This is a genomic window from Pseudomonas sp. VE 267-6A, from assembly GCF_024126555.1.
Lineage (GTDB): Bacteria > Pseudomonadota > Gammaproteobacteria > Pseudomonadales > Pseudomonadaceae > Aquipseudomonas > Aquipseudomonas palmensis.
This window is the reverse complement of sequence record NZ_JAMYBY010000021.1, coordinates 1-57,671: the sequence shown is the minus strand read 5'-3', so window position 1 is coordinate 57,671 and position 57,671 is coordinate 1. Positions and strand designations below refer to the sequence as shown.

44 protein-coding genes and 1 other RNA gene are annotated in these 57,671 nt (G+C 64.6%); 30 read left to right on the top strand and 15 right to left on the bottom strand.

Annotation, left to right across the window (positions count from 1 at the left end):
* Positions 1-62 precede the first annotated feature (62 nt).
* From NJH59_RS21860 to hemN, 4 genes are all read left to right on the top strand, one after another.
* Entirely contained in the window at positions 63-2,516 is a 2,454-nt protein-coding gene (locus tag NJH59_RS21860) for a heavy metal translocating P-type ATPase (RefSeq protein ID WP_253087303.1), read from the top strand.
* A gap of 12 nt (positions 2,517-2,528) precedes the next feature.
* The gene (ccoS, locus tag NJH59_RS21855; RefSeq protein ID WP_054915579.1) at positions 2,529-2,744 is read left to right on the top strand and encodes a cbb3-type cytochrome oxidase assembly protein CcoS; all 216 of its coding nucleotides are present in this window, start codon (positions 2,529-2,531) and stop codon (positions 2,742-2,744) included.
* Positions 2,737-3,420, top strand: a complete 684-nt coding sequence (locus NJH59_RS21850) for a sulfite exporter TauE/SafE family protein (protein WP_043862379.1) — start codon at positions 2,737-2,739, stop codon at positions 3,418-3,420. The genes ccoS and NJH59_RS21850 overlap by 8 nt, the downstream gene beginning before the upstream one ends.
* Positions 3,421-3,502: 82 nt before the next feature.
* On the top strand, positions 3,503-4,885 hold the full coding sequence (gene hemN / locus NJH59_RS21845; protein ID WP_058542025.1) for an oxygen-independent coproporphyrinogen III oxidase: 1,383 nt from the start codon (positions 3,503-3,505) through the stop codon (positions 4,883-4,885).
* Position 4,886: 1 nt separating this feature from the next.
* Here the strand turns inward: hemN and NJH59_RS21840 are convergent, their stop codons facing one another.
* Complete coding sequence (locus tag NJH59_RS21840; protein ID WP_043862377.1) at positions 4,887-5,351, bottom strand: hypothetical protein; 465 nt, start codon at positions 5,349-5,351, stop codon at positions 4,887-4,889.
* Between the two features lie 159 nt (positions 5,352-5,510).
* Here NJH59_RS21840 and fnrA point away from each other — a divergent pair, with 159 nt between their 5' ends.
* Positions 5,511-6,245 (top strand): Crp/Fnr family transcriptional regulator FnrA, encoded by a 735-nt coding sequence (fnrA, locus tag NJH59_RS21835; RefSeq protein WP_043862376.1) that lies wholly within the window; start codon positions 5,511-5,513, stop codon positions 6,243-6,245.
* Between the two features lie 54 nt (positions 6,246-6,299).
* Positions 6,300-6,848, top strand: coding sequence for an adenine phosphoribosyltransferase (locus tag NJH59_RS21830; protein WP_253087302.1), 549 nt, complete (start codon positions 6,300-6,302; stop codon positions 6,846-6,848).
* A 94-nt stretch (positions 6,849-6,942) separates the two neighbouring features.
* Here NJH59_RS21830 and recR read toward each other — a convergent pair whose 3' ends face one another.
* The 3 genes from recR to dnaX form a co-directional block, all read right to left on the bottom strand.
* Positions 6,943-7,545, bottom strand: coding sequence for a recombination mediator RecR (recR, locus tag NJH59_RS21825; RefSeq protein ID WP_078480240.1), 603 nt, complete (start codon positions 7,543-7,545; stop codon positions 6,943-6,945).
* Positions 7,546-7,643: 98 nt separating this feature from the next.
* Positions 7,644-7,970, bottom strand: a complete 327-nt coding sequence (locus tag NJH59_RS21820; RefSeq protein ID WP_010226011.1) for a YbaB/EbfC family nucleoid-associated protein — start codon at positions 7,968-7,970, stop codon at positions 7,644-7,646.
* 65 nt (positions 7,971-8,035) lie between these two features.
* Positions 8,036-10,099, bottom strand: coding sequence for a DNA polymerase III subunit gamma/tau (gene dnaX, locus NJH59_RS21815; RefSeq protein WP_229590417.1), 2,064 nt, complete (start codon positions 10,097-10,099; stop codon positions 8,036-8,038).
* A 493-nt stretch (positions 10,100-10,592) separates the two neighbouring features.
* Here dnaX and bcsQ point away from each other — a divergent pair, with 493 nt between their 5' ends.
* Genes bcsQ through NJH59_RS21770 form a run of 9 tightly spaced genes read left to right on the top strand, consistent with a single transcriptional unit; the run spans position 10,593 to position 25,501 of the window.
* Entirely contained in the window at positions 10,593-11,807 is a 1,215-nt protein-coding gene (gene bcsQ / locus NJH59_RS21810; RefSeq protein WP_100634386.1) for a cellulose biosynthesis protein BcsQ, read from the top strand.
* Entirely contained in the window at positions 11,804-14,032 is a 2,229-nt protein-coding gene (gene bcsA, locus NJH59_RS21805; protein WP_058542029.1) for a UDP-forming cellulose synthase catalytic subunit, read from the top strand. The genes bcsQ and bcsA overlap by 4 nt, the downstream gene beginning before the upstream one ends.
* Positions 14,029-16,362 carry a cellulose biosynthesis cyclic di-GMP-binding regulatory protein BcsB gene (gene bcsB, locus NJH59_RS21800; protein ID WP_043862370.1) on the top strand — a complete coding sequence of 778 codons (2,334 nt, stop codon included), beginning with the start codon at positions 14,029-14,031 and terminating at the stop codon, positions 16,360-16,362. The genes bcsA and bcsB overlap by 4 nt, the downstream gene beginning before the upstream one ends.
* A 4-nt stretch (positions 16,363-16,366) precedes the next feature.
* Positions 16,367-17,605: a cellulose synthase complex periplasmic endoglucanase BcsZ gene (bcsZ, locus tag NJH59_RS21795; RefSeq protein ID WP_078480243.1), complete on the top strand. Its 1,239-nt coding sequence runs from the start codon at positions 16,367-16,369 to the stop codon at positions 17,603-17,605.
* Positions 17,581-21,558, top strand: a complete 3,978-nt coding sequence (locus NJH59_RS21790; RefSeq protein ID WP_253087301.1) for a cellulose biosynthesis protein BcsC — start codon at positions 17,581-17,583, stop codon at positions 21,556-21,558. The genes bcsZ and NJH59_RS21790 overlap by 25 nt, the downstream gene beginning before the upstream one ends.
* A gap of 18 nt (positions 21,559-21,576) precedes the next feature.
* Positions 21,577-22,236 carry an SGNH/GDSL hydrolase family protein gene (locus NJH59_RS21785; RefSeq protein WP_043862368.1) on the top strand — a complete coding sequence of 220 codons (660 nt, stop codon included), beginning with the start codon at positions 21,577-21,579 and terminating at the stop codon, positions 22,234-22,236.
* Positions 22,233-22,904, top strand: coding sequence for an alginate O-acetyltransferase AlgF (locus tag NJH59_RS21780; protein ID WP_229590419.1), 672 nt, complete (start codon positions 22,233-22,235; stop codon positions 22,902-22,904). The genes NJH59_RS21785 and NJH59_RS21780 overlap by 4 nt, the downstream gene beginning before the upstream one ends.
* 18 nt (positions 22,905-22,922) lie before the next feature.
* Positions 22,923-24,338, top strand: a complete 1,416-nt coding sequence (locus tag NJH59_RS21775; protein ID WP_253087300.1) for an MBOAT family protein — start codon at positions 22,923-22,925, stop codon at positions 24,336-24,338.
* The gene (locus NJH59_RS21770) at positions 24,338-25,501 is read left to right on the top strand and encodes a cell division protein FtsQ (protein WP_229590420.1); all 1,164 of its coding nucleotides are present in this window, start codon (positions 24,338-24,340) and stop codon (positions 25,499-25,501) included. The genes NJH59_RS21775 and NJH59_RS21770 overlap by 1 nt, the downstream gene beginning before the upstream one ends.
* Before the next feature lie 53 nt (positions 25,502-25,554).
* Here the strand turns inward: NJH59_RS21770 and NJH59_RS21765 are convergent, their stop codons facing one another.
* Positions 25,555-25,887 carry a hypothetical protein gene (locus tag NJH59_RS21765; RefSeq protein WP_043862365.1) on the bottom strand — a complete coding sequence of 111 codons (333 nt, stop codon included), beginning with the start codon at positions 25,885-25,887 and terminating at the stop codon, positions 25,555-25,557.
* A gap of 362 nt (positions 25,888-26,249) precedes the next feature.
* Between NJH59_RS21765 and NJH59_RS21760 the strand changes: the two genes are divergently transcribed.
* Entirely contained in the window at positions 26,250-26,576 is a 327-nt protein-coding gene (locus NJH59_RS21760; RefSeq protein WP_043862364.1) for a hypothetical protein, read from the top strand.
* 156 nt (positions 26,577-26,732) lie between these two features.
* Here NJH59_RS21760 and ffs read toward each other — a convergent pair.
* The 6 genes from ffs to NJH59_RS21730 form a co-directional block, all read right to left on the bottom strand.
* Positions 26,733-26,829: signal recognition particle sRNA small type (gene ffs, locus NJH59_RS21755), an RNA gene on the bottom strand.
* Positions 26,830-26,926: 97 nt separating this feature from the next.
* The gene (locus NJH59_RS21750) at positions 26,927-28,084 is read right to left on the bottom strand and encodes a putative zinc-binding metallopeptidase (protein WP_229590428.1); all 1,158 of its coding nucleotides are present in this window, start codon (positions 28,082-28,084) and stop codon (positions 26,927-26,929) included.
* A 159-nt stretch (positions 28,085-28,243) separates the two neighbouring features.
* On the bottom strand, positions 28,244-30,598 hold the full coding sequence (ligA, locus tag NJH59_RS21745) for an NAD-dependent DNA ligase LigA (RefSeq protein ID WP_229590429.1): 2,355 nt from the start codon (positions 30,596-30,598) through the stop codon (positions 28,244-28,246).
* 120 nt (positions 30,599-30,718) lie between these two features.
* Positions 30,719-31,588 carry a cell division protein ZipA gene (gene zipA / locus NJH59_RS21740; protein WP_043862361.1) on the bottom strand — a complete coding sequence of 290 codons (870 nt, stop codon included), beginning with the start codon at positions 31,586-31,588 and terminating at the stop codon, positions 30,719-30,721.
* A gap of 203 nt (positions 31,589-31,791) precedes the next feature.
* Positions 31,792-35,280, bottom strand: a complete 3,489-nt coding sequence (gene smc, locus NJH59_RS21735; protein WP_058542036.1) for a chromosome segregation protein SMC — start codon at positions 35,278-35,280, stop codon at positions 31,792-31,794.
* 2 nt (positions 35,281-35,282) lie between these two features.
* Complete coding sequence (locus NJH59_RS21730; RefSeq protein WP_043862359.1) at positions 35,283-35,942, bottom strand: GntR family transcriptional regulator; 660 nt, start codon at positions 35,940-35,942, stop codon at positions 35,283-35,285.
* Between the two features lie 279 nt (positions 35,943-36,221).
* On the opposite strand from NJH59_RS21730, the gene xdhA reads away from it, so the two are divergent.
* The 4 genes from xdhA (at position 36,222) to guaD (ending at position 42,332) form a co-directional block, all read left to right on the top strand.
* Positions 36,222-37,676 carry a xanthine dehydrogenase small subunit gene (gene xdhA / locus NJH59_RS21725; RefSeq protein ID WP_253087299.1) on the top strand — a complete coding sequence of 485 codons (1,455 nt, stop codon included), beginning with the start codon at positions 36,222-36,224 and terminating at the stop codon, positions 37,674-37,676.
* Complete coding sequence (gene xdhB, locus NJH59_RS21720) at positions 37,669-40,068, top strand: xanthine dehydrogenase molybdopterin binding subunit (protein ID WP_043862357.1); 2,400 nt, start codon at positions 37,669-37,671, stop codon at positions 40,066-40,068. Before xdhA ends, xdhB begins: the two co-directional genes overlap by 8 nt.
* Before the next feature lie 103 nt (positions 40,069-40,171).
* Positions 40,172-41,017 carry a xanthine dehydrogenase accessory protein XdhC gene (xdhC, locus tag NJH59_RS21715; RefSeq protein ID WP_043862356.1) on the top strand — a complete coding sequence of 282 codons (846 nt, stop codon included), beginning with the start codon at positions 40,172-40,174 and terminating at the stop codon, positions 41,015-41,017.
* A 10-nt stretch (positions 41,018-41,027) separates the two neighbouring features.
* Positions 41,028-42,332: a guanine deaminase gene (guaD, locus tag NJH59_RS21710; RefSeq protein ID WP_058542039.1), complete on the top strand. Its 1,305-nt coding sequence runs from the start codon at positions 41,028-41,030 to the stop codon at positions 42,330-42,332.
* Here the strand turns inward: guaD and aqpZ are convergent.
* Entirely contained in the window at positions 42,329-43,027 is a 699-nt protein-coding gene (gene aqpZ / locus NJH59_RS21705) for an aquaporin Z (RefSeq protein WP_043862354.1), read from the bottom strand. The genes guaD and aqpZ overlap by 4 nt on opposite strands.
* A 204-nt stretch (positions 43,028-43,231) precedes the next feature.
* A complete protein-coding gene (locus NJH59_RS21700) occupies positions 43,232-43,999 on the bottom strand; it encodes a GntR family transcriptional regulator (RefSeq protein WP_054915597.1) in 768 nt (255 codons plus the stop codon).
* Between the two features lie 383 nt (positions 44,000-44,382).
* Here NJH59_RS21700 and NJH59_RS21695 point away from each other — a divergent pair, with 383 nt between their 5' ends.
* On the top strand, positions 44,383-45,702 hold the full coding sequence (locus NJH59_RS21695; protein WP_213085891.1) for an NCS2 family permease: 1,320 nt from the start codon (positions 44,383-44,385) through the stop codon (positions 45,700-45,702).
* Between the two features lie 162 nt (positions 45,703-45,864).
* Here NJH59_RS21695 and uraH read toward each other — a convergent pair whose 3' ends face one another.
* The gene (gene uraH, locus NJH59_RS21690) at positions 45,865-46,218 is read right to left on the bottom strand and encodes a hydroxyisourate hydrolase (RefSeq protein WP_043862351.1); all 354 of its coding nucleotides are present in this window, start codon (positions 46,216-46,218) and stop codon (positions 45,865-45,867) included.
* A 383-nt stretch (positions 46,219-46,601) separates the two neighbouring features.
* Between uraH and puuE the strand changes: the two genes are divergently transcribed.
* The 8 genes from puuE to NJH59_RS21650 all read left to right on the top strand — a co-directional run bounded on the left by puuE (position 46,602) and on the right by NJH59_RS21650 (position 55,893).
* Positions 46,602-47,531, top strand: coding sequence for an allantoinase PuuE (puuE, locus tag NJH59_RS21685; RefSeq protein WP_043862350.1), 930 nt, complete (start codon positions 46,602-46,604; stop codon positions 47,529-47,531).
* On the top strand, positions 47,528-48,043 hold the full coding sequence (gene uraD / locus NJH59_RS21680; protein ID WP_043862349.1) for a 2-oxo-4-hydroxy-4-carboxy-5-ureidoimidazoline decarboxylase: 516 nt from the start codon (positions 47,528-47,530) through the stop codon (positions 48,041-48,043). The genes puuE and uraD overlap by 4 nt, the downstream gene beginning before the upstream one ends.
* 75 nt (positions 48,044-48,118) lie before the next feature.
* On the top strand, positions 48,119-48,622 hold the full coding sequence (locus NJH59_RS21675) for an ureidoglycolate lyase (RefSeq protein ID WP_043862348.1): 504 nt from the start codon (positions 48,119-48,121) through the stop codon (positions 48,620-48,622).
* A gap of 47 nt (positions 48,623-48,669) precedes the next feature.
* Complete coding sequence (locus tag NJH59_RS21670) at positions 48,670-49,995, top strand: urate hydroxylase PuuD (protein ID WP_043862347.1); 1,326 nt, start codon at positions 48,670-48,672, stop codon at positions 49,993-49,995.
* Positions 49,996-50,112: 117 nt separating this feature from the next.
* Positions 50,113-51,468: a nucleobase:cation symporter-2 family protein gene (locus NJH59_RS21665; protein ID WP_043862346.1), complete on the top strand. Its 1,356-nt coding sequence runs from the start codon at positions 50,113-50,115 to the stop codon at positions 51,466-51,468.
* Positions 51,469-51,604: 136 nt separating this feature from the next.
* Positions 51,605-52,390 (top strand): outer membrane protein OmpK, encoded by a 786-nt coding sequence (locus tag NJH59_RS21660; RefSeq protein ID WP_054915599.1) that lies wholly within the window; start codon positions 51,605-51,607, stop codon positions 52,388-52,390.
* Between the two features lie 353 nt (positions 52,391-52,743).
* On the top strand, positions 52,744-53,529 hold the full coding sequence (locus tag NJH59_RS21655) for an outer membrane protein OmpK (RefSeq protein ID WP_088515618.1): 786 nt from the start codon (positions 52,744-52,746) through the stop codon (positions 53,527-53,529).
* Between the two features lie 420 nt (positions 53,530-53,949).
* A complete protein-coding gene (locus tag NJH59_RS21650) occupies positions 53,950-55,893 on the top strand; it encodes an LTA synthase family protein (protein WP_253087298.1) in 1,944 nt (647 codons plus the stop codon).
* A gap of 35 nt (positions 55,894-55,928) precedes the next feature.
* On the opposite strand, the gene NJH59_RS21645 is transcribed toward NJH59_RS21650, so the two are convergent.
* Positions 55,929-56,837, bottom strand: a complete 909-nt coding sequence (locus tag NJH59_RS21645) for a DUF808 domain-containing protein (RefSeq protein ID WP_088515616.1) — start codon at positions 56,835-56,837, stop codon at positions 55,929-55,931.
* A 155-nt stretch (positions 56,838-56,992) separates the two neighbouring features.
* Between NJH59_RS21645 and NJH59_RS21640 the strand changes: the two genes are divergently transcribed.
* Positions 56,993-57,601: a TetR/AcrR family transcriptional regulator gene (locus NJH59_RS21640; RefSeq protein WP_043862341.1), complete on the top strand. Its 609-nt coding sequence runs from the start codon at positions 56,993-56,995 to the stop codon at positions 57,599-57,601.
* Positions 57,602-57,671 lie beyond the last annotated feature (70 nt).

Here is a 57,671-nt window from a genome sequence, read left to right as displayed (position 1 = left end):
GACACCCTGTGGGAGCGGGCTTGACCCGCGACAAGGTCACCACCCATCTGCGATAGATAACAATGACCAGCCCCACGCCTTGCTACCACTGCGCCCTGCCCGTCCCGGCCGGCAGCCACTTCACCGCCGTGGTACTCGGCGAACCCCGTGCATTCTGCTGCCCCGGCTGCCAGGCCGTGGCCGAAGCCATCGTCGCCGGCAACCTGGAAAGCTACTACCAGCACCGCAGCGAAGCCAGCGCCAACCCCGACGCGCTGCCCGTGCAACTGGTCGACGAACTGGCCCTGTACGATCGCAGCGACGTGCAGAAGCCTTTTGTGCGCCACACCGGCGAACTCGCTGAAACCACCCTGATGATCGAAGGCATCAGTTGCGCCGCCTGCGGCTGGCTGATCGAAAAGCACCTGCGCAACCTGCCGGCGGTGGCCGAGGCGCGACTGAACCTGTCCAACCATCGCCTGCAGGTGCAATGGGCCGACAGCCAGCTGCCGCTCTCGCAACTGTTGGGTGAACTGCGCCATATCGGCTACGCCGCCCACCCCTACCAGGCCGACCGCGCCGCCGAGCAGTTGGCCAGCGAGAACCGCACCGCCCTGCGCCAGCTCGGCGTGGCCGGCCTGCTGTGGTTCCAGGCCATGATGGCAACCATGGCCACCTGGCCCGAGTTCAACATCGACCTGAGCCCGGAGCTGCACACCATCCTGCGCTGGGTGGCACTGTTTCTCACCACGCCCATCGTGTTCTACAGCTGCGCGCCGTTCTTCAAGGGCGCCGCCCGCGACCTGCGCACCCGCCACCTGACCATGGACGTCTCGGTGTCGCTGGCCATCGGCCTGGCCTACTTCGCCGGGATCTGGACCGCCATCACCGGCAGCGGCGAGCTGTATTTCGATGCAGTGGGCATGTTCGCGCTGTTCCTGCTGGCCGGGCGCTACCTGGAACGCCGTGCCCGCGAGCGCACCGCCGCAGCCACCGCGCAACTGGTCAACCTGCTGCCGGCCTCGTGCCTGCGCCTGGATGCCGACGGCAACAGCCAGCGCATCCTGCTGCGCGAGCTGCAGACCGGTGACCGGGTCCTGGTACACCCGGGCGCGGTGCTGCCCGCCGACGGGCGCATCATCGACGGCCAGTCGAGCGTCGACGAATCGCTGCTGACCGGCGAGTACCTGCCGCAACCGCGCCAGCGCGGCGATGCGGTGACGGCCGGCACGCTGAACATCGAGAGCGTACTGACCGTGCAGGTGCAGGCCCTGGGCCAGGACACCCGACTGTCGGCCATCGTGCGCCTGCTCGAACGCGCCCAGTCGGAAAAACCTCGCCTGGCCGAGATCGCCGACCGTGCCTCGCAGTGGTTCCTGCTGTTCTCGCTGGTGGCCGCCGCGGCCATCGGCCTGCTGTGGTGGGAACTGGACCCCTCGCGGGCGTTCTGGATCGTGCTGGCCATGCTGGTCGCCACCTGCCCCTGCGCACTCTCGCTGGCCACCCCCACCGCGCTCACCGCGGCCACCGGCACGCTGCACAAGCTCGGCCTGCTGCTCACCCGCGGCCATGTGCTGGAGGGCCTGAACCAGATCGACACGGTGATTTTCGACAAGACCGGCACCCTCACCGAGGGGCGCCTGACATTGCGCGCCATCCGCCCCCTGGGGACGCTGGACGCCGACCAGTGCCTGACCCTCGCCGCCGCCCTCGAAAGCCGCTCCGAGCACCCGATCGCCCGCGCCTTCGGGCGCACCATCACGGTCGCCGACGACGTGCAGAGCACGCCGGGGCTGGGTCTTGAGGGGCAGGTGGAGGACCGCCGCCTGCGCATCGGCCAGGCCGACTTCGTGTGCGCCCTGAGCCACAGCGCAGTGCCGGCGATGCCCGACGAACCCGGGCAGTGGCTGCTGCTGGGCGACAGCCACGGGCCGCTGGCCTGGTTCGTGCTCGACGACCGCCTGCGCCACGACGCCGCGGACCTGCTGGCAGCCTGCCGTGCCCGCGGCTGGCAGACCCTTCTGCTGTCGGGCGACAGCTCGCCGATGGTGGCCAGCGTCGCCGCCGAGCTGCGCATCGACCAGGCCGTCGGCGGCCTGCGCCCGGACGACAAGCTGCAACGGCTCAAGGCCCTGCAGGCCAAGGGACACAAGGTGCTGATGCTGGGTGACGGGGTCAACGACGTGCCGGTGCTGGCCGCGGCCGACATCAGCATTGCCATGGGCTCGGCCACCGACCTGGCCAAGACCAGCGCCGATGCGGTGCTGTTGTCCAACCGCCTGGAGGCGCTGGTGCAGGCTTTCGGCCTGGCGCGCCGCACGCGCCGGATAATCATCGAGAACCTGCTGTGGGCTGGCCTGTACAATGGCCTCATGCTGCCGTTCGCCGCACTGGGCTGGATCACTCCGATCTGGGCGGCGGTCGGCATGTCGATCAGTTCGCTGATCGTGGTGCTCAACGCCCTGCGCCTTACGCGCATCCGCGAGCTGCCTGCCACCGCCCCTATCGTCGACGCCGCACACCCCGCGACGGCCTGACCCGGAGACCCCATGCCCGCGCTCTACGTCATGATTCCCGCCGCGCTGCTGATCGTCGCGATCGCCGTGTACATCTTCTTCTGGGCCGTGGACAGCGGCCAGTATGACGACCTCGAAGGCCCGGCCCACAGTATCCTGTTCGACGACCAGGACCCCAAGCACCAGGCCGCCCTGGACCAGGCCGAGCCGCGCAAGCCCGACGACAGCGGCGCCCCGCCCCATGCTTGACCTGTTGCCGCTGCTGAGTTCGGCGCTGATCCTCGGCCTACTGGGGGGCGGCCACTGCCTGGGCATGTGCGGCGGCCTGATGGGCGCACTCACCCTGGCCATCCCCAAGGCGCAGCGCAGCCGGCGCTTTCAGCTGCTGCTGGCGTACAACCTGGGGCGCATCCTCAGCTATGCCGCTGCCGGCCTGCTGCTGGGCCTGGCCGGCTGGGCGGTGGCGGGCGGCCCGCTGGCCACCGGCATGCGCGTGCTCGCGGCGCTGCTGCTGATCAGCATGGGCCTGTACCTGGCCGGCTGGTGGAGCGGCCTGACCCGCATCGAAAGCCTGGGGCGCGGCCTGTGGCGGCACATACAGCCGGTGGCCAATCGCCTGCTGCCGGTGTCGAGCCTGCCGCGCGCGCTTCTGCTGGGCGCGCTGTGGGGCTGGTTGCCGTGCGGGCTGGTCTACAGCACCCTGCTGTGGGCCGCCAGCCAGGGCAACGCCACCCACAGCGCCCTGCTGATGCTGGCCTTCGGCCTGGGCACCTGGCCGGTGCTGTTGGCCACGGGGCTGGCTGCCGAGCGCACCAGCGCCCTGCTGCGCAAGCGCGGGGTACGCGTGACAGGGGGCCTGCTGGTGATCCTGTTCGGCCTGTGGACCCTGCCGGGGCCGCACCAGCACTGGCTCATGGGGCACTGAACACCCGTTGATACAAATCAACACGCCCTGACACAACGCTCCCTAGACTCCGGACACTGCCGCCATTCCAGGGACTGCCACCATGCTCGACGCCCTCCACTGGGACCCCGACCTTATTCGCCGTTACGATCTGGCGGGCCCGCGCTACACCTCCTACCCGACCGCCGTGCAACTGCACAGCCAGGTCGGCTCGTTCGACCTGTTGCACGCCCTGCGTGACAGCCGCCGCGCCGCGCGCCCGCTGTCGCTGTACGTGCACGTGCCGTTCTGCGCCAACATCTGCTACTACTGCGCCTGCAACAAGGTGATCACCAAGGACCGCGGTCGCGCCCAGCCCTACCTGCAGCGCCTGGAGCAGGAAATCCAGCTGATCGCCTGCCACCTGGACCCGCGCCAGACCGTGGAGCAACTGCACCTGGGCGGCGGTACACCGACTTTTCTCAGCCACGCCGAACTGCGCCAGCTGATGACGCACCTGCGTCAGCACTTCAACCTGCTGGATGATGATTCGGGCGACTACGGCATCGAGATCGACCCGCGCGAGGCCGACTGGTCGACCATGGGGCTGCTGCGCGAACTGGGCTTCAACCGTGTCAGCCTGGGCGTGCAAGACCTCGACCCCGTGGTGCAACGGGCCATCAACCGCCCGCAAAGCCTGGAGCAGACCCGCGCGATCATCGAGGCCGCGCGCACCCTGCAGTTTCGCTCGATCAACCTCGACCTGATCTACGGCCTGCCCAAGCAGAGTACCGAAGGCTTTGCACGCACCGTCGAGGAAGTGATCAAGCTGCAGCCCGACCGCCTCTCGGTGTTCAACTATGCGCACCTGCCCGAGCGTTTCATGCCCCAGCGGCGCATCGACAGCAGCGACCTGCCGGCGCCTGCGCTGAAACTGGAAATGCTGCACAACACCATCGAGCAACTGACCGAGGCAGGCTATCGCTACATCGGTATGGACCATTTCGCCCTGCCCGACGACGAACTGGCCATTGCCCAGGAAGAGTCGACCCTGCAGCGCAACTTCCAGGGCTACACCACCCACGGCCACTGCGACCTGATCGGCCTTGGCGTGTCGGCCATCAGCCAGATCGGCGACCTGTACTGCCAGAACAGCAGTGATCTGAACGAATACCAGAACACCCTCGGCGCCTCGCAGTTGCCCACCAGTCGCGGCCTGATCTGCAACGAGGACGACCGCATCCGCCGCGCGGTGATCCAGCAGCTGATCTGCCATTTCGAACTGGAGTTCGAGACCATCGAGCGCGCCTTCACCCTCGATTTTCGCGGTTACTTCAACGCGCAGTGGCCTGCCCTGCTGGGCATGGCCAAGGACGGCCTGATCAGCCTGGATGCCAACGGGATCAAGGTGTTGCCGGCGGGGCGCCTGCTGGTACGCTCGGTATGCATGGTGTTCGATGCCTACCTGGACCTGCACAACCGCCAGCGGTTTTCGCGGGTGATTTGAATCAGCCCATCAACTCGAACACCTTCGCGACCTGATCAAGGCTCAGGTTCTCCTGCTTCATGGCCTTGTTCAGGTTGGCGGTGGCGGTGGTGATTGCCCCCGTCAGCGTGGCGATCTCACCCTGCAGCGATGAGACCTTTTGCCGCATCTGCTCGGGGGTCAGGGAGTTGTCTCGCATGACGGCCTGCATCTGCTGCATCTTTTCAGCCAGTTGCTGCTGCAGCTTGCGGATGGTCTTGAGGGTCTGCTGGATGGTCTGGGGCAGACCGCTTTCCTCGATGTCCTTGTTGCCACCGCTGCTTTTGGACGCCTGCAGGCCCGCCAGGGACAGGTTGACCCTGACCCCCTCCTTGGCAGGAGCCTCGGCCGGTTGGGCGCTCTGGGCACCGTCGACATTGGTCTTGGCGACAGGGGGTTTGAGTTGGGTTGCAGCGCTATTCAGAGGATTTGAATCGATAGAGAGCATGGACAGTCTTTCCTGTTAAGGACACTATTCCAGGTCATCGGCCAAACATCGCCGATCTTGAGCCCAGCACGCACCAAAAGCGCGCACGCTGGCCTGAACCCGGCCGTCTGAGTTACCCTTACGGCTTATGTGTGCTTTCCCCAGAAGGATCGAATGAAAATGTCCGAGCCAGTTAAACTGCGCCCTCACAACCAGGCCCATTGCAAGGATTGCAGCCTGGCGCCCTTGTGCCTGCCTCTTTCGCTGAATCTGGAAGACATGGACGCACTGGACGAAATCGTCAAGCGCGGGCGTCCGTTGAAAAAAGGCGAGTTTCTGTTCCGCCAGGGCGACAACTTCGGCTCGGTTTACGCCGTGCGCTCCGGCGCCCTGAAGACCTTCAGCCTGAGCGACGCGGGCGAGGAGCAGATCACCGGCTTCCACCTGCCCAGCGAGCTGGTCGGGCTGTCGGGCATGGACACCGAGGCCTACCCGGTATCGGCGCAGGCCCAGGAAACCACTTCGGTGTGCGAGATCCCCTTCGAGCGCCTGGACGAGCTGTCGGTGCAACTGCCGCAGCTGCGTCGCCAACTGATGCGGGTGATGAGCCGCGAGATTCGCGACGACCAGCAGATGATGCTGCTGCTGTCCAAGAAGACTGCGGACGAGCGCATCGCCACCTTCCTGGTCAACCTGTCGGCGCGCTTTCGCGCACGCGGCTACTCGGCCAACCAGTTCCGCCTGAGCATGTCGCGCAACGAGATCGGCAACTACCTGGGCCTGGCGGTGGAAACCGTGTCACGGGTGTTCACGCGCTTCCAGCAGAACGGCCTGATCGAAGCCGAAGGCAAGGAAGTACGCATCATCGACCCGATTCAGCTGTGCGCCCTGGCCGGCGGCTCGCTGGACAGCTGACACCTGGCGCAGCAGGTATACTGGCTGGCGTTTGCCCTTCAGGATACCTGCCCCATGCCGACCGATGCGTTCGACCTCAAATCCCTGATCCGCCCGGTAACGGACTTTCCCAAGCCGGGGGTGATCTTTCGCGACATTACCCCGCTGTTCCAGTCCCCTCGGGGCCTGCGCCACGTTGCCGACCAATTCATCGAACGCTATGTCGAGGCTGACTTCAGCCATGTCGGGGCGCTGGATGCGCGCGGCTTCCTGATCGGCTCGATCATTGCCCACCAGCTCAACAAGCCGCTGATCCTGTTTCGCAAGCAGGGCAAGCTGCCGGCCGATGTGCTGGCCGAGGGTTACCAGACCGAATATGGCGAGGCGTTTCTGGAAGTGCATGCCGACAGCCTGTGCGAGAGCGATGCGGTGCTGATCATGGATGACCTGATCGCCACCGGCGGCACCCTGCTGGCAGCGGCCAGCCTGATACGGCGCATGGGGGCGGCCGTGTTCGAGGCGGCGGCGATCATCGACCTGCCGGAGCTGGGCGGCTCGCAGAAGCTGCAGGCGGCAGGGGTGCAGACGTTCTGCCTGACCGAGTTTTCGCTCAGCGAATATTGAGCGCGCACTGACCCCTTCGCCAGCAAGGCTGGCTCCTACAAAGGCCGCATGCTCTTGTAGGAGCCAGCCTTGCTGGCGAAGGGGCCCCGCACGCTCACAGCGCGATTGGTTTACGCCCCGCGAACGAATGCGCCAGCGTTCCGCCATCTACCAGTTCCAGCTCCCCGCCCAGCGGCACACCATGGGCGATGCGTGAAGCCACCAGCCCCTTGTCCGCCAGCAGCTGCGCGATGTAATGCGCCGTGGCCTCCCCTTCCACCGTGGGGTTGGTGGCCAGGATCACCTCGGTGAAGCTGCCCTGCTCGGCAATGCGCGCCAGCAACTGCGGAATCCCGATGGCCTCCGGCCCCAGGCCGTCCAGTGGCGACAGATGCCCCTTGAGCACGAAGTAGCGGCCGCGATAACCGGTCTGCTCCACCGCGTACACGTCCATCGGCCCCTCCACCACGCACAGCAGGGTGTCGTCACGCCGTGGGTCGGCGCACTGCGGGCACAGCTCCTGCTCGGTCAGGGTGCGGCACTGACGGCAATGCCCCACCCCCTCCATGGCCTGGCTCAACGCCTGGGCCAGGCGCACGCCGCCGCTGCGGTCACGCTCCAGCAGTTGCAGGGCCATGCGCTGGGCGGTTTTCTGACCCACACCCGGCAGCGTGCGCAAGGCGTCGATCAGTTGGCGAATCAAGGGGCTGAAGCTCATGGTAAAAGGCCTGGCAGATCATCGGTTGAACGGAAAAACGACGATGGGAGCGACAACCGACTGGCTGTGCTCCCACCGAGGGTCACGCAGGCAATGCCTCAGAACGGCATCTTGAAGCCCGGCGGCAGTTGCATGCCGGCGGTCATGCCACCCATCTTTTCCTGGCTGTTGGCTTCGACCTTGCGCACCGCATCGTTCACGGCCGCAGCGATCAGGTCTTCCAGCACTTCCTTGTCTTCCTGCATCAGGCTGTCGTCCAGGCTGATGCGCTTGACGTCATGGCGACCGGTCATCACCACGCTGACCAGGCCGGCGCCCGATTGGCCGGTCACTTCGGCGTTGGCCAGCTCTTCCTGCATCTTGGCCATTTTTTCCTGCATCTGCTGTGCCTGCTTCATCAGGCCGGCCATGCCACCTTTCATCATGGGAATCACCTCGGTATCAAGTTACTTGGCACACCGCGGCAGACCGCGGTGCTGGGGTAAACGGGTTATTCGCCCTGGGCCACCAGGGCGTCGACAGGTTCAATAGTATCGTGACGCACGGTGGCGCCGAACTGCTGGATCATCTGCTGGATGAACGGATCGTTCTCGATCGACGCCTCGGCCTCGCGCTGACGGTCGGCACGCTTGCGCGACGCGGCCTGGGCCGGGGTTTCCTGCTCGGGGCGGATCAGCTCGATGCTCAGGTTAAGAGTACGCCCAAGGTGCTGGTTGAGCGCATCGTTCAGGCGCCGCTGCTGGGTGGCGTTGAACAGGGCGCTGTGCGCCGGGTCCAGGTGCAGCAGCCAGTTGTCGCCGTCCATCGCGATCAGCGTGCAGTTGGCGGCGATGCTGCCGGTCATGCCCGAAATCGGCAGCAGCGGGAACATCTCCAGCCATTGCAACGCCAGACCGGTGGCCGGTTGCGCAGCAGGCTCTGGCTCGGGCTCCGGTGCAGGCTCCGGCGCGGTCTCGCTGGCCAGCTCGTCCAGGTAGCTGTAGCCCACCGGGTCGATCTCGGCGTCGTAGTAATCTTCGTCCAGCGGTGGCTCGTCGTCGCGCTCCATGCCCGCCGGGCTATAGCTGGCGTGGTCGGCGATCGGTGGCTCATCGTGATGCGCGATGGCCGGCGCGGGCGCGGCTGGCACGGGCGCAGCAATCGCCTCGGGTTCAGGTTCGGGCTGCGGCTCGGGTTCCGGTTCGGGTTCAGGCGCCGCAGCGAGCTCGGGCGCAGGCGCGGCCGGCTCGTTCCAGGGCAGGTCGACCTCGGGCACGGGCGGCTCGGCAACCTGCGCTTGCAGTACTGGCGCAGCCTGCACCGGCGGCTCGGGTTCGGGCTGCGGGCGGGCAACAGGTTCGGCAACGGGCGTGGGCACGACTGGTGCAGCCACCACCGGCGCGGCGACCGCTGCCACCGCGGGTGGGGAGTCAGCTGTGGCCTGGCTGATCCCCGTCGACTTTAGCGTCGGTGTCGGCGCATCGACGGTGTCGGCCGGGCGGAACGCCAACATGCGCAACAGCACCATCTCGAAGCCGCCACGCGGGTCGGGGGCCAGCGGCAGATCGCGCCGGCCGATCAGGCCCATCTGGTAATAGAACTGCACATCTTCGGCCGGCAGAGCGCCGGCCAGCGCCAGCACACGGTCACGATCACCCTGGCCGTTGTCCACCGCCTCGGGCAGCGCCTGGGCCACCGCCACGCGGTGCAGCACATTGAGCATTTCAGACAGCACGCCGTTCCAGTCCGGCCCCTGCTCGGCCAGGTGCCGCACGGCTTCGAGCAGGGCTCGTGCGTCCCCTTCGAGCAGGGCCTGGAGCACGCCATAGACCTGGCCGTGATCGAGGGTGCCGAGCATGGCGCGCACATCCGCCGCCAGCACCTTGCCTTCGCCAAAGGCGATGGCCTGGTCGGTGAGGCTCATGGCATCGCGCATCGAACCGTCGGCGGCGCGACCCAGCAACCACAGGGCGTCGTCTTCGAACGGCACGTTCTCGACCCCGAGCACATGGCTCAGGTGCTCGACCACCCGCTCGGGGGTCATGTTCTTGAGCGAGAACTGCAGGCAGCGCGACAGGATGGTGGCGGGCAGCTTCTGCGGGTCGGTGGTGGCAAGAATGAACTTGACGTAGGGCGGCGGCTCTTCAAGCGTCTTGAGCAAGGCGTTGAACGAGTGGCTGGAGAGCATGTGCACTTCGTCGATCAGGTAGACCTTGAAGCGCCCGCGGCTTGGCGCGTACTGCACGTTGTCGAGCAGCTCGCGGGTATCCTCGACCTTGGTGCGGCTGGCGGCGTCGATCTCGATCAGGTCGACGAAGCGCCCCTCGTCGATCTCGCGGCACACCGAACAGGTGCCGCACGGTGTCGAGGTAATGCCGGTTTCACAGTTGACGCATTTGGCGATGATGCGCGCGATGGTGGTCTTGCCCACCCCGCGGGTGCCGGTGAACAGGTAGGCGTGGTGCAGCCGCTGGTTGTCCAGCGCGTTGATCAGGGCCTTGAGCACATGGGTCTGGCCGACCATTTCGCGGAACGAGCGCGGACGCCATTTACGTGCAAGAACCTGATAACTCATCGAAAACCGTCGGATAGATAGACCAAAGACCGCTAATCCTAGCGGAGCAGGGGCAAAAATGCATCCGCCGTGCATGGGCACGCCGGCCAGTCACCGTTGATCGGACAACGGCCCGGGCTGGCCGGTTGCCTGTCCTCTGACTGAACACGCGCCAGGCAAAGCTTGGTAACCTATGTGCCAATCGTGAAACAAACTGATATATGTCAGCACGACTTATCAGTCATTTCCTACAAGCTAGGCTAAGCTTTATGCCGTTCGTGCCGACCTTGTTCAAGAACGGCATCCATCGTACAGATGCGCTGCACAGGCAGCGACAAAACAGTCAAACTTATGGCGGTATTTTTTTAACTCGGCGAAAATGCGAAAAACCAGCCCAGAAATAAACAAAATATTGACACTATCAGTTTGATATCACACATTAGCATCCTAGCAGTGTGACAGACCTTATCTGCCCCAGCAGTTGATCAGATAGCCGTAGGCCGGGATTACACATATGAGTCATGCAGACGACATTGGAAATCTGTTCACCAGGTTTGGGGCAAGTGCGGACAGCTATAAAGAAATCGACACCGAGTTCGAATACCTCGAACCCGCGCTGACGGTGGCTGAACCGATCACACCTGCTGCCGCGCCCGAGCCGGTTGCCCCGGTGGCAGCGACCCTGGCGGCCCTGAAGCTGCCGCCGACCCTGGCATCGGTGCCTGCGCCGGTACAGGCACCAGCTCCTGCGCCGGCAGTCGTTGCGGTGCCCGCGCCCGTGAAGCGTATACCGCCCGCTCCCGAACCGGCTGCACAGCCCGCCGGCGCCCCCCTGTCGCTGCGTGAACAACTCGAAGCGGCGGCTCGCCTGCGCCATGCCACGGCCCAGGGGCTGAATCAGGGTGCACTGGAGCATGCCATGCACAAACCGGCACCGACACGCCCCCAGGCCAGCATCATCGCTGTGGTTTCGGCCAAGGGTGGTGTGGGCAAGACCACCTTTGCCGCCGCGCTGGCCAAGCTGCTGGAGCGCCCGCACGGTCGCGTGGTGGCACTGGACCTGGACCCGCAGAACAGCCTCGCCAGCCAACTGATGCTGCCGCGTACCGCCCCCGGTCTGAGCCAGGCTACCGACAGCGACGAACCCTGGAGCATCCACTGCCACCCAGTGCCCGACTCGACCGCCGAATGCCTGCCATTCGGGCACGCCGACGCCACCCAGTTGCGCAGCCTGGAGCAGCGCCTGGCCAACCAGCCTGGCTGGCTGCTGCAGCAATTGGCAACGCTGGCACTGACACCCGCTGACGTACTGATCATCGACATGCCCACCGGCGCCACCCCATGGCTTGCGCCAGTGCTGGAGATGGCCGACCAGGTGGTGGCCCTGACCCTGCCGACTCCAGCCGCCTACCGCGTGCTGGATGAACTGCAGGCCTGGCTTGCGCCCCTGCACCAGCGCAGCCCCGCGCCGCGCTGCAGCTACCTGATCAACAAGGTCGACCCCACCCGCGCGCTGGACCTGGACATGTGCCAGGTACTGCGCCAGCGCATCGGTCGCGAGCTGCTGGGGATGGTCCGTCTCGACCACAGCCTGGACGAAGCCCAGGCCTTCGAATTCGATCCGTTCGTCAAGGTGCCCGACAGCCCTGCCTGCCAGGACCTGCGCGACGTGGCGCATACCCTTGGCGCCCACCTCGCCCATCACCACCAACAGTCCGGTACCCCATGACCGCCCCCTTAGACCAGGCGTCTGCAGTGCAGGCGCCCAACACGGTTGCGCGCTTGAATGTCTGGCTCGAACGCTTCGGGCAATGGCCCGCCCCGGTGCTGCGCGCGCTGAAGATCGGTGCCGGCCTGATCGGCGCCCTGCTGCTGGTGGCCGTGGTCACCGCACCCCTGGAGCTGGAGCGCCAGTTCGCCTTCGCCGCCCTGTGCTTCGCCTGCCTGCTGATACTGCGCAAGCTGCCCGGGCGCCTGCCAGTGCTGGCCATGGTGGTGTTGTCGCTGGTGGCCACCCTGCGTTATGTGTACTGGCGCGTCACCGACACGCTGGGCTTCGACAGCTGGCTGGATATCGTGTTCGGCTACGGCCTGGTGGCAGCAGAGTTCTATGCCCTGGTGGTGCTGGCGTTCGGCTACATGCAGACCGCCTGGCCCTTGCAGCGCAAGCCCAAGATTCTTACCCAGGACCCCAAGGACTGGCCCACGGTGGATGTGTTCATCCCCACCTACAACGAAGCGCTGAGCATCGTGAAGCTGACGATCTTCGCCGCCCAGGCCATCGACTGGCCGCGCGACAAGCTGCGCGTGCACGTGCTGGATGATGGCCGCCGCGACGATTTTCGCGAGTTCTGCCGGCAGATCGGGGTCAACTACATCGTGCGCGCCGACAACGTCCACGCCAAGGCCGGCAACCTCAACGAGGCCCTGAAGGTCACCGACGGCGAGTACATCGCCATTTTCGACGCCGACCACGTGCCCACGCGCTCCTTCCTGCAGGTGGCGATGGGCTGGTTCCTCAAGGACCCGAAACTGGCCCTGCTGCAGACCCCGCACTTCTTCTTTTCGCCCGACCCGTTCGAGAAGAACCTCGACACGTTCCGCTCGGTGCCCAACGAGGGCGAGCTGTTCTACGGCCTGGTGCAGGACGGCAACGACCTGTGGAACGCCACCTTTTTCTGCGGCTCGTGTGCAGTGATCCGCCGCAGCCACCTGCTGGAAGTGGGCGGCGTGGCCATCGAGACGGTGACCGAAGATGCGCACACCGCGCTCAAGCTCAACCGCAAGGGCTACAACACCGCGTACCTGGCGATCCCCCAGGCTGCGGGCCTGGCCACCGAGAGCCTGTCGCGGCACATCAGCCAGCGCATCCGCTGGGCACGCGGCATGGCGCAGATCTTCCGTACCGACAACCCGTTCATCGGCAAGGGCCTGAGCTTCGGCCAACGCGTGTGCTACGTGAACGCCATGCTGCACTTCTTCTACGGCCTGCCGCGCCTGGTCTTCCTGACCGCGCCGCTGGCGTACCTGATCTTCGGCGCGCAGATCTTCCACGCCTCGGCGCTGATGATCACCGCCTACGTACTGCCGCACATCTTCCACGCCAGCCTGACCAACTCGCGTATCCAGGGGCGCTTTCGCCATTCGTTCTGGAACGAGGTCTACGAGTCGGTGCTGGCCTGGTACATCATGCGCCCGGTACTGGTGGCGCTGATCAACCCCAAGCTTGGCGGCTTCAACGTGACCGACAAGGGCGGCATCATCGACAAGGAATACTTCGACTGGGAGCTGGCGCGCCCCTACATCATCCTGCTGACCCTGAACCTGATCGGCATGGTGTTCGGTGTGGTGCAACTGATCTGGGGCGACCCGGCCGCAGCCATCACCATCATCATCAACCTGGCCTGGACGATCTACAACGTGATCATCACCAGCGCTGCCGTTGCGGTTGCCAGTGAAACCCGCCAGGTGCGTTCCGAGCCGCGCGTGCGCGCCGAGCTGCCGATTCAGGTGCAGACCGCCGACGGCACCACCATCGACTGCACCACCGTGGACTTCTCGCAAAAGGGCGTGGGCTTCAAGCTTCCCGAGGGCCAGAGCCTGCACAAGGGCCAGGACATCCAGGTGATCCTGATGCGCAAGCAGCAGGCCTGCGTACTGCCGGCCACCGTGGTGTTCAGCCGTGGCGCCATGGTCGGGGTGCAGTTCAAGCCGCTGACCTTGCGCCAGCAAAGCGACTTCGTGCGCCTGACCTTCTCGCGGGCCGATACCTGGGCCGCAACCTGGGGTGGCAGCAAGCCCGACACCCCGTTGAGCGCCCTGCACGATGTGAGCCGCATCGGCGTGCGCGGCATCATGGACCTGGCCCAGGCGACCCTCAGCGCCCTGCGCCATCGTCGCTACAAGCGCAAGCAAGCCCCCACCCACCTCGAACCTTCGTTGGACTCGCAATGACCGTCATGCTTCATACCGACCAACAAGTGAACCTGTCGCGCCGTTCTCGCCGTCTGCTCGCCGGCTCGCTGCTGTGCCTGGGCAGCCTGCTGCAACCTGCCCAGGCCGATGAGGTCGCGGCCAGCGCAGCGGCGCCCGCCACGGAGCCCGCCGCCAGCGAAACGGCGCCGGCGGCACCGGATGCGGCCGGCGAAAAGTACCAGCTCAGCCTCAAGCAGCTGGGCAAGAACTACACCATGAGCCTGCGTGGCGTGGAGTCGACCGACACGGTCAACTTCGACGTGCGGGCCGACGAGGTGGTGACCGGCGCGCAACTGACCCTGCAATACACCTATTCGCCAGCGCTGCTCAGCGACCTCTCGCAGATCAACATCATGGTCAACGACGAAGTGGCCGCCAGCCTGCCGTTGCCCAAGGAAAACGCCGGCGTCCTGCAAAAGCAGGTGATCGACATTCCGCCGTACCTGATCACCGAGTTCAACCGGCTCGGCGTGCAGTTGATCGGCCACTACACCATGCAGTGCGAAGACCCGCTGCATTCGAGCCTGTGGGCCAAGATCAGCAACGAAAGCCAGTTGAGCCTGCAGGTCAAGCCGGTGGTGCTGCCCAACGACCTGGCCCTGCTGCCGCTGCCGCTGTTCGATCGTCGCGACCCACGCGCCCTGAGCCTGCCGTTCGTGTTTGCCGTGGCCCCCGACAACACCACCCTCGAAGCGGCGGGCGCGGTGTCGTCGTGGATCGGTGCACTGGCCAGCTACCGTGGCGCAAACTTCCCCACCAACCTGCACAGCCTGCCCGCCAGCGGCAACGCGGTGGTGCTGGTCAACACCGCCGAGGCCAACCAGGTCGAGGGCCTGACGCTGCCCGACCTCAAGGGCCCGACCCTGTCGCTGGTGAGCAACCCCAACGACCCGCACGGCAAGCTGCTGGTCATCGCCGGACGCGACAGCGCCGAACTCAAGCGCGCCGCCACCGCCCTGGTGATCGGCTACCGCAGCTTCTCCGGCCCCAGCGTGCAGATCGACACCGTCAATGCGCTGCAGCCACGCCAGCCGTATGACGCGCCCAACTGGCTGCCGACCGATCGCCCGGTGCGCCTTGGCGAGCTGATCGACCCGCGCCAGCTCAATGTGTCGGGCTACAACCCCGGCATGATCACCGTGCCGGTGCGCCTGCCACCCGACCTGTTCAACTGGCGCGAACAGGGCGCCCGGCTGGACCTCAAGTACCGCTACACCCCACAGCAGACCTCGTCCAACTCTTCGCTGCTGGTGAGCTTCAACGACACTTTCATCAAGTCGATGAACCTGCCCTCGATCGAGCGCCTGGGCGGCGGCGACAGCCTGCTGGCAGCCCTGAAGAAAGACGACAGCATCGCCCGCGAGGCGAGCATGCTGCTGCCGCTGGACTCGGTCGCCCTGCAGTCGCGCCTGCAGTTCCGCTTCATGTACGACTACATCAAGCAGGGTGAATGCCGCGACATCATCATCGACAACATGCGCGGCGCCATCGACCCGGACTCCACCCTGGACCTGAGCGGCTACGACCACTTCATCGCCATGCCCAACCTGGGCGTGTTCAAGGACAGCGGCTTCCCGTTCACGCGCCTGGCCGACCTGTCCGACTCGGCGGTGATCCTGCCGGACAACGCCGGCAGCGCCGACTGGAGCGCCTACCTCACCGTGCTTGGACGCTTTGGCGACTCCACCGGCTACCCGGCCACCGCCGTCACCGTGGCCCAGGCCGGCCAGGTCGATGCCCTGGCCGACAAGGACCTGCTGGTGCTGGCTTCCGGCGACAACCAGCCACTGCTCAAGACCTGGGCCGACTACCTGCCCAGCAGGACCCAGGACGCCAGGCATTACGTGGAGTTCTCCGACCTGCCGATGCGCCTGCGCGAATGGATCAGCCCCGATCCCAAGGCCAACCTGCGCGCCGCGCGCGGTGCGCTCACCTTCACCGGCGAGAACCGCAGCTCGTACGTCACCGGGTTCGAGTCGCCGCTCAAGAGCGGGCGCAGCGTGGTGGTGCTGTCCAGCCCGCAGCCGCAGAACCTGGTGGAGGTCACCGACGCCCTGATCGGCGGCGAACAGTACACCCAGGCACTGCAAGGCAGCCTTGTGGTGATCAACGGCAGGAATGTCGAATCGCTGGTGGCCGAGCAGGCCTACTACGTGGGGCACCTGGGGCCGTTCCGTTACATCCAGTGGCTGCTGTCCCAGCATGTACCGGCGCTGCTGCTGTTGACCCTGCTGGGGGTTGCCCTGGTCAGCCTGGTGGCGTTCTTCTCGCTGCGCGCCCAGGCCAAACGTCGCCTCAACATCGAGTAATCGCATGCCTCTGCCAACCGGACACACCGCACCGTTGCCCGCCAGGCGTTCGCGCTCGCTGCTGCGCCGCCTGCTGGGCGCCAGCGCCCTTACCCTGCTGCTGCCCGGCGTGAGCCAGGCCAACAGCTGCCAGGCCGACCCCTGGCCGTTGTGGCAGGTGTTTCGCCAGCACTTCGTGCAGCCCGACGGGCGCGTGCTCGATGCCAGCACGCCGCAGCAGCACAGCTCGTCCGAAGGCCAGTCCTACGCGATGTTCTTTGCCCTGGTGGCCAACGACCAGGCCAGCTTCGACAAGCTCTGGCTGTGGGCCAGCAACAACCTTGCCGGTGGCGACATCAAGCAGAACCTGCCGGGGTGGATCTGGGGCCTGGACGACAAGGGCCAGTGGCGCCTGCTGGACCACAACTCGGCCTCGGACGCCGACCTGTGGTTCGCCTACGCGCTGAGCGAGGCCGCGCGGCTGTGGAACACCCCGGCCTACAACGCCCAGGCTGCCCAGCTGCTGGCCAATATCAAGGCCCGCGAAGTGGCCGAGCTACCGGGCCTGGGCATGATGCTGCTGCCCGGCGTGGAGGGCTTTGCCAAGCCCGATCACTTCTGGCAGCTCAACCCCAGCTACCTGCCGGTGCCGGTGCTGCGACGCCTGGCGGTGGTCGACCCCAAGGGGCCGTGGAGCCAGATCGCCCGCAGCACCGCCAGCCTGATCAAGGGCGTGAGCCACAACGGCTATGTGGCCGACTGGGTGGGCTACCGTGGCACCGGCCCGGACAAGGGCCTGTTCGTGATCGACCCGGTCAAGGGCGAAACCGGCAGCTACGACGCCATCCGCACCTACCTGTGGGCCGGCATGACCCCGGCCAAGGACCCACTGGCCAAGCCGATCCTCGACAGCCTCGACGGCATGGCGCGCAGTGTCGCGACCCACGGCGTACCGCCAGAGAAAGTGCAGGTGCAGGCCAACACCAGCAGCGGCGATGGCCCGTTCGGCTTTTCTGCCGCCCTGCTGCCGTATTTCAAGGCGCGCCAGCAACCCTGGCTGCAGGAACAGCAGCGTGCCCGTGTCGACCAGCTGATGAGCAAAAGCCTGAGCCCCGAAGCGCTGCAGGCCAGACAACCCCCTTACTACGACTTCGTGCTGAGCCTGTTCGCCCTCGGCTTCATGGATGATCGTTACCACTTCCTCGACGACGGGAAGCTGCAACCACTCTGGGAGACTTCATGCCCTCGCGCCGCCAAACCCTAGCCATTGGGGTGCTTGCCGCCCTGATCCACAACAGCAGCTTTGCCGAGCTCAGCGAGAACGGCAAGGTCCTGCTGGAACAGGGTCAATACTGGCAGGCCCGCAAAGACACCACCCGCGCCACCGAGGCATGGCGCAAGCTGCTGCTGATCGATCCGCAGCAGGCCGACGCGTTGTACGGCCTTGGCCTGCTGGAGCTTGATGGCAATCGCCCGCAGGGCGCCAAGCGCTACCTCGACCAGCTCAGGCAGGCGCACCCCGGCGAGCGTCAGACCCTGTTGCTGCAACAGGAGATCGCCCTGCACAGCGCCGATAACACCGCGCAACTGGAGCAGGCCCGCCAACTCGCCGAATCGGGCGAGCTGGATCAGGCTGTGGCGGCATACCGCACGCTGTTCAGTGGCAGTGCACCCCAGGGCGAACTGGGCCTGGAGTTCTACAGCTACCTGGGCTACACCGCCACCGGCTGGCAGGAAGCGCGCCAGGGCCTGGAGCGCCTGCAGGGCCAGTCGCCGGACAACCCCAAGATCAAGCTCAACCTGGCCAAGCTGCTGCTGCGCAACGAAAGCACGCGGGTGGAGGGCATTCGCCGGCTGGCGTCCTATGCCAACGACCCGGTGATCGGCAGTGAATCGATCGAGGGCTGGCGCCAGGGCCTGTCCTGGCTGGGTGCGCCGCGCCCGGCCGAGGTGCCGTTGTTCGATGCCTACCTCAAGGCCTACCCGGACGACGAAGAGATCCGCAACCAGCTCAAGAGCGGTGCCCGTGCCAGCCAGGCCAGCGCCGTCCAACGCCAGAACAGCCACCTGGTGCGTGGCTTCAAGGCGCTGGACGCCAACGACCTGCCCCAGGCCGAGCAGTCGTTCCAGGCCCGTTTGCGCGAGCAGGCGCAGGATGCCGACGCCCTCGGCGGGCTGGGCATCGTGCGCCAGCGCCAGGGCCGCCTGGGCGACGCCGATGCACTGTTCAAGCAGGCCATCAGCCGTGGCAACAGCAGCCGCTGGCAGAGCGCCCTGCAAGGCAACCGCTACTGGGTGCTGCTGGACCAGGCCAATGCCGCCCGCGACGCCGGCAATCCGCAAGACGCCCGCGAGCTGCTGCAACGCGCCATCGCGATGAACCCGCGCCAGGTGCAGGGGCCTGTCAGCCTGGCCGACCTGCAGGCCGCCCAGGGTCAGTTCGACAGCGCCGAAACCACCTATCGCCAGGCCCTGAGCCTGGATGCCGGCAACCCCGATGCGCTGCGCGGGCTGGTCAGCGTGCTGGCGCAGAACGGCAAGCTGGGCGAAAGCCAGCGCCTGATCGACGGGCTCAGCGATGCCCAGCGCGAACGCCTGGGCGACCTGCGCGTGCTGCGCGCGGCCATCGCCGTAGGCCAGGCCCGCGACGCCGAGCGCAGTGGCGACCTGGCCGGCGCTCGCAAGGCGCTGGAAGAGGCCGTGAGCAACGACCCGCAGAACGTGTGGGCGCGTTACGACCTGGCGCAGGTCTACCTCAAGAGCGATGCCTCCGGCAAGGCGCGCCAGACCATCGACGAGATGCTCAAGGCCAACCCGCAGCGGGCCGAGGCGCTGTATGCCAGCGCGCTGTTCTCCAGCCGCCTGGGCGAGTGGCAGTCGGCCCAGCGCAGCCTGGCGCAGGTGCCCACGGCCCAGCGCAGCGCCGCCATGCACACCCTGGCCGAAGAGATCGAACTGCACCTGCTGACCCGCCAGGCGGCAGACCTGGCCAAACAGGGCCAGCGCCAACAGGCCATGAAGCTGCTGCAACGCGCCGAACCGGCAGCGGCCAACAACCCCGGCATGCTCTCGGCGCTGGCCGCGACCTATATCGATATCGGCCAGACCGAACATGCGCTGGGCATGCTGCGCACCGCCATTGCCCAGAGCAGCACGCCCTCCCCGTCCCTGCGCCTGGCCTATGCCGGCGCACTGCTCAAGGCCGGCGACGACGTGCAGGTGAACCAGATTCTGCGCGAGCTGCGCAGCCAGCCACTGCAAGCCGGCGACCAGCGCAGCTACGACGACCTGGTGTTCCAGTACACCGTGCGCCAGGCCGACCTGCTGCGTGAAAAGGGCGACCTGGTGGCCGCCTACGACACCCTCGCCCCGGCCCTGGCGCAACGCCCGCAAGACCCGCAGGCAGTGTCGTCGCTGGCGCGCATGTACCTGGACAACCGCAACCCGGCCAAGGCGGTGGAGCTGTTCACCCCGCTGCTGCGCCAGTACCCGGACAATGCCGACGTGCAGATGGGCGCCGCCCAGGCCTTCGTACAGGCCGGCGATGCCGACAAGGCCGAGCGCGCCGTTGAAAAGGCCCTGCAACTGGCCCCGCAGAACCCGCAGATTCTCACCAGTGCTGCCGGCTATTACCGTGGCCGCGGCAAGCTGGCCAAGGCCGAGCAGCTGTATGCCCAGGCCCTGGCCTTGCAGGCGCCGCCGGAGCAGAACGTGCTCAACCCCTTCGGCCAGGCGATTGCCGTCAACCCCTTCGTCGGCCAGCCGGGCCAGCGCAAGCAGTCGCGCCTGAGCGAAACGGTGCTGGCCGAGATTCCCGAGCCGGCACAGACCCAGGTCAGCAGCCGCGCCAGCGAAGCGTTCGACGCACCGGTGCTGCTGGCCAGTCGCGACAACGAACCTGGCCTGCGCACGGCCAGCCAGGCCACGCCGCAGCTCGCCACGCCGGCACCGGTCGACCCGCGCGCCGCGCTGCAGACCGAGCTGGATACGATTCGCGAGGCGCGCAGCCCGCAAATCAAGCAGGGTGTCACTTTCCGCGGTAACGACAGCGAATCGGGGCTGGGCAAGATCACCGATGTGGAGGCGCCGCTGGAGATCAGCGTGCCGTGGAACGACGATCGACTGGCCCTGCGCATCACGCCAGTGTCGCTGAACGCAGGGGGGGTGAAAAACGAGCTGAGCGCCAATTCGCGCTTTGGCGGGATCACCAGCGAAATGGCCAGGAACATACTCGCCATGCCGCTACCCGACCTGCTTGCAGAAGCAGAGGACTTCTACATCGACAGCCCCGGCTCGCAGAAGGACAGCGGCGTAGGCGTGGCCGTAGCCTACGAGAACCCGTCGCAGGGCCTCAAGGCAGACCTGGGCGTGAGCCCGGTAGGCTTCCTGTACAACACCGCAGTGGGCGGCATCAGCCTGGATCGCCCCTTTGCAGAAGGCAGCAACTGGCGCTACAACCTCAACCTGTCCCGGCGCTCGGTCACCGACAGCCTGACCTCCTTCGCCGGAGCCCGCGACAAGCGCACCGACCTGCAATGGGGTGGCGTAACCTCCAACGGTGGTCGTCTGCAGCTGGGTTATGACAATCAGACCTACGGCATGTACGGCTATGGTTCCTGGCACAAGCTGCTGGGTCACGACGTGGAGTCCAACACCCGCAGTGAACTGGGCAGCGGCATCTACTGGTACCTGCTCAACAATCAGGATGAACGCCTCACCGCAGGCCTGAGCGTGTCCGGGGCGCATTACGCGAACAACCAGAGCTTCTTCACCTACGGCCACGGCGGCTACTTCAGCCCGCAGAACTTCTTCTCCATCGGTGTGCCGGTCAGCTGGGCGCAGCGGGGACCGAACTTCAGCTACCAGGTGCAGGGTTCGGTGGGCATGCAGCACATCGAGCAGGACAGCGCACCGTACTTCCGCGACAGGCAGTCACAAGCGGCGCTGGAACGAATTTCCCAGGCCTTTGCCACGGACGGTACGACCCTGCGCACCACCTATGCCTCGCAGAGCAAGACCGGCATCGGCTACTCGCTGGGCGCCAGTGGCGAATACCGGCTGGGCGATGGGTTCTTCTTCGGCGGCACGCTGGGTGTGGACAACGCCCGCGACTACCAGCAATGGACCGGTGGCCTGTACCTGCGCTACCTGTTCGACGACGGCCGCGGCGCCATGCCGTTGCCCGTCAACCCGTACCGTTCCCCTTATTCGAATTGATTTGCAGGAGTATCAACCATGGCTAGTTCACTTCTCGCAGGCCTGACCATTCTGATGATCGGCGACAGCCACCTGGCGACCCCCGATTACCTGATCAAGAGCCTGCACGACAACCTCGTGCAGCAAGGTGCCCAGGTGCACTCGCTGGGTATCTGCGGCGCCAATGCCGGCGACTGGCTCAAAGCCACCCCTGGCACCTGCGGCGGTGCCGAGCGCCGTGGCACCGAAAAGCCCGTGGTACTGGGCAGCAAGGCGGCCACCCGGCCGATCGGCGACCTGATCAAGGCCGACAAGCCGGACCTGGTGGTCGTGGTGATGGGCGACACCATGGCCAGCTACACCAAACCGGCCTTCCCCAAGGCCTGGCTGTGGCAGCAGACCACCAGCTTTGCCAAGGAAATCGCCAACACCGGGGCCAAGTGCGTATGGGTCGGCCCCAACTGGGGAACCGAAGGCGGCAAGTACGGCAAGACCTACGCCCGCGTCGAACTGACCTCCAAGTTCCTCGCCGCCAACGTGGCGCCGTGCGACTACGTCGACTCGCTCAAATTCTCCAAGCAAGGCGAGTGGGCCACGGTCGACGGTCAGCATTTGACCGCCCCGGGCTACCTGGCCTGGAGCAAGAAGATCAGCGAAGAGATCGTCAAGGCGCCGGTCGTGACGAGCATCAAGAAATGAAGCGCGCCCTGCACGCTGTACTGCTGGCCCTGCCCGCCGCCCTCGGCGCGGGCCTGGCCCAGGCCGAGATCGCGCTGTACCCCACCGGCCCCAGCGAAGACTCGGCGTTCTTGCGCTTCGTCAACGCGGCCCCCGGCACCCTGCAACTGGTGGCGGACGGCTCCAGGGCCAGCCTGCAGCTGGACGCGGCCAAACCGGTGTCGGCGTACCTGCCGGTACCGGCCAACAAGGCCATCAAGGGCACCCTGAGCCGTGACGGCCAGCGCTCGGCCCTGCAGCTGAGCGTTGCTCCTGGCGAATTCGCCACGGTAGTCGCCCTGCAGGACGCCGGCGGCATCCGGCAACGCGTGGTGCGCGAGCAACCCGACGACTTCAATGCGCTGAAGGCTTCGCTGGCCTTCGTCAACCTCGACCCTTCCTGCCAGGGCGCAAGCCTGCGCCCTGCCGGGCGCACGGCGGACCTGTTCAAGGACGCGCCAGAGGCCAGCGTGCAGCGTAGATCGATCAACCCGGTGAAGCTGTCGGTGCAACTGGTGTGCGCCAATGCCAACGTCGGCGGCCCGGTGGACCTGGGCGAACTCAAGGCCGGCGAGCGCTACAGCGTATTGCTGCTGCCCACGGCGAGCGGCCCGCAGCTTGTGCCCGTCACGGACACGCTCTCCAACTGATCGGACGTCTTCACCACCATGGTATTCGCCTCACTCGAGTTCCTGACGCTGTTTTTGCCGATCTTCATGCTGGTGTACGCGCTGAGCCGTCCGGCCTGGCGCAACGGCGTACTGCTGATCGGCAGCTGGCTGTTCTATGGCTGGCTGAGCCCGCTGTTCCTGCTGCTGCACATGGCGCTGACCGTGGTCGCGTGGGTTGGCGGGCTGCTGGTGAACCGCAGCCATGAGGACTCGCGCGGGCGCATACGCCTGCTGGCCGCGCTGATCGTGTTCAATACGCTGGTGCTGTGCTGGTACAAGTACGCCAACATCCTGGCCGCCAACTACAACGAGCTGATCACCTATTACGGTGCATTGCCGATGGAGTGGCAGCGGGTGGCGTTGCCAGCGGGGCTGTCGTTCATCGTGCTGCAGGCGATTTCCTACCTGGTGGATGTGCACCGCCATACCGTGCCGGTAGAGCGCAGTTTCGTGAACTTCGCCACCTACATCTCGATGTTCGGCCACTCGATCGCCGGCCCGATCATCCGCTACGACTGGGTACGCCGCGAGCTCAACCAGCGCTACTTCAACTGGCAGAACTTCTCGCTGGGCGCGCGCCGCTTCATGATCGGCATGTGCATGAAGGTGCTGGTGGCCGATACCCTGTCGCCGCTGGTGGACGTGGCCTTCCACCTGGACAACCCGTCGTTCCTGGACGCGTGGCTGGGCTGCCTGGCGTATTCGCTGCAACTGTTCTTCGACTTTGCCGGCTACAGCTGCATGGCCATCGGCCTGGGCCTGATGCTGGGCTTCCACTTCCCCGAGAACTTCAACCGCCCGTACCTGGCCAGCAGCATCCAGGACTTCTGGCGGCGCTGGCACCTGTCGCTGTCGAGCTGGCTGCGCGACTACCTGTACATCGCCCTGGGCGGCAACCGCCACGGCACCTGGAACACCTACCGCAACCTGTTCCTGACCATGGCCATTGCCGGCCTGTGGCATGGCGGGGACAGCTGGAACTACCTGCTGTGGGGCTCGGCCCACGGTATCGCGCTGTGCGTCGACCGGGCCTGGAGCCGTTCCAGCCTGCCGGCGATGCCCAAGGTGCTGTCGCACACCCTGACGCTGCTGTTCGTGTGCCTGGCCTGGACGCTGTTCCGCGCCCCGGACTTTCATACGGCGCTGTCGATGTACGCCGGCCAGTTCGGCCTGCACGGCTTTGCCCTGGGCGAGGCACTGGCAGCCACCGTACGCCCGGTGCACGGCCTGGCGGCGTTGCTGGGCGTGGCGTGCATCATCCTGCCGATCTGGCAGGCACGCGCCGAGCACCGCTTCGCCAGCCGCGCGTGGTTCGTGCATGCCGCTGCCCTGTGGCCCGTGGCCGGCTTCGTGCTGTCGTTCGCGTTGATCGCCAGCCGTGATTCGGTCCCCTTCCTGTACTTCCAGTTCTGATGACGATGAAGACACCTCCTCCCAGTACAGCGCCCACGCCCCCCAGTGCACTGGCCCTGCGCACCAGCCCGATCGCCGGCGTCACCCTGGCGCTGTTCCTGGGTGCCGGCCTGCTGTCGTGTGGCTGGCTGGTGGCCAGCGGCAAGCTCGAGCTGATGCCCGACAAGCACCTGTCGAATGGCCAGGTGCTGCACGGCGAAATCACCCACCGCATTGCCAAGGAGCTGGCCAAGGCGCCGCTGCCGAGCGAGGCCGCCGACCTGGAACGGGCCGGCAGCTGGCTGCTGCTGGGCGACACCGGGCCGCGGGTGCGGCCGGGCTGCACGCAGTGGCTGTTTCTGAGCGATGAACTCAAGCTCGACCGGCACGCGGCCGACAACGCCCAGGCCAAGGCCGATGCGGTGATCGCCCTGCAACGCAGCTTGCAGCAACGGGGTATCCGCCTGCTGGTGAGCGTGGTGCCGGACAAGAGCCGTATCGCCGCCAGCGAGCTGTGCGGGTTGACTCGCCCCACGGCCTCGCAGGCGCGCATCCAGCAGTGGGTGCAGAAACTCCAGGCGGCCGGCGTGGCCACCCTGGACCTGACTGCCAGCCTGCAGCCGCTGGGCGCCAGTGCATTTCTGCGTACCGATACCCACTGGAGCGAAGCCGGCGCCCAGGCCGCCGCGCAGGCCATTGCCGAGCAGGTCAAGGGCATGGGCTTGAGCGCCACCCCCAGCAAGACCTTCGACACCCGCCAGGAGCCTCTGGCACCGCGCCCCGGGGACCTGGTGCGGCTGGCCGGCATTGATTGGCTGCCAGTGGCCTTGCAGCCGCCGCAGGAACAGGTGGCGCCAACGGTCATCACCGAGCGGGCCGAGGCCGTCAGCGATGCGGGCGACAACCTCGATGACCTGTTCGGCGACGACAACCTGCCGAATGTCGCGCTGATCGGCACCTCGTTTTCGCGCAACTCGAGCTTTGTCGGCTTTCTGCAACGTGCGCTGTCGGCGCCTGTGGGCAACTTCGCCAAGGACGGCGGCGAATTCTCCGGGGCCGCCAAGGCCTACTTCGACAGCCCGGCGTTCAGGCAGACGCCGCCACAGCTGGTGATCTGGGAGATACCCGAGCGCGACCTGCAGACGCCCTATGCGGGTGACGTGCAGCTGCCCCCCAAGCCATGACGCACCACGCCCGCTGCGCGCGTTGACACGGCGCGGCGGGCGCTGGCGAATGCTCAGGCAAGCTTTTTCAGATCTGCCGCTGAATCGAACGTGGTGAAGTGGTAGATGCCGTGGATCTTCTCCAGCTGGCAACACCAGCCCTCCTGCTCGCCGGCTTGCACCACGAACCTCAGTTCTTCGATACCCGCCATATTGGCGGCAGCTTCGAGCAGGGTCTTGACGCGCTTTTCGACAAGGGCGTCGTAGGCCAGTTCGTATGACTTCTCCCAGGTGGCGTCGGCATTGCGAAATCGCTTCCAGTTATCGTCCTTGAGCACCTTGCAAAAGGCCACGCGCTGAACTTCGCCGGTATTGGACAGGTCGAGGGACAACAGGCAGAGGGTCATGGTGGGCTCCCATAAGCAGTGAAATTCCCTTGCAACCTAGTCACTCGCTTTTCATCCATCAATGCTAAATGGCCATCACCTGAGAGTTAAAATAATTCAAGAATTTACCAAAAAACAGCAACTAAACAACTTAACCAAGACCATGTAGGAAAGTTACTACGCAAAGAAACACGAGCTATAAAGTCTTTTTATGGAACAAAGGGCTTTCAGGCACTTTAAAATAAACAGAAACATTCAAAGGCGTGCCGTTTCGGCGCAATTACGGCGTCTTGAAGCGAGCGCTGCGCTTCTGCAATCATGCCCGCCGGGCGCTGCCAGCGGGCAGCGTCGTCCCTTAGCGCACCGCACAAAGGAATGACTCAATGATCAGGGTATTGCTTTCGCTGGACCTCACCAACAAGGAATCGGAACGAGACAACTTCAACAACTTCCTGGCAGAACAACAATGGAAGAAGTTGGCTGGTGTGAATACCGTCTGGGCCATCGAGTATGATGATTTCAGCCAGACCAACGAGCAACATGTGACAAACGTCAAAAGAGACCTGTCCAAAGTGCTGCTCACCGCGGCACGGGAATTCAAACCGGATCGTATTACCTACGTTGCACAGATAGCCAACATTGAATGTATCGGGCGCTATATCTACCGGGAGGGTGGCGATTACAAGGCGTTCATTTACGAGCCCTGCTGATAGCGCTGAAGAGAGTGAGGTGTCTGCGACAGTGATCCGGTCGCAGGCATTTTTCGTGCGCGCGAAGGGAAAGCAGTGCACTGCATGCGTATTCGGGGGAAAGGGAACTGGATAGAGGCGGCCCCTGGCAGACAAGGGCTTGCGTTATGGAGGCAACCCCACCAGCCACACCCCGGCACACGATGTTCCCGCTGTGGCTGCTCCCTTCCGGGCCTGACCAGGTTTACGGGTAATCGTTGCGGGGGGACCGATGGGGTCACCATAACGATGCTCGCCTGGCAGCGAGCGGGGCCATTGTACCGGTCTGACGCGAAGTTACAACCTCTGTACCGTGAAAAAACCACTCTGGCTCAAGGACTTGTGACTGCCGCCGGGGCATCGCCCTGGATCACGCAGTGAATGAAGTGCAGCTTGGCCACCACCGGCGCACTCAGCACGAACGGGTAGAAGTCGGTCTGGCCCATGCTGCGTGACAGCTCGTTGAGCATCGCCGACAGCTCCACCCAGGCATTGATGAACGCCAGGAACGCAGGCGCCCCAGGGTGCTCGGGCTGGTACAAGCTGCGGGCATCGAACGGCGGATAGTCCAGGTCCATCACCGAGGCGTCCATGCCCAGCGCAAGGGCGGTGTCCACCGCATCGGTCATGTGCAGGTAGTGCGCCCAGGTTTCGGCCCAGTCCTCCCAGGGGTGCATGGTGGCATAGGCGCTGACGTGGGCGACGGCCCAGTCCAGCGGTGCACCTTGATGGTAGTGGCGCTCCATGGCCTGGGCGTAGCTGGCGCGCTCGTCGCCGAACAGGCGGCGGAAGTCCTGCAGCCAGGCGCTGCTGGCCACCAGACGGTCCCAGTAGTAATGCCCGATCTCGTGGCGCAGGTGGCCCAGCACGGTCCGGTAGGGCTCCTGAAGCTGCACGCGCACCTGCTCGCGCCAGTCGTCGTCGGCTTCGCGGATATCCAGGGTGATCAGGCCGCCAGCGTGGCCGGTGGTGGGGGGATTGCCGGCAATGTCGATGCCGATGAAGTCGAAGGCGATGCCCTCGCCGGCTGCGCCTTGCTTGGGCGTGACCGGCAACCCCAGGTGCAGCAGTTGCGCAATCAGGCGGCGCTTGGCGGTTTCCAGCTTGCGCCAGCGCAGGTGGTTTTCGGTGAACGACAGGTCGGGGATGGTGCGGTTGAGGCGACAGGCCAGGCAGAACGCTTCGGGGTCGTCGGCAGCCAGCAGCCAGTTGCAGCAAGCCGGGGTGTCGAGGTTGGCGCAACGCTTGAGCGGGCCGAGTTCTGGCTGGCCGTCCAGGTACCACTGGCCGTCCACAGCGGCCGGCAGCAATGTGCCGACATGGTGGGTATCGGGCCAGTAGCCCAGGGACGCCTGGCAGGCCAGGCATTGGCTGTTGCGAAAGAACACGGACTGTCCGCACTCGCATTGCCACACGCGCGTGCTGCGGCGTGCCTGGCTGACGAAGGGTGCGGCGATACGGGCGACGAGCTGTTCGAAGAATGGGTACATGGGGCCACCTCCTGGCTGGAGCCTAGCCTACACCATGTGCGTGACAGCGCTTGCGGTGTGCCTGACGCACCGTGCGCTCAGGTGTTGCGAGCGCTTCGCGCTCGATCGCGGGTCAAGCCCGCTCCCACGCCCTTCGGGCAGAAGCGGGCCGCGTGACCGCTACACCGCTATGCCCTGCTCCGACAGAAACGCCACGAACGCATCCTCATCCAACACCCTGAGCCCCAGCTCAGTGGCCTTGGCCAACTTGGAGCCTGCCCCCGGGCCCGCCACCACGCAGTGGGTCTTGGCCGAAACAGACCCCGCCACCTTGGCCCCCAGGCTCTCCAGCTTGTCCTTGGCGACATCCCGGCTCATGCGCTCCAGCGAACCGGTCAGCACCCAGGTCTGCCCCGCCAGCGGCAAGCCCTGGGCAACCTTCTTCTCGCTCTCCCAGTGCATGCCGAACTCGCGCAGTTGCGCCTCGACGCTGCGCGCCAGCGCCTGGTTGGCCTCGACCAGGAAGAACTCGCGCACCGCATCAGCCTGCTTGGCTGCCAGCGCCTGGCGCAGGTCGATGCCGTCGGCGGCAATGATGCGCTCAAGGCTTTGCAGCTTGGCCACCAGCTTCTCGGCACCCGTCGGGCCGACAGAAGGGATGTCGAGCTTGGCGATCAACCCGGCCAGGGTCGTACTGGCCGCGAATTCGGCGGCCAGCTCGCCCTCCTCCTGCAACTGCAGGCCGTTCTCGAGCAGTTGCGCGATGACGCTGCGGTTATGTTCGTCCTCGAAGAAGTTGTGGATCTCGTGCGCCACTTCCAGGCCGATATCCGGCAGGTAGGTCAGCACCTGCGGCAACGCCACCATCACGCGCTGCAACGAGCCCAGCGAGCGCGCCAGCACCTTGGCGGTCTCCTCGCCCACATCCGGGATGCCAAGGGCGTAGATGAAGCGTGCCAGGCTCGGGCGCTTGCTGTCGGCAATGGCAGCCAGCAGTTTGTTGCTGGACACCTCGGCAAAGCCTTCGAGGTCGACGATGTCTTCGAATTTCAAGCGGTACAGGTCTGCCGGCGAGGCAATCAGCCCTTCATCCACCAACTGCTCGACGCTCTTCTCGCCCAGGCCCTCGATGTCCATGGCGCGGCGCGACACGTAGTGGATGATCGCCTGCTTGAGCTGCGCGCGGCAGGCCAGGCGGCCGACGCAGCGGTACACCGCGCCTTCGCTGACGGTTTCCTTGCCCTTGCTGCGCTTGACCAGCTGGGTGCGCTCGACCTGCGAGCCACACACCGGGCACTGGGTAGGGATGTGCACCGCACGCGCATCGGCCGGGCGACGCTCGGTGACCACCTGCATCACCTGCGGGATGACATCACCGGCACGGCGGATGATCACCGTATCGCCGATCATCACCCCCAGGCGCGCCACTTCGTCCATGTTGTGCAAGGTGGCATTGGCCACGGTCACGCCGGCCACCTTGACCGGCTTGAGCCGTGCGACGGGCGTTACCGCACCGGTGCGACCAACCTGGAACTCGACGTCGAGCACCTCGGTCAGCTCTTCCATGGCCGGGAACTTGTGCGCTATCGCCCAGCGCGGCTCACGGGCACGAAAGCCCAGTTCACGTTGCGAGGCCAGGCTGTTGACCTTGAACACCACCCCGTCGATCTCGTAGGGCAGCGCGTTGCGCCGCTCGCCGATGTCACGGTAGTAGTCAAGGCATTCCTTGATACCGGCGGCATGCCGCAGTTCGCGGCTGATGGGCATGCCCCAGCCCTTGAGCTTTTCGAGGGTGCCGATGTGGGTGTCGGCGATGGCCTCGGACACCTGGCCCACGCCATAGCAGCAGAACTCCAGGGGGCGGCTGGCGGTGATCTTCGAATCGAGCTGGCGCAAGCTGCCGGCGGCGGCGTTGCGCGGGTTGGCGAAGGTCTTGCCGCCGATCTCGGCCTGGGCTGCGTTCAGCCGTTCGAAGCCCTCCTTGCTCATGAACACTTCGCCGCGCACCTCCAGCACCGCCGGCCAGCCCTTGCCCTGCAGCTTGAGCGGCACGTTGCGGATGGTGCGCACGTTGACGCTGATGTCTTCGCCGGTGGTGCCGTCGCCACGGGTGGCGCCCTGCACCAGCAGGCCGTCACGGTACAACAGGCTGACCGCCAGGCCGTCGAGCTTGGGTTCGCAGCTGTAGTCCACCGCCGCCCCTGCGCCGAACAGGTCGCCGGTCGGCAGGTCGAGGCCTTCGACCACGCGCCGGTCGAACTCGCGCAGGTCACTTTCCTCGAAGGCATTGCCCAGGCTCAGCATCGGCACCTCGTGACGCACCTGGGTGAAGGCCGAGAGCGCCGCGCCGCCCACCCGCTGGGTGGGGGAATCGGGGGTGACCAGCTCGGGGTGTTCGGCCTCCAGGGCCTGCAGCTCGCGGAACAGGCGATCGTATTCGGCGTCCGGGACGCTTGGCTCGTCGAGCACGTAGTAGCGGTAGTTGTGCTGGTCGAGTTCGGCGCGCAGTTCGAGGATGCGGGTTTGGGCGGTCATGTGTGTCGTCTCTTGCAAAGCAAAAGAGCAGCTCGGGGCTGCTCTTGGCGTTCAAATCGGTGGATCGGCGGGGCAGCTTTCGCCGGCAAGGCCAGCTCCTGCAGGGAGCGGCCATACCTGTCAGCGTTTCTGGGTCAGGGCGCGGCGCTCGAACTCGACGATGCGCTGGCGGTAGTGTTCGATGGTCTGCGCGGTCATCACGCTGCGCTGGTCATCCTTGAGCTCGCCGTTCAGTTCATGGGCCAGCTTGCGCGCCGCCGCCACCATCACGTCGAACGCCTGCTTGGGATGGCGCGGGCCCGGCAGGCCAAGGAAGAAGCTGACCGCACGGGTGCTGAAATGGTCGATGTCGTCCAGGTCGAACACCCCAGGCTTGACCGCGTTGGCCATGGAGAACAGCACTTCGCCATTGCCGGCCATGCTTTCGTGACGGTGGAAGATGTCCATCTCGCCAAAGCGCAGGCCGCTTTCCAGGATGTTCTGCAGCAGCGCAGGGCCCTTGAAGCCGCTCTCGTCGCGGGCAATCACGCTGATCACCAGCACTTCCTCGACCGGCGGCAGGTCCTTGCCTTCGCTGGCACCGAAGCCGGTGCTCTTGGGGCTTTCGTCCGGGAAGTCGTCGTCGGCATTGCCGAACAGGTCAGGCTCGCGTGGCTCGGCCGCCAGGTTCAGGTCGCCCTGCTGCGGCTCGCTGGTACGTTTGGCGCGCTTGGACCCCTTGCCCACCTTCGGCTCGCGCTGCTCGCGCGCAGCCGTCATCGACGGCAGGTCGTGCTCGTCGAGCTGGGGCTCCTTGTGGTCGTCAAGCACCCGCGGCGGGCCCAGCACTTCGGCGCTGGTCTCTTCGTCCGGCAGGTTGGAGAAGCTGCGGTCCAGACGGAATTTCAACTTGCCCTTGCCGCCGCGCATGCGACGCCAGCCGTCAAAAAGAATACCGGCAATGACTATGATGCCGATGACGATCAGCCACTCGCGCAGACCGATTTCCATGTAATCCCGTGCCTCTGTGAAAAATGCTGAAAAATAAAGGGTTTAAACCCCTTTAAAACGTGGCGCCAACTCTATGTTCTGACAGGCGTTTTACCCACGCATAGAAAAATTTACATTAAGCTAGCACGACCAAAGATAACTTTACACCGTCTGTCGCAACTGACAGGGGCATTTGCTGCAAGTTCGTGCGTTATATCCGTTTTTCAGGCGTCGACCATGGCCATCGCCTCCTCCACGTCCACCGCCACCAGCCGCGAGCAACCGGGCTCGTGCATGGTCACCCCCATCAGTTGATCGGCCATTTCCATGGCGATCTTGTTGTGGGTGATATAAATGAACTGCACGGTCTGGCTCATCTCCTTGACCAGGCGCGCATAGCGTCCGACGTTGGCATCGTCCAGCGGCGCGTCGACCTCGTCGAGCATGCAGAACGGTGCCGGGTTCAACTTGAAGATGGCAAACACCAGGGCCAGGGCCGTCAGCGCCTTCTCGCCGCCCGAGAGCAGATGGATGGTGCTGTTCTTCTTGCCTGGCGGGCGCGCCATGATCGTTACCCCTGTATCGAGTAGATCTTCGCCCGTCAGTTCCAGATAAGCGCTGCCACCACCGAAAACTTTTGGGAAAAGTGCCTGTAATCCGGCATTTATCTGATCAAAGGTATCCTTGAAGCGGTTGCGGGTTTCCTTGTCGATCTTGCGAATCACGTTTTCCAGGGTATCGAGGGCCTCGACCAGGTCGGCATCCTGGGCGTCGAGGTAGCGCTTGCGCTCGGACTGCTGCTGGTACTCGTCGATGGCCGCCAGGTTGATCGCGCCCAGGCGCTGGATGCGCGCATCGATGCGCTCCAGCTCAAGTTCAGCCTCCTGCTCGCTGGCCTCGGCCAGCAAGGTCGCCAACACGCCTTCCAGATCATAGCCGTCAGCCTGCAACTGTTCCTGCAGGGCCTTGCGCCGCACACTCAGCCCCTGCCATTCCATGCGGTGCTGTTCGAGCTGACCGCGCAGCAGCTGAGATTGCTGTTCGGCCTGGGTACGACGCTTTTCGGCCTCGCGCAGTTCGCGGTCGGCCTCGTCCATGTGCAGGCGTGCCTGACGCATTTCCTCGTCGACACTCATGCGCTTTTCCAGCAGCGCCTCGAGCATCATGCGCAGCTCTTCGAGAGGCGCCTCGCCCTCCTCCAGGTTCAGGCTCAGTTGTTCACGTTTTTCGTTCAGGCGCTCCGACTGCAGCTCCAGGCGCTCGAGGGCCTGGCGCGTGGAGTCGTGCTGGGCACGCAGCGAGCCCAGGCGCACCGCCAACTGATGGGCGTGGTCCTTGTGCTGGCGGGCTTCCTGGCGCACGCGGTCGAGGCGTTCGCGCAGGTTGTCGCGCTGGGCCAGCAAGGCCTCGCGCTGTTCGGTGTCGTGGGCCATCAGGTCGAGGGCTTCCTGCAGGTGCAGGCGCGACTCGCCCAGGCTTTCGTGTTCGATGGCGCGCTGTTCCAGCAGCTCGGCCAGCTCTTCTTCAAGGCGCCGGCGGCGCAATGTCAGCTGCTCGGCGCGGGCCTTGCCGGCCGACAGACGGGCCTTGAGCTCACCTTGCTGGCGGGCTTCTTCCTGGGTGCGACGACGCAGTTGTTCACGGCTGTCTTCCTGCACGCGCTGCTGTTCACGCAGGGCCAGCAACTGCGCTTCGAGCTGCTCCAGGGCAGCTTCCTGCTCCAGACGCTCCAGGCCCAGTTGCTCAAGCTCCTGCCCGCGGGCCAGCACGCCGCCCTGGGCATCGTTGCCTCGGCTGACCCGCAGAAAGTGGCGCCCCACCCAGTAGCCGTCGCGGCTGATCAGGCTTTGGCCGTCGGCCAGCTGGCCGCGCAGGCTCAATGCCTGCTCGAGGCTCTCGACCGGCTTGACCTGGCCCAGCCAGGGGGCCAGGTCAACGCCGCCCTGTACTTTGTCCAGCAGGCTGCCGGCAAGGCGCTTGCCGGTGCCGGCGGCCTCCAGCAGACGCAACTCGCCCTGCTCGAAGCCCGTCAGGTCGAGCCCGGCCAGGTCGTCCACCAGTACCGCGTGCAGGTCGGCGCCCAGCACGGTTTCCACCGCCAGCTCCCAACCCGGCTCCACGCGCAGGCCTTCAGCCAGGCGTGGGCGTTGCTCCAGGCCCTGCGCGCGCAACCAGTCGAGGGTACCGCTGCCTGGGTCCAGCGCGGCCTGCTGCAAGGCTTCGAGCGATGCCAGCCGGCCACCCAGGCGCTGCAGTTCACCCTGGGCCTGCTGCTGCGCCTGGGCGGCCTGCTGCAATTGCTCGCGCAGCGCGTCGAGGCGCTCGATCACCTGCTGTTCTTCCAGGTGCAGGTCTTCGAGCAGCAATTCGCTGCTGGCCAGTTGTTCGTTCAGTTCCAGGATGGCCGCATCTTCAGGGTCGGCGCTCAACTGGTCGCGTTCTTCGCCCAGCTTGCGCTGGCGCTCCGAGACGCGCTCCAGGCTCTGCTCCAGCTGCTGGATGCGCGACTGCTGCACCTCGGCCTGGCGGCGCGGCTCGGCGGAGCGGGTGTTGAAGCTGTCCCACTGCTCCTGCCAGCCATGCATGGTGGTCTCGGCTTCCTCAAGGGTCGCGGCGGCCTCCTCGGCTGCCGCCAGCGACAGTTCCTGCTCGGGCTCGATCATCTCCAGCTCTTCGCCCAGGGTCGCCAGCAAGGTGCGGTCGTGGCCCAGGTGCGATTCGGTTTCCAGACGCGCGCGTTCGGCTTCCTTGAAGTCATCCTGCAACTGGCGCAGACGCTGCTGGCCGTGCTGGATGTTCTGCTCGACCCGGGCGATGTCGCCGCCTACCGAATAGAAGCGCCCCTGGACCAGGTTGAAACGCTCCGACAGGTCGTGGTGACCGTCGCGCAGGCGCTCGATGCTCGCATCGGCATTGCGCTGCTCGGCCACCAGGGCCTCGAAGGCCACTTCCTGGTCGCCGATGATCGCCTCGCGCTGGCCCACCTGATCGTTCAGCGCACGCCAACGCAGGGCCGCCAGCTGGGCCTTGAGCTGACGCTCCTCGGCCTTGTATTCCTTGTACTTCTCCGCTGCCTGGGCCTGGCGGTGCAGGCGTTCGAGCTGACGTTCCAGCTCTTCGCGCAGGTCGGTCAGGCGCTCCAGGTTCTCGTGGGTGCGGCGGATGCGGTTTTCGGTTTCGCGGCGGCGCTCCTTGTACTTGGAGATGCCGGCGGCCTCTTCGATGAAGTTGCGCAACTCTTCGGGCTTGGCCTCGATCAGCTTGGAGATCATGCCCTGCTCAATGATCGAGTAGCTGCGCGGGCCCAGGCCGGTACCCAGGAAGATATCGGTGATGTCGCGCCGACGGCACTTGGTGCCGTTGAGGTAATAGGTGTTCTGCGCGTCGCGGGTCACCTTGCGCCGGATCGAGATCTCGGCATAGGCGGCATACTCGCCCACCAGGGTGTTGTCACTGTTGTCGAACACCAGTTCGATACTGGCCTGGCTGACCGGCTTGCGGCTGGTGGAGCCGTTGAAGATGACGTCGGTCATCGACTCGCCACGCAGGTTTTTCGCCGAGCTTTCGCCCATCACCCAGCGCACCGCATCGATGATGTTGGACTTGCCGCAGCCATTGGGGCCGACCACGGCCGCCATGTTGCTGGGGAAGTTGACGGTAGTCGGGTCGACGAACGACTTGAACCCCGCCAGGCGAATGCACTTGAGGCGCATGCTCAGCCAGCAACCAGCGAGGACAGCACCAGCGTGCAACTGCGCTCGCAGTACTGCGTCAGCACCTCGCGGATACGCGGCAGGTCGCCACCCACCACCGCTTCGAGCAGTTGGGCGAACAGCACCAGGAAGTCGTTCATGTTGGCCTTGCGCTGGTCCAGCGCCAGGTAATAGGTGCGGCTCATGGCCGGCTGCAGGTTCTCGACGGTTTCCTGCAGGTAGGGGTTGTTGGCGAACGGGTACGCGGCGCGCATCACCGCGAAGCTCTCTTCGACGAAGGCCTTGATGTCCTGGCGCGCACTGGCGGCGTGCAGACGCTGCTGGATGACCAGAAACGGTGCAAGTTCGGCTTCGCTGCGCGGCGCACTGGCCACGGCATTGCCCAGCAGGATGTACAGCTCGCTCATCAGGGTGCAGAGGCTGCGCACGTTGTGCTCGTTGAGCGCCGTAACCTGCGCGCCACGGCGCGGCAGGATGGTCACCAGGTGCCGGCGCTCGAGTATCAGCAGTGCCTCTCGCACCGAGCCACGGCTGACATTGAGCGCCTGGGTGACCTTCTGTTCCTGGATGCGCTCGGCAGGTTTGAGCTCACCGCGGATGATCCGCTCGGCCAGGTAATGGGCAATTTGCTCGGAGAGGCTGTCCGGCGCCTTGAACGTCATGGTTTTCCTTCAAAATCATTGAACTGTGCACAAGCGCCGATTGTAGCGCACTTGCCTGCACCTCGCGCAGCGGCACAGGCACGCAGTTGGCACGATTGAAGCAAAACAATCGTCAACCCGGCCCCGGTTCTATGCTGAATACAGAGGCTATCGAGGATGACAGGATCAGCACGCACAAAAAGCTGACCTTGAAGTCAGAAAGCAGTTGACCGGCAAGTCAAGTCTGCCTACAGTCGACCCCGTCCACTCAACAACAATAATTCGCTTGTGAGGCCTTCCGTGATCCAGTTTCTACTCAACCAGGAGCTGCGCAGTGAGCATGCCCTGGACCCCAACCTGACGGTGCTCGAGTACCTGCGCGAGCACCTGGGCAAACCCGGTACCAAGGAAGGCTGCGCGAGCGGCGATTGCGGCGCCTGCACCGTCGTGGTCGGTGAACTGGCTGCAGATGAACACGGCCGGCAGCACCTGTGTTATCGCAGCCTCAATTCATGCCTGACGTTCGTCTCGTCGCTGCATGGCAAGCAGCTGATCAGCGTCGAAGGGCTCAAGCACCAGGGCAAGCTGCACAGCGTGCAGCAGGCCATGGTCGACTGCCATGGCTCGCAATGCGGCTTCTGTACCCCGGGCTTCGTGATGTCGCTGTTCGCCCTGCAGAAGAACAGCGACGCCCCCGACCTGCACCGCGCCCAGGAGGCCCTGGCCGGCAACCTGTGCCGCTGCACCGGCTACCGGCCGATCCTGGCAGCCGCCGAGCAGGCCTGCTGCCAGGCCGCCCCCGACCAGTTCGACAGCGCCCAGGCACAGACCATCGCCCGGCTCCAGGCGATTGCGCCCAAGGAAACCGGCGAACTCAACAGCGGCGACAAGCGCTGCCTGGTGCCGCTGACCGTGGCCGACCTGGCCGAGCTGTACGGCTCGCACCCCGAAGCCCGCCTGCTGGCCGGCGGCACCGACCTGGCGCTGGAGGTCACGCAGTTCCACAAGACCCTGCCGGTGATGATCTACGTGGGCAACGTCGCCGAGATGAAGCGGGTCGAGGCCTTTGACGATCGCCTGGAAATCGGCGCCGCCACACCGCTCACCGACTGCTATGACGCGCTGAGCCGTGAATACCCCGACTTCGGCGAACTGCTGCACCGCTTCGCTTCGCTGCAGATCCGCAATCAGGGCACCCTGGGCGGCAACATCGGCAACGCCTCGCCGATCGGCGATTCGCCGCCCCTGCTGATCGCCCTGGGTGCGCAGATCGTGCTGCGCCGGGGTCAGGACACACGCACCCTGGCGCTGGAAGACTATTTCATCGACTACCGCATCACCGCACGCCAGGAAAGCGAGTTCATCGAGAAGATCATCGTGCCGCGGGCCAACCTGGCCTGGGCGTTCCGGGCCTACAAGGTGTCCAAGCGACTGGACGACGACATTTCGGCGGTGTGCGCCGCCTTCAACCTGCGCATCGACAACGGCGTGGTGGCCGAGGCCCGTATCGCCTTCGGCGGCATGGCCGCCATCCCCAAGCGCGCCCGCGCCTGTGAAGCCGCCCTGCTCGGCAAGCCGTTCAACCAGGCCGGTATCGAGCGCGCCTGCCAGGCGCTGGGCGAAGACTTCACCCCGCTGTCGGACTTCAGGGCCAGCAAGGAATACCGCCTGCTCGGCGCGCAGAACCTGCTGCGCAAGTACTTCATCGAACTGCACACGCCGCACATCGAAACCCGGGTGACCGCCTATGTCTAACCATCCTCACGTGGCCAGGAGCCAGGCCGAACTGGCCGAGCTGTTCGCCCAGGGCCTGACCAGTGGCGTCGGGCGCAGCATCAAGCACGACAGCGCCGACAAGCATGTGTCCGGCGAGGCGGTGTATATCGATGATCGCCTCGAATTCCCCAACCAGTTGCATGTGTACGCTCGCTTGTCGGACCGCGCCCATGCACGGGTACTGAGCATCGACACCCGCCCGTGCTACGCCATCGAGGGCGTGCGCATCGCCATCACCCACGAAGACATCCCGGGCCTGAAGGACATCGGCCCGCTGCTGCCGGGCGACCCGCTGCTGGCCATCGACACCGTCGAGTTCGTCGGCCAGCCGGTGCTGGCCGTGGCCGCCTGCGACCTGGACACCGCCCGCCGCGCAGCGATGGCCGCGATCATCGAATACGAAGACCTGGAGCCGGTGCTGGATGTGGTTCAGGCCCTGCGCAAGAAGCATTTCGTGCTCGACAGCCACACCCACCAGCGCGGCGATTCGGTCACCGCGCTGGCCAGCGCCCCGCATCGGGTACAGGGCACCCTGCATATCGGCGGCCAGGAGCACTTCTACCTCGAAACCCAGATCTCCTCGGTGATGCCCACCGAGGATGGCGGCATGATCGTGTACTGCTCCACGCAGAACCCCACCGAAGTGCAGAAGCTGGTGGCCGAAGTGCTGGACGTGCCGATGAACAAGGTCGTGGTGGACATGCGCCGCATGGGCGGCGGCTTCGGCGGCAAGGAAACCCAGGCCGCCAGCCCCGCCTGCCTGTGCGCGGTGATCGCGCGCCTGACCGGGCAGCCGACCAAGATGCGCCTGCCACGGGTCGAGGACATGCTGATGACCGGCAAGCGCCACCCCTTCTATATCGAATACGACGTGGGGTTCGATGACAGCGGCCGCCTGCATGGCATCAACCTGGAACTGGCCGGCAACTGCGGCTGCTCGCCGGACCTGTCGGCCTCGATCGTCGACCGTGCGATGTTCCACTCCGACAACGCCTATTACCTGGGCGACGCCACCATCAACGGCCACCGCTGCAAGACCAACACCGCCTCCAATACCGCCTACCGCGGCTTTGGCGGCCCGCAGGGCATGGTTGCCATCGAAGAGGTGATGGACCGCATCGCCCGCCACCTGGCACTGGACCCGCTGGCGGTACGCAAGGCCAACTACTACGGCAAGACCGAGCGCAACGTCACCCACTACTACCAGACGGTCGAGCACAACATGCTCGAGGAGATCACCGCCGAGCTCGAAGCCAGTAGCGACTACCAGCAGCGCCGCGAGTCGATCCGCCGCTTCAACGCCAACAGCCCGGTGCTGAAAAAGGGCCTGGCGCTGACCCCGGTGAAGTTCGGCATCTCGTTCACCGCCAGCTTTCTCAACCAGGCCGGTGCGCTGGTGCACATCTACACCGATGGCAGCATCCACCTCAACCACGGCGGCACCGAGATGGGCCAGGGCCTGAACACCAAGGTGGCCCAGGTGGTGGCCGAAGTGTTCCAGGTGGACTTCAGCCGCATACAGATCACCGCCACCAACACCGACAAGGTGCCCAACACCTCGCCCACGGCGGCCTCCAGCGGCGCCGACCTGAACGGCAAGGCGGCGCAGAACGCGGCCGAAATCCTCAAGCAGCGCCTGGTGGCATTTGCCGCGCGTCAGTACAAGGTCAGTGAAGAAGACGTCGAGTTTCGCAACGGGCACGTGCGCGTGCGCGATGAAATCCTCACCTTCGAGAGCCTGGTGCAGCAGGCCTACTTTGCCCAGGTGTCGCTGTCGAGCACCGGCTTCTACAAGACCCCGAAGATCTACTACGACCGCAGCCAGGCGCGCGGGCGCCCGTTCTACTACTTCGCCTTCGGCGCGGCGTGCGCCGAGGTGATCGTCGACACCCTGACCGGCGAGTACAAGATGCTGCGCACCGACATCCTGCATGACGTGGGCGCCTCGCTGAACCCGGCCATCGACATTGGCCAGGTGGAGGGCGGGTTCATCCAGGGCATGGGGTGGCTGACCACCGAGGAACTGGTGTGGAACGCCAAGGGCAAGCTGATGACCAGCGGCCCGGCCAGCTACAAGATCCCGGCGGTGGCGGACATGCCGGTGGACCTGCGGGTGAAGCTGGTGGAGAACCGCAAGAACCCCGAGGACACGGTGTTCCATTCCAAGGCGGTGGGCGAGCCGCCGTTCATGCTGGGGATCGCGCCGTGGTGCGCGATCAAGGATGCAGTGGCCAGCCTGGCGGATTATCGCGAGCAACCGCAGATCGATGCCCCGGCCACCCCCGAGCGGGTGCTGTGGGGCTGCGAGCAGATGCGCAAGGTGGTGGCGGGCCGGCAGGCGGCTGCCGAGGTGGAAACCGTTACACCGTAGTGCGCCCTTCGCCGGCAAGGCCGGCTCCTACAGGGCGCGATTGCTGTAGGAGCCGGCCTTGCCGGCGAAGAGGCCCGATCAGGCACTGAAGAGGCAACCGACTATGCACACCTGGATCAACGCCCTGTCCGACCTGCACACCCGGGGCGAACCCTGCGTGCTGGTGACCATCATCGAAGAGCTGGGCTCCACCCCACGCAATGCCGGCTCGAAGATGGTCGTCAGCGCGACCCAGCTGTTCGACACCATCGGCGGCGGGCACTTGGAATACAAGGCCATGCACATCGCCCGGCAGATGCTTGCCGAAGGCCGCGAAACCACCCACCTGGAGCGCTTCAGCCTCGGCGCCAGCCTTGGCCAGTGCTGCGGCGGCGCCACCGTGCTGCTGTTCGAGCCCATGGGCGGCGTGCAGGCGCAGATCGCGGTATTCGGCGCAGGCCATGTCGGCCGCGCTCTGGTACCCTTGCTCGCCGCGCTGCCCTGCCGGGTACGCTGGATCGATTCGCGCGAGCAGGAATTCCCCGACATCATCCCCACGGGGGTGAGCAAGGTCGTCAGCGAGGAACCGGTCGACGAGGTCGATGAACTGCCCGCCGGCAGCTATTGCATCGTCATGACCCACAATCATCAACTGGACCTGGAACTGACCGCCGCGATCCTCAAGCGCAACGATTTCACCTGGTTCGGCCTGATCGGCTCCAGGACCAAGCGCGTGAAGTTCGAGCACCGCCTGCGCGAGCGCGGCTTTGCCGCCGACAGCCTGGCACGCATGCGCTGCCCGATGGGCCTGGCCGAGGTCAAGGGCAAGCTGCCGATCGAGATCGCCGTGTCCATCGCCGCCGAAATCATCGCCACCTACAACGCGAACTTCGGCCAGCATACCGGCTCGGCCACCACCCAACCCATTGCCAAACTGCTGCCGCCGTCACGGCGCAGCCAAGCCATTTGACGAGAGCCACATGAGCGCAACCCGCAAAGCCTACCGTGCCGCCCTGCTGCACAGCCTCGCCGACCCTGCCGAGGTGGGCGTCGAAGCATCGTATGAATATTTCGAAGACGGCCTGCTGGTCATCGACCAGGGCAAGATCAGCGCCATCGGCCACGCCAGCGAACTGCTGCCAGGCCTGGACGCCGACATCGAAGTGGTGCACTACCAGGACGCCTTGATCACCCCGGGGTTCATCGATACCCATATCCACTTCCCGCAGACCGGCATGATCGGCTCCTACGGCGAGCAGTTGCTGGACTGGCTGAACACCTACACCTTCCCGTGCGAGCGCCAGTTCGAAGACAAGGCTCACGCCGACAAGGTGGCCAAGCTGTTCCTCAAGGAGCTGCTGCGCAACGGCACCACCTCGGCGCTGGTGTTCGGCAGCGTGCACCCTGCCTCGGTCAACGCCCTGTTCGAGGAAGCCGAGCGCCTGGACCTGCGCCTGATCGCCGGCAAGGTGATGATGGACCGCAACGCCCCCGACTACCTGACCGACACCGCCGAGTCGGGCTACGCCGACAGCAAGGCGCTGATCCAGCGCTGGCACGGCAAGGGCCGCCTGCACTATGCGGTGACCCCGCGCTTTGCGCCCACCAGCACCCCGCAACAGCTGGCCCTGGCCGGCCAGTTGCTCAAGGAGTTCCCGGACCTGTACCTGCACACCCACCTGAGCGAAAACCTCAAGGAGATCGAGTGGGTCAAGGCGCTGTTCCCCGAGCGCAGTGGCTACCTGGATGTGTACGACCATTTCGAACTGCTGGGCGAGCGCTCGGTGTTCGCCCACGCCGTTCACCTGTGCGATGCCGAATGCCAGCGCCTGGCCGAGACCGGTTCGGCCGTGGCGTTCTGCCCGACCTCCAACCTGTTCCTGGGCAGCGGCCTGTTCAACCTGCCCCAGGCCGAGCAGCACAAGGTCAAGGTCGGCCTGGGCACCGACGTGGGCGCCGGCACCAGCTTCTCGCTGCTGTACACCCTGAACGAAGCCTACAAGGTCATGCAGTTGCAGGGCGCGCGCCTGAGCCCGTTCAAGTCGCTGTACCTGGCCACCCTGGGCGGTGCGCGGGCTTTGAACCTGGAGGAACGCATCGGCACCCTGCAACCGGGTAGCGACGCCGACTTCATCGTGCTCGATTACAAGGCCACCCCGCTGCTGGACTACCGTCTCCAGCAGTCCGGCAGCATCGAGGAGACCCTGTTCGTGCTGACCACCCTGGGCGACGACCGTACCATTCGCGAAACCTTTGCCGCCGGGCGCAGCGTGCACCAGCGCTAAGGCGTTCGAAACAGGCCGCGGTACAACGCGCCGCCGATCACCGCCCCGATCAGCGGCGCCACCCAGAACAGCCACAGCTGATGCAGCGCCCAGCCACCGACGAACAGCGCCGGCCCGGTGCTGCGTGCCGGATTCACCGATGTGTTGGTAACCGGTATCGACACCAGGTGGATCAGCGTCAGCGCCAGCCCGATGGCGATCGGCGCAAAGCCGGCCGGCGCCCGCGAATCGGTGGCGCCCATGATGATCAGAATGAACATCGCGGTCATCACCACCTCGCTGACAAAACCTGCCCCCAGCGAGTACTGCCCCGGCGAATGCTCGCCATAGCCGTTCGAGGCAAGCCCGTTCGACAACTCGAAGCCGACCTTGCCGCTGGCGATGAGGTAGATCACGCCGGCAGCCAGGATGGCGCCCACCACCTGGGCGATCACGTACGGCACCAGGTCCTTGAGCGGAAACCGCCCGCCCACGACCAGGCCCAGCGATACCGCAGGGTTGAGGTGACAACCGGAGATATGACCGATGGCGAATGCCATGGTCAGCACAGTCAGCCCGAAGGCCATGGAGACACCGACCAGGCCAATGCCGATCGGAAAAGACGCAGCCAGTACCGCGCTGCCACAACCCCCCAACACCAACCAGAACGTCCCTATCAATTCAGCTCCCATGCGTTTGCTCATGGGCATCGACATCAGTCTGTCCTCAAGAAGTGGTACGCCTGAAGCGCAAGCCCAACTGCTTGATGAAGGTTTGCGGGAGTGCAACAGATAGAAATCTAGCAGAGGTTGGCTCAAGTGCCAGCAGCCCTGAAAGCATCGCGGGTCAAGCCCGCTCCCACAAGGACCGAGACAATCCTGTGGGAGCGGGCTCGACCCGCGATTGCAGGCGACGCAGTATCAGCCCTTTGCCGGCACCGAGCTGCCGCGCTTCTTGGTTTGCAGCAGGTGCGAGAACACCGCGTGCAGGTCATCCGACGCACTCTCCTCGTCGAGGTTGAGCTTGCTGTCGATGTGGTCCATGTGGTGCATCATCAGGCTCACCGCCTGGGCCGCATCACGCGCCTCGATGGCGTCGATCAGTTGCATGTGCTCGTCATACGAGCAGTGCGAGCGGTTGCCGCTTTCGTACTGGGCAATGATCAGCGAGGTCTGCGATACCAGGCTGCGCTGGAAGCTGATCAGCGGTGCATTTCCCGCCGCTTCCGCCAGCTTGAGGTGAAACTCGCCAGACAGGCGAATGCCGGCACCCCGATCGCCGCGCGAGAAGCTGTCGCGCTCCTCGCGCACCATCTGGCGCAGTTCGTTCAACTGCTCGGCGGTGGCGTGCTCAACTGCAAGTTCGGTGATGGCACGCTCGACCATGCGCCGCGAAAAGAACACCTGGCGCGCCTCTTCGACGGTCGGGCTGGCCACTACCGCACCGCGATTGGGGCGCAGCAGCACCACGCTTTCGTGGGCCAGGCGCGACAGCGCACGCCGGATGATGGTGCGGCTGACGCCGAAGATCTCGCCCAGGGCTTCCTCACTCAACTTGGTACCCGGCGCCAGGCGTTGTTCGAGGATTGCCTCGAATATGTGCGCGTAAACGATATCGTCCTGGGTGCCGCTACGACCGGCCTTGCCGGTGCGCGTGGGTTTCTTGAGGGGTTGCAGCTGTTCGTTCATGGGCGCTCGAGCACGGAGATCCACCTATCGGACCCTGACTGTAATACCAGCCAGTAGGGCGATGGCAAGTCCTGGATAGAAAATTAGACGTTCATGGTATTGACGCATTGTACACAGGCTTGGCGATTTCTGCAGAGTGCCATCACGTTATAGCCGTGGCGACAATTTACCTGCACACACCGACAAAAACATTATTTGCATTATTTGTATACAAACGCATAATCCAGCCGTGCAACTTCCTGACCCGCAGGTCAACAACAGGTCCGGTCGCCATGCCCTCCCCCTCGCAGAGCCCCCAGTCAACGCGCAGGACAAGCTCTGAACAACAAGAAAAGACGTGAGGAGTACACGCTGTGGAAAGCCGCAAACCCCAAGCCCCTACGCTGGATCTTGCCCCACCGCTCGAAACGAGCTGGCTGGAGCGGATTTTCAAACTCAAGCTGCACGGCACCACTGTCAGGACCGAACTGATCGCGGGTGTAACCACCTTCATCACCATGGCCTACATCATTTTCGTCAACCCCAACATCATGGCCGACGCCGGCATCGACCACGGTGCCGCGTTCGTGGCCACCTGCATCGCGGCGGCACTCGGCTGCCTGCTGATGGGCCTGTATGCCAACTGGCCGGTGGGCCTGGCACCCGGCATGGGGCTGAATGCCTTTTTCACCTACACGGTGGTCGGCACCATGGGCTACACCTGGGAGGCCGCGCTGGGTGCGGTGTTCGTATCGGGTGTGCTGTTCATGCTGCTGACGCTGTCGCGGGTGCGCGAATGGCTGCTCAACAGCATCCCGCTGAGCCTGCGCCACGCCATGGGCGCGGGTGTGGGGCTGTTTCTCGGGGTGATCGGGCTGAAGACGGCCGGCATCATCGTCGCCAGCCCAGCCACCCTGATCAAGCTCGGCTCGCTGCACGAGCCTGGCCCGCTGCTGGCGGCGGCGTGCTTCCTGATGATTGCCGTGCTCAGCTATCGCCGGGTGTTCGGCGCGATCCTGATCAGCATTATCGCCGTGACACTGGCCGGCTGGGCCCTGGGCCTGGTGGAATATGGCGGCGTGTTCTCGCTGCCGCCGAGCCTGGCGCCCACCTGGATGGCCATGGACGTAGCGGGCGTGTTCAACGTCAGCATGATCAGCGTGGTACTGGCGTTTCTGTTCGTGCACATGTTCGACACCGCCGGCACGCTGATGGGCGTGGCCCAGCGCGCCAACCTGGTGAACGCCGAGGGGCGCATCGAAAACCTGTCGCGGGCGCTCAAGGCCGACAGTGCATCGAGCGTGTTCGGTGCCGTGGTGGGTGTGCCGCCGGTAACCAGCTACGTGGAAAGTGCTGCAGGTGTGGCGGCCGGCGGGCGCACGGGGCTCACGGCCGTGGTGGTCGGCCTGCTGTTCGTCGCGGCGATGTTCTTTGCGCCGCTGGCGGGCATGATCCCGGCGTATGCCACCGCCGGCGCACTGATCTATGTGGCGATGCTGATGATGGGCAGCATGGCGCACATCAACTGGGATGAAGCCACCGACAGCATTCCGGCGATCGTCACGGCGATCATGATGCCGCTGACATTCTCGGTGGCGGACGGCATTGCGCTGGGCTTCATCACCTATGTGGTGCTCAAGGCCGGCACCGGGCGCTACAGGGAGATCTCGGCGAGCCTGTGGGTGCTGTGTGCGATCTTTGTGGCCAAGTTCGTGTTCCTGTAAGCACTGCGTCGGTTCAAGGAGCCTCGCCTTCGGGCGGGGCTTTTTGTTGCCTGTGCCGCTCTGCCAGCGAACAGCCCTGCAGGCACGCCCTCGAAACCGAGGCAAAAAAAAGCCCGCCAGTGAGAGCGGGCAAGGACCTACGAAGATTCATCTAGCGACCAACTAGCTTCCGCGATAGGTCGAGTAACTGTACGGCGAGATCAGCAACGGCACGTGGTAGTGATCCTGCTCGGCGCTGATGCCGAAACGCAGCACCACCACATCCAGGAACGCCGGCTCCGGCAACTGCACACCACGGGCACGATAATAGTCACCGGCACTGAACTGCAGCTGGTACACACCGCTGCGGTAATCCTCACCCTGCAGCAGTGGCGCATCGCAACGGCCATCGCTGTTGGTCAGCGCCGTGTTCACCAGCTCAAGCTGCTGGCCTTCGACCCGGTACAGCTCGACCTTGATCGAGCTGCCAGGGCAGCCATGTGCGGCATCCAGTACATGCGTGGTCAAACGTCCCATTGCGTGCGCCTCGTTTCAATCTATGGGCAAAAAATACCCGCACGGCACCGGGATGAAGCAGGGCAGCGTGCGGCTGTCGGATTATTAAGACATTTTCAGCCAAAATTGTACACAATAAATTCGACGATTTTGTTAGCCTGCCGAGCGTGTCCTGTAAATACGCCATCAGTCGCAAAGCCGCGCGCCTGGCGGACGCTATCGTCATTTACTGACCAATCAGGCAGGTTTCTTGCAACCTTTTTCAAGGGCGAATGGCGGAAGAAATGCGAAAAAACAGGCTTACAAATCGTCAATAAAGTTGTATACAATCACTCCATCGTTGTGGCCGATGACCTGACTCAGACACCACACCCCCGTTTTCACGTACAAGAAGGAAGGCTGCAGTGAGCGCTGATTATCCTCGCGACCTGATCGGTTACGGCAACAACCCACCCCATCCGCGCTGGCCGGGGAATGCCCGCATCGCTTTGTCTTTCGTGCTCAACTATGAAGAAGGTGGCGAACGCAACATTCTTCACGGGGACAAGGAATCCGAAGCCTTCCTTTCCGAGATGGTCTCGGCGCAGCCCCTGCAGGGCGCCCGCAACATGAGCATGGAATCGCTTTACGAGTATGGCAGCCGCGCCGGTGTGTGGCGCCTGCTCAAGCTGTTCGAAGACACCGGCGTGCCGCTCACCGTGTTTGCCGTGGCCATGGCCGCCCAGCGCCACCCCGACGTGATCCGCGCCATGGTCGCCGCCGGCCATGAGATCTGCAGCCACGGCTACCGCTGGATCGACTACCAGTACATGGACGAGAACCAGGAGCGCGAGCACATGCTCGAGGCCATCCGCATTCTCACCGACCTCACCGGCGAGCGCCCGCTGGGCTGGTACACCGGCCGTACCGGGCCCAACACCCGCCGGCTGGTGATGGAGGAAGGCGGCTTCCTCTACGACAGCGACACCTACGACGACGACCTGCCCTACTGGGAACCCAACAACCCCACCGGCAAGCCGCACCTGGTGATCCCCTACACCCTGGACACCAACGACATGCGCTTCACCCAGGTGCAGGGCTTCAATTGTGGCGAGCAGTTCTTCCAGTACCTCAAGGACGCCTTCGACGTGCTCTACGCCGAAGGTGCCGAGGCGCCGAAGATGCTCTCGATCGGCCTGCACTGCCGCCTGATCGGCCGCCCGGCACGCATCGCCGCGCTCAAGCGCTTCGTGGAGTACGCCAAGAGCCATGAGCAGGTGTGGTTCGCCCGGCGCGTGGACATCGCCCGCCACTGGCATGCCACCCACCCTTTCCAAGCCGAGAGCGCCAAATGACCGACTTCAAGACCCTCAAGCCTTCGACCCTGGACCGTGCCGCGTTCGTCGCCGCCTTCGCCGACATCTACGAGCACTCGCCGTGGGTCGCCGAAAAAGCCTACGACCTGGGCCAACTGCACGAGCTGGACCAGATCGAAGCCCTGCACCAGCGCATGAGCGACATCCTGCTCAGCGCCGATCACGCCAGCCAGCTGGCCCTGATCAATGCTCACCCGGACCTGGCCGGCAAAGCCGCCGTCCAGGGCGAACTGACCGAATCGAGCACCAACGAACAGGCTGGCGCCGGCATCCACCAGTGCACCGCCGAAGAGTTCGCCCGTTTCACCGAACTCAACGACGCCTACAAGGCCAGGTTCCAGTTCCCGTTCATCATGGCGGTAAAAGGCAGCAACCGGCACCAGATCCTCGCCTCGTTCGAGAAACGCATCCACAACTCGGTCGAGGCCGAGTTCAAGGAAGCCCTGGCGCAGATCAACCTGATCGCCCTGTTCCGCCTGCAGCAGCTGTAACCGGCGCGCCTTGGCAGGCACTGGCCTGCCGGCAATCGCCAAAGCCCCGACAACACATAATTAGAGAACACCCGCATGCGCACTTTAGTGATTGAGCCCCTGACCAAAGAAGCCTTCGCCCCTTTCGGTGACGTGATCGAAACCGACGGCAGCGACCACTTCATGATCAACAACGGTTCGACCATGCGCTTCCACAAGCTGGCCACGGTAGAAACCGCCCAGCCCGAGGACTCCGCCATCATCAGCATCTTCCGCGCCGACGCGCAGGACATGCCGCTGACCGTGCGCATGCTGGAGCGCCATCCGCTGGGCAGCCAGGCCTTCATCCCGCTGCTCGGCAATCCCTTTCTGATCGTGGTCGCGCCCGTTGGCGATGTACCTGTATCGGGTCTTGTCCGCGCCTTTGTCAGTAATGGCAGGCAGGGCATCAATTACCATCGCGGCGTCTGGCACCACCCGGTGCTGACGATCGAAAAGCGGGATGACTTCCTGGTGGTTGATCGCAGCGGTTCCGGCAACAACTGCGACGAACATTTCTTCAATGAGGATGAGCAACTGATCCTCGCACCCCACCAATAAGAGAAGGTCGGTCACTGGCCTGCGGTGACCGGCAAGAGGTAAAGACTGTGGAAGCACATCTGTTGGAATGGCTGAACCTGAGCGTGCGCTGGGTTCACATGATCACTGGCGTGGCCTGGATCGGCGCGTCGTTCTATTTCGTATGGCTGGAGAACAACCTCAACCGGGCCAACCCGCGCGACGGTCTGTCGGGCGACCTCTGGGCGATTCACGGTGGCGGTATCTACCACCTGGAAAAGTACAAGCTTGCCCCGCCGAAAATGCCGGAGAACCTGCACTGGTTCAAATGGGAAGCCTACTTCACCTGGATGTCGGGTATTGCCCTGCTGTGCCTGGTGTTCTACTGGAACCCCAGCGTCTACCTGCTGGCCCCCGGCAGCACCCTGAGCGGTGGTGAAGGCATCGCCATCGGCGTCGGTTCGCTGATCGCCGGCTGGTTCATCTACGACGTGCTGTGCGACTCGCCCCTGGGCAAGCGCCCCGGCCTGCTCGGCCTGGTGCTGTTCGTGCTGATCATTGCGGCCTGCTACGGCTTCAGCCAGGTGTTCAGCGGCCGTGGTGCGTACCTGCACACCGGCGCGATCATCGGCACCATCATGGTCGGCAACGTGTTCCGCATCATCATGCCGGCCCAGCGTGCACTGGTCGCCGCCATCGAGAAGAACGAAACCCCCGACCCGACCCTGCCGGCCAAGGGCCTGCTGCGTTCGCGCCACAACAACTACTTCACCCTGCCGGTGCTGTTCATCATGATCAGCAACCACTTCCCGAGCACCTACGGCAGCCAGTACAACTGGCTGATCCTGGCCGGGATCGCGATTGCAGCGGTGCTGGTGCGTCACTACTTCAACACCCGCCACGACAGCGCCAAGTACGCCTGGACCCTGCCCGTCGGCGCCCTGGCGATGATCTGCCTGGCCTACGTCACCGGCCCCAAGCCGATGCCGACCGCCCCTGAGCAGGCCGCTGCCAAGGTCCAGTACCAGCCGCTGCCGGAAACCGCACTGGGTGGCAAGACCGCTGCCGAGAAAGCCGCCGAACAGGCCGCCAACCCGGCACCTGCCGCCACCCCGGCCGAAGCGCCCGCCACTGCCACCGCTGCGGCGGACAGCGGCAACTTCGACAAGATCCACAGCGTCATCCAGGAACGCTGCACCGTGTGCCATTCGGCCAAGCCGACCAGCCCACTGTTCAGTGCCGCCCCGGCCGGCGTGATGCTCGATACCCCGCAACAGATCCAGCAACTGGCCCCACGCATCCAGGCACAGGCCGTCGCCAGCCAGATCATGCCCCTGGGCAACATCACCCAGATGACCCAGCAGGAACGTGAACTGATTGGTGCATGGATCGCCAAGGGTGCTCCAACCAACTGATACAAGCTTCAAGCGGCAAGCTACAAGCTGCAAGCCAGGCGCGGCCTCCTGCTTCTTCGCAAGCAGGGCGCCTGAGCCTGCAGCTACCCAGAATAAAAACAAAACCTGAGGTGCTGCATGTCCGAGTCACGCAAGGCGTACATCCCCGTTGCGCCGCCACGACAGCCACTGCCCCTGCTGCAACTGATCCTGGTGGGTTTGCAACATGTTCTGCTGATGTACGGAGGTGCCATTGCGGTGCCGCTGATCATCGGGCAGGCCGCCGGGCTCTCTCGTGAAGAAATCGCATTCCTGATCAATGCCGATCTGCTGGTCGCCGGTGTCGCCACCGTGGTCCAGTCGCTCGGCATTGGCGCACTGGGCATCCGCATGCCGGTGATGATGGGCGCCAGCTTCGCCGCCGTCGGCAGCATGGTGGCCATGGCCGGCATGCCCGGCGTGGGCCTGCAGGGGATTTTCGGCGCGACCATCGCCGCCGGCTTCTTCGGCATGCTGATCGCCCCGTTCATGTCCAAGGTGGTGAGGTTTTTCCCCCCACTGGTCACCGGCACGGTGATTACCTCCATCGGCCTGTCGCTGTTCCCGGTCGCCGTCAACTGGGCCGGCGGCGGCGCGGCGGCCGCGCCGTTCGGCTCGCCGATCTACCTGGCCGTGGCCGGCCTGGTGCTGACCACCATCCTGCTGATCAATCGCTTCATGCGTGGCTTCTGGGTGAACGTGTCGGTACTGATCGGCATGGGCCTGGGCTACATCATTGCCGGCGCCATCGGCATGGTCGACCTCAGCGGCCTGGCCCAGGCCCCCTGGGTACAGGTGGTCACCCCGCTGCACTTCGGCATGCCCACCTTCAGCCTGGCGCCGATCCTGTCGATGTGCCTGGTGGTGGTGATCATCTTCGTCGAGTCCACCGGCATGTTCCTGGCGCTGGGCAAGGTCACCGAGCGTGAAGTGACCCCGGGCATGCTGCGTCGCGGCCTGTTCTGGGACGCCGGCGCCTCGTTCGTGGCAGGCTTTTTCAACACCTTCACCCACTCCTCGTTCGCACAGAACATCGGCCTGGTCCAGATGACCGGCGTGCGCTGCCGCTACGTGACCGTGGTGGCCGGGCTGTTCCTGATCGTGCTCAGCCTGCTGCCCAAGGCGGCATTCCTGATTGCCTCGATCCCGCCGGCGGTGCTGGGCGGCGCCTCCATCGCCATGTTCGGCATGGTCGCGGCCACCGGCATCAAGATCCTGCAGGAGGCCGACATCGGCGACCGGCGCAACCAGTTGCTGGTGGCCGTCAGCGTCGGCATGGGGCTGATCCCGGTGGTACGTCCGGAGTTCTTCGCGCAGATGCCGCAGTGGATGGAGCCGATCACCCACAGCGGCATCGCCATGGCCACCGTCAGTGCCCTGGTACTGAACCTGCTGTTCAACGTATTGGGCGGCGCCGAACGCGCCGCGCACAACGACGCCGTGCACCAGCACTGATACACGGGGCGGCGCCTGCCGCCCCGCTCAACCCGAGCACCACGCAGTACCGTCGGCCCCTGGGAGTGGGCCGCTCGGGGCGCGTTTGCGCCGAAAAAACCGCAATCCAACAATAACAATAGCCGGGAATAACCACATGAAACGCATCACCTCTTCCCTCTTGCTGGGCAGCAGCTTGCTGGCCACGCTTCCTGCGGTAGCGGAGGACCTGCTGCTCTGGCACACCAACAGCCTGACGTATCTGTACGGCAAGGACTTTCAGGTCAACCCGCGGATCCAGCAGACGGTGACTTTCGAGCACGCCAACAAATGGAAGTACGGCGACAACTTCCTGTTCGTCGACAAGATCTTCTACAACGGCGGCCAAGACCGTAACAAGGGCAAGAACACCTACTACAGCGAGATCAGCCCGCGCCTGTCGTTCGGCAAGATCTTCGACCAGAAGCTGGAGTTCGGCCCGATCAAGGACGTGCTGCTGGCCATGACCTACGAAACCGGTGAAGGCGACACAGAGGCCTACCTGATCGGCCCGGGCTTCGACCTGGCCATCCCCGGCTTCAACTACTTCACCCTCAACTTCTACCAGCGCAACACCGAAGGCAGCCGCCCGGGTGATCGCGTGTGGCAGATCACCCCGGCGTTCTCCTACACCATCCCCATGGGCAGGTCCGACCTGCTGATCGATGGCTACATGGACTGGGTGGTGGACAACGACGAAAGCCGTCGCGGCACCTACCACGCCAACCTGCACTTCAACCCGCAGGTCAAGTACGACCTGGGCAAGGCGCTGAACATCGGCGCCAAGCAGCTGTACGTGGGTATCGAATACAGCTACTGGAAGGACAAATACGGCATCGAGGACAGCGATCGCCTCAAGACCAACCAGAGCGTGACCAGTGCTCTGATCAAGGTTCACTTCTAAAACCTGATCGAACGCACAGTTTTTGTCGCGCACGCTCCATAACGGAGCACTTGAGGGACGGCGCGCAAGCCAGTAATCTGCGCGCCCCCTCGCTCAGGGTAGGACCCCTCCTACCTGCGTTTACTGACCGCTCAGTCAATGAATTCGGGCGGTTGGTAAGCGTATTGCCAGCCTCACACCCCTTGTTCAACTGTTCAGAAAGACGTCGAGCAGGCCCGTTGCGCCAACCCGCCAAGGTTGGCTCAGCTCTTGCGAACGCGCTGTGGCCGATCGAAAAAAGCTGACCAAAAAGACAACACGTTGAACCAGAACGGCGCCGACACAGAGTGCCGAATCAATCAAGGGAGCACGCAATGCGCATTACCAACAGCCTGATGCTTGCAGGCGGCCTGCTGGCGGCAAGTACCGCCACCGCCGGTGACCTGCTGCAGTGGCAGAACAACAGCCTGACCTACCTCTACGGCAAGGACTTTGCGGTCAACCCGCAGATCCAGCAGACCTTCACTTTCGAGCACGCCGATGCCTGGAAGTACGGCGACAACTTCCTGTTCATCGACAAGATCTTCTACAACGGCAAGAAGGACGGCAACGTCGGCCCGAACACCTACTACGGCGAGTTCACCCCGCGCCTGTCGTTCGGCAAGATCTTCGACCAGAAACTGGAGTTCGGCCCGGTCAAGGATGTGCTGCTGGCCATGACCTACGAGTTTGGCGAGGGAGACAACGAGTCGTACCTGATCGGCCCAGGCTTCGACCTGGCCATCCCCGGCTTCGACTACTTCCAGCTCAACTTCTACCAGCGCCACACCGAGGGCAGCCGCGCCGGTGACAACGTATGGCAGATCACCCCGGTGTGGTCGTACACCATTCCCGTGGGCAAGTCGGACATCCTGATCGACGGCTACATGGACTGGGTGGTGGACAACGACGAAACCCGGCGTCGCGGCACCTATCATTCCAACCTGCACTTCAACCCGCAGATCAAGTATGACCTGGGCAAGGCCCTGAACCTGGGCGAAAAACAGCTGTACGTCGGTTTCGAATACGACTACTGGAAAGACAAGTACGGCATCAAGGACAGCGACGCCTTCGATACCGACCAGAACACCGCGAGCCTGCTGGTGAAAGTGCACTTCTGATACCACCGGCTGAGCGTGACTCCAGTGAATCACGCTCAGCCAACGTGCAACTGTCAGCACGCCAGAACAAAACAGGGTTTCTGCAATAAAACCCGAACCTCAAACACCCTCTCGTTACCCCGCGCCCGCAGGTGAAACATGCCTGCCATCAGGCAACTGCGCAACGATTCAGCGCCCCGTTCGGTGTCAGCGCGAATACATCGCACCGCAGACTCGAAGTTTTCGCTCGCCCAACTTCCATAACCCGACTATATGAATACAGCTGCGTGTTGTTTCACGCGGGCGCGACAACCGGGCAACATATTTTTCTCTTTTGCGTTGATAGCCTGAGGGCCTTCCCTGCCCCTCTGTGCAACGCATAGCCGGTCCTTACGCTACTTGCCAGGGTTATGGCATTCAATGACAAAAAGGAATTGACCCATGCGTGTTCCACGCTCGGCGCCATTGCGCTATCTGCTGCTACTGACCGGTGTTTGGCTGGCAATCTTCACACTGACCCGGCTTACGCTGTTGCTCACGCACCTGGACGAAGCAGGCCATGCGTATCTGTCGGTTTTTGCCGTAGGGCTGGCCTACGATCTGGGCTTTCTGCTGTATGCAGCCCTACCCCTGGCCATCTACCTGCTGCTCTGCCCGCCGCGCCTGTGGCACTCGCGGGTCAATCGCATCGTGCTGCAACTGATACTTGGCCTGAGCATCTTCGTGATGCTGTTTACTGCCGTGGCCGAATGGCTGTTCTGGGACGAGTTCGGCGTGCGCTTCAACTTCATTGCCGTGGACTACCTGGTGTACTCCGACGAGGTCTTGAACAACATCCTCGAGTCCTACCCCATCGCGCTGCTGCTGAGTGTGCTGGGGGTGGTTACCGTGGCCCTGTGCCTGTTGCTGCGCAAGACCTTCAATGCCGCGCTGAATGCGCCGCTGCCGGCCTTTCGCCTGCGCGCCCTGAGTCTGATCGTGCTGTTCGTGCTGGCCGGCCTGGGCACACAGTTCATCGACCAGGAGCATCCCCGTGGCCAGGACGGCAATGCCTACCAACGCGAACTGGCAAGCAACGGCCCGTACCAGTTCTTTGCCGCCTTTCGCAACAACGAACTGGATTACCCGCAGTTCTACGGCACCTTGCCCCAAGCCGAAGCCGGCGCGCAGATGCATGCAGAACTGAACGAAGCCGATGCGCGGTTCATCGGCAAGGAGGCGCAGGACATCCGCCGCACGATCGTCGCCAGCGGCCAACGGCGTACACCCAACATCGTGCTGGTGACCATCGAAAGCCTGAGCGCCAAGTACCTGGGCAGCAACGGCGACAACCGCAACCTCACCCCGAACCTGGATGCGCTACGCAAGCAGAGCCTGTACTTCAACAACTTCTACGCCACCGGCACGCGTACCGATCGGGGTCTGGAGGCCATTACCCTGTCCATGCCGCCCACACCAGGGCGCTCTATCGTCAAGCGCATCGGCCGTGAAAGCGGCTTTGCCAGCCTGGGCCAGCAGTTGGCCGAGGTGGGCTACGACAGCGTGTTCGTGTATGGCGGGCGCGGCTACTTCGACAACATGAATGCCTTCTTCAGCGGCAACGGCTACCGGGTGGTGGACCAGAGCAGCGTCAAGGAAAGCGACATCAGCTTCAAGAACGCCTGGGGCATGTCCGATGAAGACCTCTATGCCCAGGCCCTGCAACTGGCCGATGCCGACCACGCCAACCAGGTGCCGTTCTTCCTGCAACTGATGACCACCTCCAACCACCGCCCCTATACCTACCCGAACGGGCGCATCGACATCCCCTCGGGCAATGGCCGCGAAGGCGCCGTCAAGTACACCGATTACGCTATCGGGCGCTTCCTGGACCAGGCACGCGGCAAGCCCTGGTTCGACAACACGCTGTTCATCTTCGTCGCCGACCATACCGCCGGCAGTGCAGGCAAGGAGGACCTGCCGGTACAGAACTATCAGATCCCGCTGTTCATCCATGCGCCCAAATGGATCGAACCTCGCGAGGAAGGCAAGCTGGCCAGTCAGATCGACCTGGCCCCCACCGTGCTCGGGTTGCTGAACATGAGCTACACCTCGACCTTCTTTGGCCGCGACCTGTTGCGCGAAGACCCGCTTGCGCCACGGGTGGTAATCGGCAACTACCAGCATCTTGGTCTGTTCGATGGCCAGGACCTGGCCATCCTCAGCCCACGAGGCGGCCTGCGGGTTCACGAGCAGGCCCTGGGCGCAAGCCAGGAGCGTCAGGTCGATATCGACAACCCGTTGATCAAGCGGGCCATTGCCTACTACCAGAGCGCCAGCTACGGCTTCACCCAGCACCTTCTGGAATGGGCCCCGCAGACGCAGGTGGCGGCCGCCGTGAAATGAACCCCGACACGGCGGTCTGCGAGCGGCCGCCGTGTTCAGCCCTTGATCGAACGCCAGAGCTTGCTGCCAAGCGTGACCAGCGCCAGCACGGCCGCCCCCGCCACGATCCCCACGCCGGCATTGAGCAAGGCCGTCGTCAGCGCCCCGCCACGCCCTTCGCCGAAGGCCTCGATGGCATGATGCAGCGGCGCGATGCCATGCACCAGAATCCCGCCACCTACCAGGAACATCGCCGCGGTGCCGATCACCGACAGGCTTTTCATCATGTAGGGCGCCGCACTCAAAATGCCGTTGCCGATGGCCTTGGCTGCACGCGAGGCCTTTTGCGTCAGCCACAGGCCCAGGTCATCCAGCTTGACGATCCCCGCCACCAGCCCGTACACGCCGATCGTCATCACGATCGCGATGCCCGACAGCACGATGATCTGCTGGGGCAGGGGCGCATCGGCCACGGTGCCCAGCGTGATGGCGATGATCTCGGCCGAGAGAATGAAGTCGGTACGCACCGCGCCCTTGATCTTGTCTTTCTCGAACGTCACCAGGTCGACCGCCGGGTTGGCCACTGCTTCGGTCAATGCCGCATGCCCGGCCTTGGCCTCCTCGGCGCTGTGCAGAAACCTGTGCGCGAGCTTTTCGAACCCCTCGAAGCACAGGTAGGCGCCGCCGAGCATCAGCAGCGGGGTTACCGCCCACGGGATGAATGCGCTGATCAGCAACGCAGCCGGCACCAGGATCAGCTTGTTCAGGAACGAGCCCTTGGCCACCGCCCACACCACCGGCAGTTCCCGCTCGGCGCGCACACCCGTGACCTGCTGGGCATTGAGGGCCAGATCATCACCCAGTACGCCGGCGGTCTTCTTGGCCGCGACCTTGGTCATGACCGAGACATCGTCGAGTACCGTGGCGATATCGTCGATCAGTACCAGCAAACTGCTTGCAGCCATGATTCATGTTCCATTGAGGTGAGATGGCGCCAAGCTTAGCCTGTCGATGGGCAAAAGGGGCGACCTTGAGCGCTTCGCGAACGCGGTGCTACCATGCGCAACCGCCTGCCCAGGCCTGTTGCCGCACGCGGCCAGATACAAGGAACAGCGCCACCATGAGCACCATTCGCGAGCGCAACAAAGAACTGATCCTGCGGGCCGCCAGCGAGGAGTTCGCCGACAAGGGCTTCGCAGCCACCAAGACCAGCGACATCGCGGCCAAGGCCGGCCTGCCCAAGCCCAACGTCTACTACTACTTCAAATCCAAGGAAAACCTCTACCGCGAGGTGCTCGAAAGCATCATCGAGCCGATCATGCAGGCCTCCACCCCGTTCAATGCCGACGGTGAGCCGCAAGAGGTGCTCAGTGCCTACATCCGCTCCAAGGTGCGCATCTCCCGCGACCTGCCCTTCGCGTCCAAGGTGTTCGCCAGCGAGATCATGCACGGCGCGCCGCACCTTAGCGCCAGCCAGGTCGAGCAGCTCAACGTGCAGGCACGGCACAACATCGAATGCATCCAGGGCTGGATCGAGCGCGGCCTGATCGCCCCGGTCGACCCGCACCACCTGATGTTCAGCATCTGGGCCGCAACCCAGACCTATGCCGATTTCGACTGGCAGATCTCGGTGGTCACCGGCAAGGCCAAGCTCGAGGACAGCGACTACGAGGCGGCGGCGCAGACCATCATCCGGCTGGTGCTCAAGGGCTGTGCGCCGGACGCCTGACAGATAGCGGCGACTGCATCGCGGGTCAAGCCCGCTCCCACAAAAACACCAGTGATCTTTGTGGGAGCGG

What these genes read in the sequence shown, in the direction of transcription:
- NJH59_RS21860 (WP_253087303.1), top strand. Translation starts at nt 63, where the DNA reads ATGACCAGCCCCACGCCTTGCTACCACTGCGCCCTGCCCGTCCCGGCC.
- ccoS (WP_054915579.1), top strand. Translation starts at nt 2,529, where the DNA reads ATGCCCGCGCTCTACGTCATGATTCCCGCCGCGCTGCTGATCGTCGCG.
- NJH59_RS21850 (WP_043862379.1), top strand. Translation starts at nt 2,737, where the DNA reads ATGCTTGACCTGTTGCCGCTGCTGAGTTCGGCGCTGATCCTCGGCCTA.
- hemN (WP_058542025.1), top strand. Translation starts at nt 3,503, where the DNA reads ATGCTCGACGCCCTCCACTGGGACCCCGACCTTATTCGCCGTTACGAT.
- NJH59_RS21840 (WP_043862377.1), bottom strand. Translation starts at nt 5,351, where the DNA reads ATGCTCTCTATCGATTCAAATCCTCTGAATAGCGCTGCAACCCAACTC.
- fnrA (WP_043862376.1), top strand. Translation starts at nt 5,511, where the DNA reads ATGTCCGAGCCAGTTAAACTGCGCCCTCACAACCAGGCCCATTGCAAG.
- NJH59_RS21830 (WP_253087302.1), top strand. Translation starts at nt 6,300, where the DNA reads ATGCCGACCGATGCGTTCGACCTCAAATCCCTGATCCGCCCGGTAACG.
- recR (WP_078480240.1), bottom strand. Translation starts at nt 7,545, where the DNA reads ATGAGCTTCAGCCCCTTGATTCGCCAACTGATCGACGCCTTGCGCACG.
- NJH59_RS21820 (WP_010226011.1), bottom strand. Translation starts at nt 7,970, where the DNA reads ATGATGAAAGGTGGCATGGCCGGCCTGATGAAGCAGGCACAGCAGATG.
- dnaX (WP_229590417.1), bottom strand. Translation starts at nt 10,099, where the DNA reads ATGAGTTATCAGGTTCTTGCACGTAAATGGCGTCCGCGCTCGTTCCGC.
- bcsQ (WP_100634386.1), top strand. Translation starts at nt 10,593, where the DNA reads ATGAGTCATGCAGACGACATTGGAAATCTGTTCACCAGGTTTGGGGCA.
- bcsA (WP_058542029.1), top strand. Translation starts at nt 11,804, where the DNA reads ATGACCGCCCCCTTAGACCAGGCGTCTGCAGTGCAGGCGCCCAACACG.
- bcsB (WP_043862370.1), top strand. Translation starts at nt 14,029, where the DNA reads ATGACCGTCATGCTTCATACCGACCAACAAGTGAACCTGTCGCGCCGT.
- bcsZ (WP_078480243.1), top strand. Translation starts at nt 16,367, where the DNA reads ATGCCTCTGCCAACCGGACACACCGCACCGTTGCCCGCCAGGCGTTCG.
- NJH59_RS21790 (WP_253087301.1), top strand. Translation starts at nt 17,581, where the DNA reads ATGCCCTCGCGCCGCCAAACCCTAGCCATTGGGGTGCTTGCCGCCCTG.
- NJH59_RS21785 (WP_043862368.1), top strand. Translation starts at nt 21,577, where the DNA reads ATGGCTAGTTCACTTCTCGCAGGCCTGACCATTCTGATGATCGGCGAC.
- NJH59_RS21780 (WP_229590419.1), top strand. Translation starts at nt 22,233, where the DNA reads ATGAAGCGCGCCCTGCACGCTGTACTGCTGGCCCTGCCCGCCGCCCTC.
- NJH59_RS21775 (WP_253087300.1), top strand. Translation starts at nt 22,923, where the DNA reads ATGGTATTCGCCTCACTCGAGTTCCTGACGCTGTTTTTGCCGATCTTC.
- NJH59_RS21770 (WP_229590420.1), top strand. Translation starts at nt 24,338, where the DNA reads ATGACGATGAAGACACCTCCTCCCAGTACAGCGCCCACGCCCCCCAGT.
- NJH59_RS21765 (WP_043862365.1), bottom strand. Translation starts at nt 25,887, where the DNA reads ATGACCCTCTGCCTGTTGTCCCTCGACCTGTCCAATACCGGCGAAGTT.
- NJH59_RS21760 (WP_043862364.1), top strand. Translation starts at nt 26,250, where the DNA reads ATGATCAGGGTATTGCTTTCGCTGGACCTCACCAACAAGGAATCGGAA.
- NJH59_RS21750 (WP_229590428.1), bottom strand. Translation starts at nt 28,084, where the DNA reads ATGTACCCATTCTTCGAACAGCTCGTCGCCCGTATCGCCGCACCCTTC.
- ligA (WP_229590429.1), bottom strand. Translation starts at nt 30,598, where the DNA reads ATGACCGCCCAAACCCGCATCCTCGAACTGCGCGCCGAACTCGACCAG.
- zipA (WP_043862361.1), bottom strand. Translation starts at nt 31,588, where the DNA reads ATGGAAATCGGTCTGCGCGAGTGGCTGATCGTCATCGGCATCATAGTC.
- smc (WP_058542036.1), bottom strand. Translation starts at nt 35,280, where the DNA reads ATGCGCCTCAAGTGCATTCGCCTGGCGGGGTTCAAGTCGTTCGTCGAC.
- NJH59_RS21730 (WP_043862359.1), bottom strand. Translation starts at nt 35,942, where the DNA reads ATGACGTTCAAGGCGCCGGACAGCCTCTCCGAGCAAATTGCCCATTAC.
- xdhB (WP_043862357.1), top strand. Translation starts at nt 37,669, where the DNA reads ATGTCTAACCATCCTCACGTGGCCAGGAGCCAGGCCGAACTGGCCGAG.
- xdhC (WP_043862356.1), top strand. Translation starts at nt 40,172, where the DNA reads ATGCACACCTGGATCAACGCCCTGTCCGACCTGCACACCCGGGGCGAA.
- guaD (WP_058542039.1), top strand. Translation starts at nt 41,028, where the DNA reads ATGAGCGCAACCCGCAAAGCCTACCGTGCCGCCCTGCTGCACAGCCTC.
- aqpZ (WP_043862354.1), bottom strand. Translation starts at nt 43,027, where the DNA reads ATGTCGATGCCCATGAGCAAACGCATGGGAGCTGAATTGATAGGGACG.
- NJH59_RS21700 (WP_054915597.1), bottom strand. Translation starts at nt 43,999, where the DNA reads ATGAACGAACAGCTGCAACCCCTCAAGAAACCCACGCGCACCGGCAAG.
- uraH (WP_043862351.1), bottom strand. Translation starts at nt 46,218, where the DNA reads ATGGGACGTTTGACCACGCATGTACTGGATGCCGCACATGGCTGCCCT.
- uraD (WP_043862349.1), top strand. Translation starts at nt 47,528, where the DNA reads ATGACCGACTTCAAGACCCTCAAGCCTTCGACCCTGGACCGTGCCGCG.
- NJH59_RS21675 (WP_043862348.1), top strand. Translation starts at nt 48,119, where the DNA reads ATGCGCACTTTAGTGATTGAGCCCCTGACCAAAGAAGCCTTCGCCCCT.
- NJH59_RS21665 (WP_043862346.1), top strand. Translation starts at nt 50,113, where the DNA reads ATGTCCGAGTCACGCAAGGCGTACATCCCCGTTGCGCCGCCACGACAG.
- NJH59_RS21660 (WP_054915599.1), top strand. Translation starts at nt 51,605, where the DNA reads ATGAAACGCATCACCTCTTCCCTCTTGCTGGGCAGCAGCTTGCTGGCC.
- NJH59_RS21655 (WP_088515618.1), top strand. Translation starts at nt 52,744, where the DNA reads ATGCGCATTACCAACAGCCTGATGCTTGCAGGCGGCCTGCTGGCGGCA.
- NJH59_RS21650 (WP_253087298.1), top strand. Translation starts at nt 53,950, where the DNA reads ATGCGTGTTCCACGCTCGGCGCCATTGCGCTATCTGCTGCTACTGACC.
- NJH59_RS21645 (WP_088515616.1), bottom strand. Translation starts at nt 56,837, where the DNA reads ATGGCTGCAAGCAGTTTGCTGGTACTGATCGACGATATCGCCACGGTA.
- NJH59_RS21640 (WP_043862341.1), top strand. Translation starts at nt 56,993, where the DNA reads ATGAGCACCATTCGCGAGCGCAACAAAGAACTGATCCTGCGGGCCGCC.